At 41.3% G+C, this 57,671-nt stretch carries 44 protein-coding genes (1 of these 44 only partly in view); 19 read left to right on the top strand and 25 right to left on the bottom strand.

The genetic code is table 11. The features are described 5' to 3' along the window. From V7K61_RS07445 to rpmI, 5 genes are all read right to left on the bottom strand, one after another. Positions 1-157, bottom strand: partial view of a primary-amine oxidase gene (locus tag V7K61_RS07445; RefSeq protein ID WP_335052328.1) — the 5' portion only. The gene continues 1,826 nt to the left of window position 1, outside the view; the window shows 157 of its 1,983 coding nt (coding positions 1-157); the start codon lies at positions 155-157; its stop codon lies beyond the left edge, outside the window. Positions 158-331: 174 nt separating this feature from the next. Then, a complete protein-coding gene (locus V7K61_RS07440) occupies positions 332-856 on the bottom strand; it encodes a tetratricopeptide repeat protein (protein ID WP_335052326.1) in 525 nt (174 codons plus the stop codon). 83 nt (positions 857-939) lie between these two features. Next, a complete protein-coding gene (locus V7K61_RS07435; RefSeq protein ID WP_335052324.1) occupies positions 940-1,755 on the bottom strand; it encodes a transporter substrate-binding domain-containing protein in 816 nt (271 codons plus the stop codon). Positions 1,756-1,767: 12 nt separating this feature from the next. Further along, positions 1,768-2,124: a 50S ribosomal protein L20 gene (gene rplT / locus V7K61_RS07430; protein ID WP_335045399.1), complete on the bottom strand. Its 357-nt coding sequence runs from the start codon at positions 2,122-2,124 to the stop codon at positions 1,768-1,770. A gap of 19 nt (positions 2,125-2,143) precedes the next feature. Next, positions 2,144-2,341, bottom strand: a complete 198-nt coding sequence (gene rpmI, locus V7K61_RS07425; protein WP_335052322.1) for a 50S ribosomal protein L35 — start codon at positions 2,339-2,341, stop codon at positions 2,144-2,146. A 115-nt stretch (positions 2,342-2,456) separates the two neighbouring features. Here rpmI and V7K61_RS07420 point away from each other — a divergent pair, with 115 nt between their 5' ends. Beyond that, entirely contained in the window at positions 2,457-2,996 is a 540-nt protein-coding gene (locus V7K61_RS07420) for a GrpB family protein (protein ID WP_335052320.1), read from the top strand. 128 nt (positions 2,997-3,124) lie between these two features. On the opposite strand, the gene V7K61_RS07415 is transcribed toward V7K61_RS07420, so the two are convergent. From V7K61_RS07415 to V7K61_RS07400, 4 genes are all read right to left on the bottom strand, one after another. After that, a complete protein-coding gene (locus V7K61_RS07415; protein ID WP_335052318.1) occupies positions 3,125-3,847 on the bottom strand; it encodes a hypothetical protein in 723 nt (240 codons plus the stop codon). A gap of 457 nt (positions 3,848-4,304) precedes the next feature. Next, on the bottom strand, positions 4,305-6,827 hold the full coding sequence (locus V7K61_RS07410) for an ATP-dependent helicase (RefSeq protein WP_335052315.1): 2,523 nt from the start codon (positions 6,825-6,827) through the stop codon (positions 4,305-4,307). 525 nt (positions 6,828-7,352) lie between these two features. Then, positions 7,353-8,126: an aquaporin Z gene (aqpZ, locus tag V7K61_RS07405; protein ID WP_335052313.1), complete on the bottom strand. Its 774-nt coding sequence runs from the start codon at positions 8,124-8,126 to the stop codon at positions 7,353-7,355. Positions 8,127-8,829: 703 nt separating this feature from the next. Beyond that, positions 8,830-9,918 (bottom strand): RuBisCO accumulation factor 1, encoded by a 1,089-nt coding sequence (locus tag V7K61_RS07400; protein ID WP_335052311.1) that lies wholly within the window; start codon positions 9,916-9,918, stop codon positions 8,830-8,832. Positions 9,919-10,227: 309 nt separating this feature from the next. On the opposite strand from V7K61_RS07400, the gene V7K61_RS07395 reads away from it, so the two are divergent. From V7K61_RS07395 to V7K61_RS07385, 3 genes are all read left to right on the top strand, one after another. Then, positions 10,228-11,172: a response regulator gene (locus tag V7K61_RS07395; RefSeq protein ID WP_335052309.1), complete on the top strand. Its 945-nt coding sequence runs from the start codon at positions 10,228-10,230 to the stop codon at positions 11,170-11,172. Positions 11,173-11,254: 82 nt separating this feature from the next. After that, positions 11,255-11,959: a bifunctional demethylmenaquinone methyltransferase/2-methoxy-6-polyprenyl-1,4-benzoquinol methylase UbiE gene (ubiE, locus tag V7K61_RS07390; protein ID WP_335052307.1), complete on the top strand. Its 705-nt coding sequence runs from the start codon at positions 11,255-11,257 to the stop codon at positions 11,957-11,959. Positions 11,960-12,079: 120 nt separating this feature from the next. Further along, positions 12,080-13,315, top strand: a complete 1,236-nt coding sequence (locus V7K61_RS07385) for a DUF445 domain-containing protein (RefSeq protein ID WP_335052305.1) — start codon at positions 12,080-12,082, stop codon at positions 13,313-13,315. A gap of 83 nt (positions 13,316-13,398) precedes the next feature. Here the strand turns inward: V7K61_RS07385 and V7K61_RS07380 are convergent, their stop codons facing one another. The 3 genes from V7K61_RS07380 to V7K61_RS07370 all read right to left on the bottom strand — a co-directional run bounded on the left by V7K61_RS07380 (position 13,399) and on the right by V7K61_RS07370 (position 16,636). Then, positions 13,399-13,974, bottom strand: coding sequence for a Uma2 family endonuclease (locus V7K61_RS07380; protein ID WP_335052303.1), 576 nt, complete (start codon positions 13,972-13,974; stop codon positions 13,399-13,401). Between the two features lie 273 nt (positions 13,975-14,247). Next, a complete protein-coding gene (locus V7K61_RS07375; protein WP_335052301.1) occupies positions 14,248-15,612 on the bottom strand; it encodes a cytochrome P450 in 1,365 nt (454 codons plus the stop codon). Positions 15,613-15,682: 70 nt separating this feature from the next. Continuing rightward, positions 15,683-16,636: a Rieske 2Fe-2S domain-containing protein gene (locus V7K61_RS07370; RefSeq protein ID WP_335052299.1), complete on the bottom strand. Its 954-nt coding sequence runs from the start codon at positions 16,634-16,636 to the stop codon at positions 15,683-15,685. 333 nt (positions 16,637-16,969) lie between these two features. On the opposite strand from V7K61_RS07370, the gene V7K61_RS07365 reads away from it, so the two are divergent. The 3 genes from V7K61_RS07365 to V7K61_RS07355 all read left to right on the top strand — a co-directional run bounded on the left by V7K61_RS07365 (position 16,970) and on the right by V7K61_RS07355 (position 18,359). Next, a complete protein-coding gene (locus tag V7K61_RS07365; protein ID WP_335052298.1) occupies positions 16,970-17,626 on the top strand; it encodes a TetR/AcrR family transcriptional regulator in 657 nt (218 codons plus the stop codon). 78 nt (positions 17,627-17,704) lie between these two features. Continuing rightward, positions 17,705-17,848 (top strand): DUF4160 domain-containing protein, encoded by a 144-nt coding sequence (locus V7K61_RS07360; RefSeq protein ID WP_335052296.1) that lies wholly within the window; start codon positions 17,705-17,707, stop codon positions 17,846-17,848. 94 nt (positions 17,849-17,942) lie between these two features. Next, a complete protein-coding gene (locus V7K61_RS07355; RefSeq protein ID WP_335052294.1) occupies positions 17,943-18,359 on the top strand; it encodes a DUF2442 domain-containing protein in 417 nt (138 codons plus the stop codon). Positions 18,360-18,691: 332 nt separating this feature from the next. Here V7K61_RS07355 and V7K61_RS07350 read toward each other — a convergent pair whose 3' ends face one another. Beyond that, positions 18,692-19,078, bottom strand: coding sequence for a hypothetical protein (locus tag V7K61_RS07350; protein WP_335052292.1), 387 nt, complete (start codon positions 19,076-19,078; stop codon positions 18,692-18,694). A gap of 6 nt (positions 19,079-19,084) precedes the next feature. After that, positions 19,085-19,363, bottom strand: coding sequence for a hypothetical protein (locus V7K61_RS07345; protein WP_335052290.1), 279 nt, complete (start codon positions 19,361-19,363; stop codon positions 19,085-19,087). Between the two features lie 584 nt (positions 19,364-19,947). Between V7K61_RS07345 and V7K61_RS07340 the strand changes: the two genes are divergently transcribed. Then, a complete protein-coding gene (locus V7K61_RS07340) occupies positions 19,948-20,160 on the top strand; it encodes a hypothetical protein (protein WP_335052288.1) in 213 nt (70 codons plus the stop codon). 230 nt (positions 20,161-20,390) lie between these two features. Here the strand turns inward: V7K61_RS07340 and V7K61_RS07335 are convergent, their stop codons facing one another. The 5 genes from V7K61_RS07335 to topA form a co-directional block, all read right to left on the bottom strand. Then, positions 20,391-23,087, bottom strand: a complete 2,697-nt coding sequence (locus V7K61_RS07335) for an HD family phosphohydrolase (RefSeq protein ID WP_335052286.1) — start codon at positions 23,085-23,087, stop codon at positions 20,391-20,393. Positions 23,088-23,316: 229 nt separating this feature from the next. Continuing rightward, positions 23,317-24,261 (bottom strand): ADP-ribosylglycohydrolase family protein, encoded by a 945-nt coding sequence (locus tag V7K61_RS07330; protein WP_335052284.1) that lies wholly within the window; start codon positions 24,259-24,261, stop codon positions 23,317-23,319. 79 nt (positions 24,262-24,340) lie between these two features. Next, positions 24,341-24,790 carry a type II 3-dehydroquinate dehydratase gene (gene aroQ / locus V7K61_RS07325; protein WP_094350304.1) on the bottom strand — a complete coding sequence of 150 codons (450 nt, stop codon included), beginning with the start codon at positions 24,788-24,790 and terminating at the stop codon, positions 24,341-24,343. A gap of 22 nt (positions 24,791-24,812) precedes the next feature. Beyond that, positions 24,813-24,953, bottom strand: a complete 141-nt coding sequence (locus tag V7K61_RS07320) for a hypothetical protein (RefSeq protein ID WP_012410890.1) — start codon at positions 24,951-24,953, stop codon at positions 24,813-24,815. 418 nt (positions 24,954-25,371) lie between these two features. Then, on the bottom strand, positions 25,372-28,023 hold the full coding sequence (gene topA / locus V7K61_RS07315; protein ID WP_335052282.1) for a type I DNA topoisomerase: 2,652 nt from the start codon (positions 28,021-28,023) through the stop codon (positions 25,372-25,374). Positions 28,024-28,489: 466 nt separating this feature from the next. Here topA and V7K61_RS07310 point away from each other — a divergent pair, with 466 nt between their 5' ends. The 3 genes from V7K61_RS07310 (at position 28,490) to V7K61_RS07300 (ending at position 30,899) form a co-directional block, all read left to right on the top strand. Further along, entirely contained in the window at positions 28,490-28,783 is a 294-nt protein-coding gene (locus V7K61_RS07310; protein WP_335052280.1) for a hypothetical protein, read from the top strand. Continuing rightward, on the top strand, positions 28,770-29,807 hold the full coding sequence (locus V7K61_RS07305; protein WP_335052278.1) for a DUF6745 domain-containing protein: 1,038 nt from the start codon (positions 28,770-28,772) through the stop codon (positions 29,805-29,807). The genes V7K61_RS07310 and V7K61_RS07305 overlap by 14 nt, the downstream gene beginning before the upstream one ends. Before the next feature lie 63 nt (positions 29,808-29,870). Next, entirely contained in the window at positions 29,871-30,899 is a 1,029-nt protein-coding gene (locus tag V7K61_RS07300; protein ID WP_335052276.1) for a DUF6745 domain-containing protein, read from the top strand. 123 nt (positions 30,900-31,022) lie between these two features. Here the strand turns inward: V7K61_RS07300 and V7K61_RS07295 are convergent, their stop codons facing one another. Together V7K61_RS07295 and V7K61_RS07290 are read right to left on the bottom strand one after the other, a co-directional pair. Further along, positions 31,023-32,102 (bottom strand): hybrid sensor histidine kinase/response regulator, encoded by a 1,080-nt coding sequence (locus tag V7K61_RS07295; protein WP_335052274.1) that lies wholly within the window; start codon positions 32,100-32,102, stop codon positions 31,023-31,025. A gap of 12 nt (positions 32,103-32,114) precedes the next feature. Then, positions 32,115-37,865, bottom strand: coding sequence for a PAS domain S-box protein (locus V7K61_RS07290; RefSeq protein WP_335052272.1), 5,751 nt, complete (start codon positions 37,863-37,865; stop codon positions 32,115-32,117). A gap of 662 nt (positions 37,866-38,527) precedes the next feature. Between V7K61_RS07290 and V7K61_RS07285 the strand changes: the two genes are divergently transcribed. From V7K61_RS07285 to V7K61_RS07270, 4 genes are all read left to right on the top strand, one after another. Then, positions 38,528-38,824, top strand: a complete 297-nt coding sequence (locus tag V7K61_RS07285) for a hypothetical protein (RefSeq protein ID WP_335052270.1) — start codon at positions 38,528-38,530, stop codon at positions 38,822-38,824. A gap of 303 nt (positions 38,825-39,127) precedes the next feature. Then, positions 39,128-42,466: a PAS domain S-box protein gene (locus V7K61_RS07280; RefSeq protein ID WP_335052268.1), complete on the top strand. Its 3,339-nt coding sequence runs from the start codon at positions 39,128-39,130 to the stop codon at positions 42,464-42,466. Positions 42,467-42,630: 164 nt separating this feature from the next. Further along, a complete protein-coding gene (locus V7K61_RS07275; RefSeq protein ID WP_335052266.1) occupies positions 42,631-43,365 on the top strand; it encodes a response regulator transcription factor in 735 nt (244 codons plus the stop codon). Positions 43,366-43,622: 257 nt separating this feature from the next. After that, the gene (locus tag V7K61_RS07270; protein WP_335052264.1) at positions 43,623-44,714 is read left to right on the top strand and encodes a hybrid sensor histidine kinase/response regulator; all 1,092 of its coding nucleotides are present in this window, start codon (positions 43,623-43,625) and stop codon (positions 44,712-44,714) included. A 124-nt stretch (positions 44,715-44,838) separates the two neighbouring features. Here V7K61_RS07270 and V7K61_RS07265 read toward each other — a convergent pair whose 3' ends face one another. The 3 genes from V7K61_RS07265 to V7K61_RS07255 form a co-directional block, all read right to left on the bottom strand. Beyond that, a complete protein-coding gene (locus V7K61_RS07265; protein ID WP_335052262.1) occupies positions 44,839-46,215 on the bottom strand; it encodes a dihydroorotase in 1,377 nt (458 codons plus the stop codon). Between the two features lie 280 nt (positions 46,216-46,495). After that, positions 46,496-47,848, bottom strand: a complete 1,353-nt coding sequence (locus V7K61_RS07260; RefSeq protein ID WP_335052259.1) for a histidine phosphatase family protein — start codon at positions 47,846-47,848, stop codon at positions 46,496-46,498. Between the two features lie 625 nt (positions 47,849-48,473). Next, positions 48,474-48,830, bottom strand: a complete 357-nt coding sequence (locus V7K61_RS07255) for a hypothetical protein (RefSeq protein WP_335052257.1) — start codon at positions 48,828-48,830, stop codon at positions 48,474-48,476. A 1,028-nt stretch (positions 48,831-49,858) separates the two neighbouring features. Between V7K61_RS07255 and V7K61_RS07250 the strand changes: the two genes are divergently transcribed. The 3 genes from V7K61_RS07250 (at position 49,859) to V7K61_RS07240 (ending at position 51,997) form a co-directional block, all read left to right on the top strand. Beyond that, entirely contained in the window at positions 49,859-50,254 is a 396-nt protein-coding gene (locus V7K61_RS07250) for a hypothetical protein (protein WP_335052255.1), read from the top strand. 675 nt (positions 50,255-50,929) lie between these two features. Beyond that, entirely contained in the window at positions 50,930-51,271 is a 342-nt protein-coding gene (locus tag V7K61_RS07245; protein WP_334896380.1) for an NINE protein, read from the top strand. Between the two features lie 21 nt (positions 51,272-51,292). Beyond that, positions 51,293-51,997, top strand: coding sequence for a helix-hairpin-helix domain-containing protein (locus V7K61_RS07240; protein WP_335052253.1), 705 nt, complete (start codon positions 51,293-51,295; stop codon positions 51,995-51,997). On the opposite strand, the gene V7K61_RS07235 is transcribed toward V7K61_RS07240, so the two are convergent. Next, positions 51,994-54,642: a sensor histidine kinase gene (locus V7K61_RS07235; protein WP_335052251.1), complete on the bottom strand. Its 2,649-nt coding sequence runs from the start codon at positions 54,640-54,642 to the stop codon at positions 51,994-51,996. The genes V7K61_RS07240 and V7K61_RS07235 overlap by 4 nt on opposite strands. Positions 54,643-55,179: 537 nt before the next feature. Here V7K61_RS07235 and V7K61_RS07230 point away from each other — a divergent pair. Then, positions 55,180-57,432, top strand: a complete 2,253-nt coding sequence (locus V7K61_RS07230; protein WP_335052249.1) for a glycoside hydrolase family 65 protein — start codon at positions 55,180-55,182, stop codon at positions 57,430-57,432. Positions 57,433-57,671 lie beyond the last annotated feature (239 nt).

The following is a 57,671-nucleotide window of genomic DNA, read 5'->3' as shown; positions in this document are numbered from 1 at the left end:
AAACAGCTGTGCTAATTTCTACCTCAGTTAATGAAGTGAGAGGATGGGAAATCGAAGGCTGTTGAGCCATCAATGTTTCCATTAATCCGATTGAGATAGAAATGATGGAAATGATCGCAATAGATAGCCATAAAAAACGCTTTAGCCGCTTAATCATCTTTTACATTTTTACAAAAGACTTATAGTTACCTATTTCCAAACCTAAGATTGAAAACCGATAAATTAAGCGGCTAAAGCAAAATTAATTATAATAAAATAACCCCACCCTGCTAATGCACAGCTATAGCAGGGTGGGGTTCCGGGTATTATGCTTAATTACCTGGACATTATCTTACGCAGAAACCAAACGACGCAAAGATTCAGCACGACGTTTAGCAATAGGGTTATTTGGAGCCAATTTGAGTGCTTCTTCGTAACTTTGTAACGCCTGAGTAGTTAATTTTTTCTTCTCATAGGCGTGACCGAGATTATTAAATCCTGTCACGTAGTCTGGTTTAGCTTTGAGAGCTTCTTTGTACTGACGAATTGCTAAATCATATTGCTCTTGGGTGAAATAAATATAACCCAGCCCATTGTAAATTGGGGCGATATTTTCTTCTTCCTCTTCTTCAGCAGCTTTGAGAGCTTTTTGAAATAGCGCGATCGCTTGAGAGTACATTTTTTTCTCTGAATAAATACTGCCTAACTCATAATATTCTTGAGTCGTACCCTTTTCTTTCTCTAATTTCTTTCGCAATTTTGCAAAAGAGCCTTCAACCTTGCGAGTTTTGAAAATCTGGCGAAACACACTCACGGCTGCAATTGTGAGTATAACCACCAAAATTGAGAGATAAACAACGGCTAGACTGTTATCCATTACTGCAAATACAAATATTATAAAGTTTGTTATTTGTCATTTGTCCTTTGTGATTTGCTAATGACTAATGACCAATGACCAATTTACGGTAAACCCCAATATTGAGAGCGTTGCTGGAGCCAACCTTTTTCTAAATAACGAGCGATCGCCTGATTCACATTTCGTCTAAACTCATCGTACTGCAATCCCTTGGGCATTACTACACATAAGGGTTCAGTTGATAATTTTGTTGGCAGTAACCGATATTGAGGATATTGTTGCACCCAACCGCTTAGAACACTAGCATCTGCGGCAAAAGCTGTTGCGGCATTATTTTCTATTCTCTCTCGCGCTTCTTTATAGGAATCCACTCCTACTAACTCGGCATTTGGCACATAGTACCGCACTTGAGCAATAGTGCTGGAGTTATTGAGTACGGCAATTTTTTGTTTTGATAGATCGCTCAACTGCTGTACAGAGGCATCTTTTGTAACTAATACAGTGCCATCCAAATAGTAGGGAACACTGAAACTAACTATGCGGGCGCGTGACTCGGTTGCTGTGACTCTAGCGATCGCAAAATCAACTTTCTTGTCTAAAACTACAGACAGGCGATCGCGATTCGCTACAGGTTGAAATTTTACAGCTTCGGCTTTACCAACCAAGTCAACTGCCAAATGCTTGGCCAAGTCAATTTCAAAGCCTTGCAAATTTCCGTTGGCATCTTTAAATCCCAAGGGACGCAAGTTATCTTTCACGGCAACATTTAAATAGCCCCGCTGCTGAATTTCTGACATTTCGGCAGCAGATGCAGTTAATCCTGTCCCTACTAGAGAAAAGCAAAAAAGCCAAAAGATAGTGGCGGATAATACCAGATGTAACCGAGTAATTGCTTGCCGTCTGTTACATCTGTTATACATCCCTCACCACCTTTATCCTTTAGCTTGAAGTGCCAATTCAGCAACTTTGCCGAAACTAGCTGGATCGAGGACTGCCAATTGCGCCAACATCTTGCGATTTAGTTGGATCTCAGCTTTTTTCAAGTTACCGATCAACTGGCTGTAACTCAAGCCGTGTTGCCTGGAAGCAGCATTGATGCGGGCGATCCAGAGGCGACGAAAATCGCGCTTCTTCTTTTTGCGATCGCGGTAGGCACTCCGTAGCGCCTTCATCACTTGTTGGTTAGCAGTTCTAAACAGAGTTGAATGGGAACCGCGAAAACCTTTAGCTAGTTTGAGAATTTTATTGCGGCGTTTGCGAGCTACATTACCGCGTTTTACCCTAGTCATAACTTATTTCCTAAAATACTTACAAATATGGGAGCATCAAGCGCACGTTAAGTTCGTCGCGTTCGTGTACAAGGGTACTCTGACGCAGGCTACGCTTTTTGCTAGAACTTTTATGTTCTAAAAGGTGGCTTTTGAACGCTTTACGACGGACGATTTTACCGCTACCGGTGGCACGGAATCGTTTTGCCGCGGCTTTACGAGTCTTTAGTTTAGGCATGGTCTGGCTTTGATTCGACACGATCCATTATTATATACTATTAAAATTCCTATAACTGCAATTAAATAAAGGATTTAGCCAACGGCGATCGCTGTAGATAAACTTAGCTTCACTTATGGATGAGGTCAATATAGTTGAATATGATCCACGTTGGGCGACTTTGTTTGCAGAAGAAGCCGAGCGGATTTGGCAGGCACTAGGCAATGACTTAGTTGTGGAAATTGAACATATTGGTAGTACCGCAGTACCAGGAATGGCAGCCAAACCAGTTATTGACATCATGGTGGGAGTGCGTTTCTTAGTAGATGCAAAATCTGCTATTTTGGCTTTAGAATCCTTGGGATACGTTTATTGGCATGAAGATCCGCGTCCTGGACGGATGTTTTTTGTTAAAGGAATGCCACCATACGGAAAGCAACGTACTCATCATATTCACATAGTCGAGATTGACAGCGAATTTTGGGAGCGCAAGTTATTTTGCGACTATCTGAGAAAGCATCCTGAAGAAGCCAGACGCTACGAAACTCTAAAACGCGATTTGGCGGCGAGTTTTCGGAGCGATCGCGAAGCTTATACTAATGCTAAAAATGACTATATCCGTGCTGTGATGGTCAAAGCACGGTGTGAGGATATGGGAAAAAGCCAAAGTCATTAGACTTCTTGCATAAATCAAAAAAAGAACCCCACCCCGCCTTTGACTTACGTCAAATTCTCCCCTCCCCGCCTGCGGGGAGGGGCTGGGGGTGGGGTTTTGATTTTAGATTTATGCAAGAGGTTTATTATTTAACTTTTTTCAGTGGCGTTGGCTTTGGGATCTAAAATTATTTGCGAAGTGGATTTATTCACATGGTAAGTCCAAGATTGTTCTTTAACCTTGATAATCACTTCCCATCCTTCCACTGGATCGTACTGCTGGGTGCAGACTTCGCCAAAGTTGAATTGGCAGAGATTTCCAAAGGTTTTTGGTGTAGTTTGAGTAATTTTTAAATCAGTAATTTCCACCCCAGAACGGCTTGAGGCATCGCTCAAAATTGCATCTGCGATCGCCTTCGGCAATGTTTGTGAAGTACTCACTTTGGGATCTAAAATTATTTGCTTTCCAGATTGATCTACATGGTAAGTCCACGAATCTTGACGGACTTTGACAACTACTTCCCAGCCTTCAATGGGGTTGTATTCCCTAGTACAAACTTCTCCAAATTTGAACACACAAGGATTACTAAAGGTTTTTGATGTGACTTGGGTAATCTCTAATTCCCGTTTACGCAAGCCGGAATGCCTAGAAGCATCTCGTAAAATTTTATTAGCGATCGCTTTCGGTAACTCGTTTACTTGCGATTGGGATATTTGAGTAGCGTCTGGGTAAGGAATAGCCCCAGCAGAATTGTTTTCAATGAGTCCAAATCCACAAGATAGCAAGCTTGTCAACACCAGCGTCAAGAAAATTCCTCTGGGTGACTGGAAGGTGCTTTTAATTACAGCAGATGCTTGGATGATTGATTTCATATATATATATTGATTGTTAAAAATTGAACGGATAATATCCAATACTTCTCGGTTAAGGGGATAAGGGGCAGGGGAAAGGGAAAAGAAAAAAGCTTTAACCCAAACTCAGTAACCTTTTCCCAAAACCCGATTCCGAATTAAAAATGCCTAACCGAGAAGTATTGGGATAATATCGCAATTGAATCATAATTTGTTTGACGTTGCACTCTTAATTCGGTTTCCTTATAAAGAGTGGGCTACGGTGTACACACAAGTCTGAAATAGCTGATTAACCAAGGTTTTACCCCACCCTAACCCTCCTCGATATATTGGGGAGGGAACTAGATTTCCGGCTTCTCCCCAATACATCGGGGGGATTGAGGGGGGTAATTTACAGCAAGTTTTTCCCCTCTGCCCCTCTGCTCCTCTGCTCCTCTGCACCTCTGCCTCTTGTGCCCAATGCCCAATGTCCCACCCCTTATACTTGTTTGCTCATTGCCGCTAAATTCACCACACATTCAGGAAATTGGCGTTTTAATGCTGGAAATACCGGACAAGGCGCTTGTTCTTGTAAATTGTCTGGTTTACTCCAAGTAAAGGGGGCTTTCTGCGCCGCAGACATCCACAACAGAAGCTTTGCTCGTGTCATGGCCACATAGAGTAAACGATACTCTTCAGATGTTTTCAAATTTTTTGCCACCTCCCATGCCTGACTAACATCCGGTATGACAGATTCTTCGTGGAGAGTAGCGCGAATTTGGGCGCGGGCTACTTCTGATAAGGTAAAATCGCCTAAAAATTGGCTTTGGGGAGGAACCCAAAATCTGCCAGGAATCAAGTTTTCGTGGAGAAAGGGAAGAAATACATAGTCCCAATCTAGCCCTTTAGCTTTGTGCATAGTGATAATCGTCAGTTGACCGCGACGGGTATAACGTTCTTCCGAATCCTCGGTTTCCACTGGTTCAAAACGTTCGGAACTAACGATTTCACTTAAAGCTGACAGCATTCCTCCCATCGAACTATTGCCAGCTATCTGCTGGTTTACCCGTTCTGCAAGTTTATCAGCAGTTGCTAATTCTGCCTGGTCATAATTTAAGGTCAAGGCGAGAAAGGAAATTAGCTGGTAAAGAGGCAATTCCAAACGAGCGCGAAGTAAATTGCGACACAAGCGGGCAGCTTTTTGTACTGTTTCTGGCTGGGGTGCTGCTAGGGGGCCAGGATACAAAAACTCTTCTGGAAGACTAGCAAGGGCGTTGAGGTCTTGGGTAGGAATTAATTGGCGCTGTACTAATGCTTCTAGGGCGGCTTTGAGGTAATCGGGGGAGTGGGGGCGATCGCAAAATTGCAATAATGCCAAAATTTCTTGAGGAACATGGGAACGGCGATCGCGTTCTCCCACATCATAAAGTGTAATTTTATGCTCTTTGCACAGAGGTGTCAGAGCTTCTGCTAACCAGCGTCCTTGGCGATTTTCTCGGACTAAAATCGCGGCACTATTTTTTGTTGGATCTTCACCAAATAACTCAATCACCCTTTGAGATAACAATTCAATGGTGTGATGAATATCGCGCGGTGTATAAAGTTCTAATCCTTGTCCTACGGGTGCGGGGTTGGCATTAGCTTGCGGATCGCCAATTTCCACAGGGCGAATTGTCTGCAAGCGAAACGGTACTTGTCGGTTGTCAAGAGTCTGTTGTTTGTTGTTGGTTTTGGTTGTTGCTAACCACTGATTATTGATCCATTTGAGGGCAAAGTTAGCAGCTTCAATGATAATTCTAGTACTACGACCAGCTCGATCCATCGTTGCCAATCGTTCGATGCGATCGCACTCTTCGCAAAATTGCCGGAAATAAATCGGATCGGCTGGAGTAAAGGTAGAGTTAATCGCCTGGTTGGGGTCGCCAACTCGGACTAAATTGAGTGCTGAGTGCTGAGTGCTGAGTGCTGAGTTAGGAGTTAGGAGTGCTGAGTTGGGAGTTGGGAGTGCTGAGTTGGGAGTTGGGAGTGGGGAGTTGGGAGTTAGGAGTGGGGAGTTGGGAGTTAGGAGTGAAGAATTCTCTCGCTGATATTCCCGATTACTTGCCAAAATTTCCAATAGCTGCGTCTGAAGAGGGCTAGAATCTTGGGCTTCGTCTTCAAAGACGGCGAATATTTGGTTTTGCTCGATGTGACGGGCACTGTCGTTTTCTAAAACGCGCAGTGCGGCTAAAATCATATCGTCGTAATCGATAAAATCACGCGATCGCATCAAATTTTGATATTGCTCGTACAATCCCGCCGCTACGCTCAAAATTGCATATTCGTCTGTGGTTTGTTTACTCCACTCCCGCAACAATTCTGGCGATATCCCAGAACTTTTTGCTTCATGAATTACTGTATTAGCCAATTCCGGTAATACTTCTGTTCGCAGCACCGATTGACGACGCAACCTTTCTGTCTCTTCTCCATCAAATTGATGACCTTCCAATAACCGCAAATATACATCTGGATTATTTGTAATCCATTGTTCTACAGCAGTTCTGATAAAGCGGTGACTTTGGGTTGGTGTAATTAATATGACATTTTCTAACTGCAAACCCGACAAATCAGAATGACGGTTGGCAATGTTCAACGCTAGACCATGTAGGGTATAGACAAAAAATCCTGTCTGAGGTAGAGATAAATCATCTCGTAAAAATTTACGAATCTTCGCTTTAATATTGGCAGCAGCGGAGCGAGTAAAAGTAACGACTACCAACTGACGGCGGTAAGATGAACGCTCATATTGACGAGCGATCGCGATCGCTGCTGCCGCTGCCATCCCAGTAGATTTGCCTGCACCAGGAACAGCTGAAATAGCCAAAGGCCCAGATTGCCAATCAGCCATTTGCTGCTGTCCAGGGCGGAGACTGTTGCGGATTGCGAGAATCTTCTCTTGCAAAGAAGGAATAGGCGATCGCTCAGACAATTCTGAATCAAGTAATTCTTGAACAACAGGAGCAGTAAATTTAGAGTCGGACATATTTATATATTTTAAATAGATATTGAATTTAATGCCCAAACCACAGATATGAATAATCTTCGGTGATTCTAATCCCAAATTATTAAATAAATTACTCCACTGTTTTTGCCCTAATTATTCTAGGACACGAGCTAAACCTCGTCTACCTTGAGAACCGTAGTTTTGTAGGTTGGGTGCAGCGATCGCGTAACCCAACATAAAATTTGGTGGTAATGTTGGGTTGCGTTTCACTCCACCCAACCTACATAAATATATCTTTTAAAAAACTCTAGGTTTCAACATATAGGATTACTATTTGATTTTTGAACAACACGTAGGGTGTGTTATGGCGAAGCGTAACGCACCATTTTCAAGGGTTTGGTGCGTTAGACTAAAGTCATAACGCACCCTACAAATACTTAATTTTTTTCAGAAATCAAACCGGATTCCTATAGATGAGGTTTATATCAGATAATATTATGTCAATCCCCTGACTAAACATATAACATTTGGTTAATTTGTTCAGTTAGGGGATTGTTAAGAAAGTTAGACTAGTTCTTTGATACTTTGTCGTTCATCCGCAGTTGATTCACTAAAGATGGCTGCGTACAACCATCCTGCTAAAATAGCCCCCAAGATCGGAGCTATCCAGAACAGCCAAACTTGTGAAAAGAGTTCTACACCTGCAAATAGGGCAACTCCAGTACTACGCGCAGGATTAACCGAGGTATTGGTTACAGGAATGCTAATTAGGTGAATCAAGGTCAGTCCAAAACCAATTGCCAGTGGTGCAAATCCTTTAGGAGCGCGGCTATCAGTCACACCCAGAATAATCAGCAGAAACATGAAAGTCATCACAACTTCACTAATCAAGCAAGCAAACAGTGTGTAACCACCTGGAGAATGAGTCCCGTAACCGTTGGTAGCCAGTGGGTTGGAGCCAGTTAGGGTAAATCCAGTTTTGCCGCTAGCAATCAGGTAGATAATGCCCGCACCAACAACTGCACCGATTACTTGAGAGGCGATATAAGGTAGTAAGTCAGATCCCGGAAAGCGCTTACCTGCCCACAGTCCAAAGGAAACAGCCGGATTGAAATGACCACCAGAAATATGACCAAAAGCATAAGCCCCTGTGAGGACAGTAAGCCCGAATGCCAAAGATACACCTACTAATCCAATCCCTAATGGAAAAGAAGTATTCTCGCTGATTTTTGCAGCATCTGCTGTGTAGGCTGCGGCTAGAACAGCACTACCACAGCCACCTAAAACAAGCCAAAATGTGCCGATAAATTCTGCCAAACAACGTTTTGTGAGAGACATTTTTGGAAAATTCCTTGTTCCGCTACAAATGAGCAATAGTTACGTTACACAATGTTTAAGTCATTGCTGTCAACAGAAAATCTATTGCCTTTATTTTGTGATGAAACTAAATTGAAAAAAATAGGAATTTTTTTCTCAATAGTTCATTGTGGTGATAAAATATGAAAATACAGTAAAATTCCAAATAACCGGAAAAATACTTAATTTTTTAATAATTTTGATCTCATAATATGGTTGCTGCAATACGGTTGGTCTTAGCTTCAAAAACCGTAAAATGCGTAGCTTGCTTATCTAGTAATGGTATCAAGACAAACCCAACAAATGACCAAAAAGGTTGGGTTTAACAACTAAACCCAACCTACAATATTCCTTAACTCAGCCGTGTTGATATAGGAATCCGATTTGATTCCTGAAAAAATCTAAGTATATGTAGTGCCGTGGCGAGCAAAAAAAATTGTGCATTAGACGTAGGTTGGGTGTAGCGGAGCGCAACCCAACATATATCAGGATGTTAGATTACGCAAAGCCTCCAACGCCACTTGCTACAACGCGGGGAAGCCGCAAGGGCGCTGTGGCTCCCCAACCTACAATTTTTTTTGCAACTCAACCGTGTTGATACTTTTGCTCCAGTTAGTTTAATCTCCAACACTCCCAAACCTTCTGGCGTGGGAGTGTTACGCAGTTAGCTCGTATAAAATCGAATTTATTCGTCAATCTGCCATGAATCCTTAGTTAATTCTTCATCCAGAATTTTCTTAGGACGCACAATGATAATAACTTGTCCTAATAGAGGAATTTCTGGCTCAGTTTCAAACCATTGAAAATCTAATTCACTACCATTTTCAACGACAAAATAGCTAGAGGCATCCCATTCTCGTTGGGCACGATCTATCACAACTACAACTGGCCCTGTTTGGCTTTGGGTTTGGATGGGGAAGCGATCGCTATTCGCCAAAATCACTACTGGATCTTCTGCTGCCAATAGCACTTGCCAACCTGGTAAAGGTATCCAAGCTTGTTCTCCAGAAAACTTGACCATCCGAAATGGTTCAATTTCTGTGACTACAGGCACAGCTTGCAAGTCTTGCCGTGATAATGGCAACTCTCCTACCACGGGCAAGATTCGGGGTAACTGTTCTTCAAATTCCAGGCGGTAAAACGGTAAAATTGGCGCTGGACGCTGGGGAACGGTAGTAAAATCAGTCAGTAGTTGTTCGATTTTTTGCCTTGCACCTGGCGTATGAGCAAAACGCAAACCTTTGGCGATTAGGCGCGATCGCTGTTGTAAATCTGCATTTTGGCGTGCCAGTTTCCAAACTTGGTGAGCAACAGCATCCCCAGGATGGGCAGAAAACCCTTCTGGTAAAGTGCGGTGATAAGAGAACTCTTTCAGGGCTTTGGCTATATCCCGTGCCTCATCAGCATCAACATTGTGGACAAAGATTAGTTCGGCGGCGGCGGCGCGTTCTTCTTGAGTAAGTAAACGTAGCTCGTATAAAACATCGCTGCCACGTGTAGTATAGTGCGATCGCGTTTCTGCCGATACTCCAAACTTTTCTAAAGAATTGTAAACTTGAGAACCAACAACCACCTGATTTTGTTGAATCGGCTCAAATCCAGTCGCCTCAAAAATTTCTTGGGGGTTGAAACCGGTTTTTAGCAACGAGGCGATCGCGGTTCCCCATTCCACCCAGTTGCCTTGTTTTTGCCTCAGTCTTCGCAGTAACTCTTGTGCTACATCGTTTGTAGGATTATCTTCGGGATTCTGAGTGTTGGGTGGTAAATCAGTCATAATCGGAGTGCAAGCTTCAACTTGAGAGGTTAATTAACACCTCATGAGCAAGTATTATTCTAATCTATACCCAGACCGACACCTCATCCACGATCAAAACTGCCATAGTTTTGCTGATTTAGTTAGTTTTTATAGCGCAACATTTTTTAATTCAGATATTTGGGCAGGCAAATTTCCTGTGTAGCGCTCACGATTAGCGTTCTCAAATATGCAAAATAACTCCGTATAAACCCTTGGCGCTCTTCGGCTATTCTCAACTAAACTTGGTATGGAATATAACAAGAGAGTGAATATTTAAAGGAAAATCTTATGGATAAACCCAATCTCGAAATTGATAAAGTCCAATCTCAAGTTATGACTCTCGAACGACCAAAAAAGCTGAAAATCTTAGTAGTTGACGATGAGCCAGATAATCTAGATTTACTTTATCGCACATTTCGACGTGACTTTAATGTTCTGAAAGCTGATAGTGGGGTGAACGCTCTACAAGTTTTGGCAACAGAAGGGGAGGTAGCGGTGATTATCTCCGATCAACGGATGCCTGAAATGAAAGGGACTGAGTTTCTCAGTAAGACTGTACCTCAGTTTCCCGATACAGTCAGAATAATTCTCACTGGATTTACTGATATAGAAGACTTGGTAGAAGCAATTAATGCTGGGCAAGTCTACAAATATATCACCAAGCCTTGGGACCCAGGGGAACTGAAGGCAGTGGTGCAAAGAGCAGCAGAAACCTACGACTTGCTCAAGCAACGTACAGAAGAATTACGCCGCGCTCATGCTCAAATGGCACTGTTGAGTGTTTTAGTACAGGTAACTCAAGCCGCTTCTAGCTTAGAAGAAACCCTCGCTCCCATTGCTAGGGCTGTGAGTGAAACTTTTGGGGCAGACGGCTGTATTTTACAACTTACAGATGGAAATACTCTAGTTGCAACTCAAGGAACTTACAGCGATACAGGTACAATAGAAAATTGGCTATCTCAAGACCCACTAACCAGGGAAGCGATCGCTACGGGAAAAATGCAACTTTCCTTAAATGTACTTAAAGACACTAAATTAGTTGATGCGATTCACTACCAAAATACGGGTGTGCAAGCACATTTAGTCATCCCAATTAGCTACCGCAATCAACTTTTGGGTGTATTGTCGCTCCAGTGGAAACAACCTTGCACCTTGCGAGAAGATGAATTGGTGCTAATTAATTTATCAGCGCAACTGGTAGCGATCGCTCTGACTAGTAGTCACTCTCATTAAGGTATTGTGTAGTTGTCATTAGTCATTTGTCCTTTATCCTTGGCAAATGACAAATGACTAATGACCAATGACTTATTGACCAATGACTAACGAAATTCAGTCCATTTTTAACCGTATTGCTCCAGTTTATGACCAATTAAACGATTGGTTGAGTCTGGGACAGCATCGAATCTGGAAAGAAATGGCAGTAAAATGGAGTGCAGCTAAACCAGGAGATACTGCATTAGATTTATGTTGCGGTAGTGGTGATTTAGCTTTACGTTTGGCACGGCGTATCGGAGCAACAGGACAGGTGTATGGAGTGGATTTTTCCCAAAACCTGCTAGAAAAAGCTAAAGAACGCTCACATTGGCAGTACCCCCAACCTGCTATTAGCTGGGTTGAAGCTGATGTCCTCAATTTACCCTTTGAAGATAACCAATTTGATGCCGCAACAATGGGCTATGGTTTAAGAAATGTTAAAGATATTCCCCGCAGTCTCCAAGAGCTATACCGGGTTTTGAAGCCGGGAGCTAAAGCCGCAATTTTAGACTTTCATCGACCGAGTAATCCTCAGCTACGCGCCTTTCAGCAGTTGTATCTGGACAGTTTTGTAGTGCCAGTTGCCAGTTATTTAGGCTTAAAAGAAGAATATGCTTACATCAGTCCCAGCTTAGATCGCTTTCCCATTGGCAAAGAGCAAATAGAGTTAGCTCATCAAGTAGGTTTTGCAGTTGCCACACACTACCCCATTGCGAACGGTATGATGGGAGTGCTAGTGCTTAGTAAGTTAGGAGTTATTAGTTAAAAATTATGGATTATGAGTAGTGATAAATTCTCATTTAAAATTTATCATTCCTAACTCCTAACTCCTAACTCCTAACTTCTAACTCTAAGCTCTAACCCCCTAACTTTTTAAATTCTTCCCTTGGACTGGTCTCATCTTTGGCTTTATGTGTCTCCCCCGGTACTGGGTGGAATTATTGGCTATTTCACAAATGATATAGCCATCAAAATGTTGTTCCGTCCTTACCGAGCAATTTATATCGCTGGACGAAAAGTACCCTTCACCCCTGGATTGATCCCCCGCAATCAGGAACGTCTGGCTAAGAACATTTCTAATACAATCATGGGGTCGCTATTGACACCACAAGAATTGCAAAATCTGGCACGGCGTTTGTTGCAAACAGAACGCGTGCAATCAGCAATTCTCTGGTTGTTGCGGTTAGCAATTGAACAAATCAAAACAGATAAAAACGAGAAAAGTGCCAAAATTGTAGCGGGAATTTTGCGGGATTTACTAGGGGAATCTTTGCCACGATTGCTCAAGGTTTTAGCGCGGCGTGAAGATTTTTTGGAAGCCCAGATCAATCAAATTTTTGACCAGATATTGCTGGAATTTCAACTGAGTGAAGAACAAGCTACGCGGCTTGCTGATTGGTTGTTGCAAATAGTTTTACCGCCGGATCTGCTCCGCCAAACGATAGTTGATTTTTTGACCGATCGCACTATTCAAATTATCGATGAAGGCTTCCGCGAAAAAACCAGTGGGACTTATTGGGTAGTAGCAAATTTGTTTGGCTTACGTAATACTCTTACACGCCTACGAACTTTTTGTTTGGATGAAAAAGAGGCTGCTAATAGTCGCTTGCAGGAATTGACTCAAGATTTGCAGATCCGCGATCGCATTCGGAAATTGCTGCAAAATTTATCATTACAAAACTTGCCAATGGGGACGGTTCGTCAACTCCGAAAAACCACCCGCGAAAGTGTCCGTCATTACCTACAAAATAGTGGCAGCGATTTTTTACAAGGATTAACTGATTCTGTTGATTGGGAAAATATTGCTGTCGTGCTGCTGAATCGTGTTAGTGCTTCACCAGTTGTCAGTACTTCTTTAGAAGTAATGAGTCAAGAGTTGGCTCTAATTTTAGAGAAATATTTGGAAAAAGATTTAGAAGCAATTGTGGCACAGGCGATTCCAATTTTATCGATAGATGAAGTGATCGTTGACCGTGTAAAATCAACTTCACCGGCTGATTTAGAAGCTGCCATTGAAGGAATTGTGAAAAATGAATTGCAAGCAATTGTGACTTTAGGTGGTGTTTTAGGTTTTGTTATCGGGTTATTGCAGACGGTATTTTTAATATTAAGTCAATATTAATTGTTTCTTTGTAACTGTAAATTTTTGTCAAATTATAGTTGCAATTTCGTCAAATTATGAAGTGAGGGGAATTGAGCGATCGCTTAACTCAAAATCTGTGCTAAATTCAGCACAAATCCTGGTAATACATCTTCTCCTGATAAGCTAGTAGGCGATTGCAGAATCTCAACATCCTGTCCTGGGCGATAAATTTCCACCTGTTGGTTTTGCGGATCAATCAACCATCCTAAACGCACACCGTTATCAATGTACTCCTGCATTTTTTGTTGCACAGTCTTTAAGCTGTCTGAAGCAGAGCGTAATTCTACCGCAAAATCGGGAGCAAGCGGTAGGAATTTAGCAGGGTCTGGATTAAGGGCTTCTAATCGCTCCCGGCTGACCCAGGATGCATCTGGAGAGCGATTTGCACCATTGGGGAGTTTAAAACCCGTTGAAGAGTCAAAAGCCAAACCTGTGCTATCAGCGTCAGCCCAATTACCTAAACGCTGTGTAAGTCTACTATTTCGATTTCCGCTTTCCCATCCAGTTGGTGGCATAATAATTAATTCTCCCTCTGCCGTGCGCTCAAGTCGCAAATCTCGATTATTCTGACACAGTTGGAAGAACTGCTCATCTGTTAATTCAATGGTAGGGCTGAGGTTCAGAATCAGGGCAGTCATAATTGCCTCTTAAGCTTTCTAACTGTAGCGTAGCATTGGGTTAACCTAATATGTTAACCATATAACAATTACCATGCTTACTAGAAAGCTATTTCTAATCATGTAAAAATTTGTTTCACCGTTATCCGTCTGATAAGAGCAGATGAGAGTTGATGTTTTTTCTCTCACCTTCTACTCACAATTTGCCAAAAGCCTGAAAAGTGGCAGTCTGATTTTCTAAATACCTATGACTTCATGCTAGATGCGGAAAATCGGTTTGTTTCATCAAAGATTTTATGTTTGACTCTTCAAGGGATGCTTTATCATCAAAGGCTCAATATATGCTTGTAGAGTATCTTTAACTTTAGAAGGTTGACGAACTGGAGCGATCGCAGAATAATCCGGTTTTACTGTCCAGTCGTAATGGCGAAGCAGTGTGGAAAGCACGATTTTCATTTCCATCTGGGCAAATTCCATACCTAAACAACTGTGCGAACCATAACCAAAACCCATTAGTGCCAAAGGATGCTTCTTATCTTCTTCACGAGGTGGTGCAAAGCGATCGGGGTCGAAGCGATCGGGATCGGTGTACAGTTCTGGTAAACGGTGAGTCAGCATTGGCGAAATAGTCACAAACCAACCAGCAGGGATGCGATAGCCTCCATACTCAATATCCTTGAGAACTCCACGGTTATAGGCATACACTGGCGGATAGAGCCGTTCTACTTCTTTTAGTACGTTGGTTAACTGCGGAAGTTGTTTGAGATGGGACAAGCTAAGAGAATTATCTCCCACAACTGCTAATTGTTCTTGGCGCAGTCGTTCTCGCCATTCTGGGTGATTACCTAATTCAAATATTACCCAAGTCAGCAAGGAGGCTGTAGTTTCATGTCCAGCAAACAGCAGTAGTAATGCTTCGTTGATTACCTGTGCTTCGCTCAATTTATTACCGTCTTCATCAACAGCCGCTAAAAGTAATCCCAACACATCTTTTGATTCTTCTAAGTTACCTTGCTCCATACGTTGGGCGATTACTTCACGCAAGAAAGCCACTAATTTACCCCTAGCATTTTGACCGCGACCATATAAAGTGTAAGGGACATTCCATTTCAATATCGCCATACTGCTATCTATCAGTTGTGTAAACCACTGACTGGTTTGCTCAACTTCGCTCTTGTTCTGACTTCCCAAAAACAGGCGAGTCGCAACTATCAGAGTAAGCTGGCGGAAACTAGAATTTAAGGGAATCGTTTCTCGCTCTCCCCAATCTTTGAGGAAGTCTTGCACAATATTTTGAATGGTGTCGAAGTATGTAGCGATCGCTTTTCCGTGAAATGCTGGATACATCAAGCGACGAGTTAGGCGATGTTCTTCCCCATCTTGTAATAAAATATTGTTGCCAAATGTTGATTCTAAGAAATACCACCCGATCCGCGACGACATATTTTCAGCTTGTTCTACCAGCACCAGCCGATTAGCATCAGGGCCAATTAGATAAGCACGTTTGTATCCCATGACACTCGTCTTAAAAACTGAACCATGCTGCTGGAATCGTCGCCATAGATACAGTTCTAAATCCCGAAATATTTCTAAAGTCTCCCCCAAGATGGGCAAGCCATAACTACCAGGCATTTCCTCGGCTGATTTTAGCTGCCGCATATTTGAGTACCTCCAGCAGGAATTAGCTACAGTTTAATTGTAAAGGGCAGTTAGGCTTTGCAAATCAAAATTACCAATTGTGGTAGAGTTTTTCTGCGTAGAACATAATCTCTTCATTTGGCAATCTAATTTTTGGTTTTTGTCGAGGATATAAACTTTCGACAGCACCTGTATCCTGTTCAATGACTGTGGCTGCTGCTTGTAAAACTGAGTTTTTAAACAGAAATTTCATCAAAGGATTGACGACTTTGGCATACATCAAAATAAAAGTTTTGGTGATTTTGTCTGTTTCAGGGTAGAGAATATGAATTTGAGTAATATCACCAATCGGCGTTTTAGCAAAAAAAGCTGTAGTTGAAGGAAATGCGTATTCTAGTGTGTTAGAAAGTGTTTTAGGAAAGATTCCCAAAACAGGATTTTTGATAATTTCTCCTAGAGTGTTGTTGGCTCTGATCAGTTCTTGTTTAACTGTGGCATAATATCCTTTTTCTTCAAAAGCACTGACATTACAAGTTTTAATTTTAAATAGTTCTTTATGAGTACCATTTTGGTGATTATAGTCATAGTTAACCATCAGGTTAGTCAAAAACTCACCTTGAATACTTTTAACCCCAGTTACTCCAATGAACTCGTATTCATCAACAATTTTCTGATGCAAATCTGGGATGGGCAATCTTGGCTCAAATCCGGCATAAGTCCAGATGCAGTCATTGCTAATAATTAACTCTAATGGTTTGGTAATTGGCTGAGTGTCTTTTTTATCTCCTTGCTGTAATCTGCCTTGCCCATCAAATTCTAGTGCATGAAAGGGGCAAGTAATAGTATCTCTTTCCTGACAAACCCAGCCGTCTGATAAGGGTGCTTGCATATGCGGACAGATGTTATCAAGGGCAAACACTTCGCCTTTTTGGTTTTGCCAAATAACATAATCCTGTCCATTTAATGTGATTTTATTTGGTTTATTCACTCCCAATATAAATTTGTGCGCGATTAACCAAGGCGCACCAGGTAAAATTGGTTCCATTTTTCCTCCAAAATCTTGATAATTTTTTGAAAAGTTGCTAGATGCGTTAGCAAAAGGTAACGCAATCTTGAAACTTCAAAGTTGTAGACAAGCTGGTGTCGCCTGTTCTACATGACTCTTTTGAATGTAAATTGGGATAACTAAAGTCTTGTCTGCAATAGACGAACTAATTATACCGAGCATTTGCTTGGCTAACTTCGGCTACTGCATGGACAAGTTATATAGTTAACTAATTTTTTAGTTAGTTAATATTAACTTAATAAATTTCATCTTCTATGTCAACTACTAACCAAGTTTTTAGTTAATATATTTTCGTTATGATGATGGAGCAATGTGAGTCGTTCAACGCAGTCAAAATTCTCATCTAAAAAGCCGCGTCAGGTGCGCGATGCAGAAGCGACGAAAAAGCAGATTCTCGATGCGGCGGAAGCGGAGTTTGCCAGAAATGGACTTCAAGGGGCGCGGACAGGGGCGATCGCTAGAGGTGCTGGTGTCACCACAGCGATGATTTACTACTACTTCCAGAGCAAGGAAGGACTATATCAAGCGGTTCTGCAACGTCCGGCGGTGGAGATGCACGAAGGGTTTGAGCAGCTAAATTTGGATCGGTTCCCACCAGAGGAAGCTTTGAAACTGCTAGTCAAAGAAGCGATCGCTTATGAAGCTGCTCACCCGCACAGAGGAATGCTTTGGTTCCAAGAAGCAAACCAAAATCAGGGAAAGTATTTCAAAGAGGGGAATTGGCAAGAAAATTTTAGCTATCTCATCAAGATTTTAGAGCGGGGAATGGCGGAAGGTTGTTTCCGTCAACTCGATCCATTTTTCACCACCCTGCATATTATTGGGGTTTGTAATTTATACTTCAACGCTTATGAAAACATTAAGCATACTAGACCAGATTTGCAACTGCTAAGTCCAGAAATGATTGAGCAGCATACTCAAGCAGCAGTTAATTTTATCTTGGCTGGTGTGCGATGTAGTGAGAATTAGGGATTGAATATTGGGAAAACTGCGATCTATTAATAAACCCAAGCGCTTAGGTTATATTTGATAAAATTAAGATATTAAATGCCAACAATCTTAAGAAAAGGCGGCTTTAAGGTTCGTATCTACCTTAACGATCATATTCCTGCTCATGTCCATGTTTTTAAAGGGGGCGGAGAGGCAAAAATCAACATAGGAGATGAAAACCTAGCTCCAGAGTGGGTTTAGGTATCCTCAGAAATGAGTGATAAAGATGCAGTGAAAGCTTTACAGTTAGTTGCTGATCACCAATTGGAACTACTAAAAAAGTGGCGAGAATATCATGGTTAAGAAGATTGCGGCTACAGAAGAATTAAAAGAAAAGCTAGCCAATGCCAGAGCAAACTCAGATGCGATCGCCACATCTGAACCACGAGCTACTCGTGCTTTTTATGACGCTTATTTAGGAATGATTATAGTCTTATTGTCTAACAAATGTATGTTTGGGTTCCCTTCAGAGGTAGGAGAAGGACTGGCGGGTGCTTCAATCAAGGACTTAGCAGAAGTAGAGGTAACACCTTCTGGTGAAGGATTACACTGGAAAACCCTAGATGTAGATTTGAGTATTCCTGCTTTGATGAACGGAATATTTGGAACTAAAAAATGGATGGCTGAACTTGCTAGAAAGGGTGGAAGCTCAACTTCTTCTGCAAAATCTGAAGCATCTCGACTGAATGGTACAGATCGCCTAGGACAATAAATTGTACTGGCTACTGATGAAGCTTGACCTATCAACTCACCATAAAGCGATCGCATCTAAAGCTGGGTGTGGAGTCAGCCACTATTAAAAAAGTCTTGAAATTATCGGAAAACCGAACCATTTAACAAGTAAAAAACAAAAATTAAGAAACACTTGCGGTATCAAAATAGTAAGTGAGTTACCACAAGCGTTTCTCTTTGATAATACTGTGTAACACTTTTACGCGACAATAGCTAGTGTTTGGCTATAGAAACAAAGTAAGCTAAAAGGAAAAAATCCTAACCTGTTTTTTGGTTGTCACTGATTAGGGCATATCCACTAGAAGAGAGAACTTAATCATTTTCCTCATCTCTAGAATTGCTCTTAGATAAAGCTACAGAATTGTAATAAAAACCAGTAACTGCTGTAGCTAATGGGCCTATTAACGAGTATAAAGTTTTGGCAGTATCATTGATTAAAGCTGATGATGTTTCAGATTTCTTTTGAACCTCCTCAATTGAAGAACTTGTTCCCCAGAGACTCTTCGATATGTAATTTATTGCCAAAGCATGCCAAAATATTACTCCTATCAAAGTAGCCCACAACATTAAAGCTAAAGTACCTGCTAGATAAGTATTGAAATTTTGACGTTTATCAGCAGGACTAATATTTGTTGTTGTTTCGCCAAACTGGGGAATGAGATTATTTAAAGAATCACTTGTTTTAGGAGTGTTGTCCATTAGCAATTACAAAATTACTAATGTTTGATCGCCACTTTTTTCATTTTTGAGTATGAGTGAATTTTCCTCATCTTCAGCATAAAGTGCAATCAGTTTTAACCCTTTTCGGATCACTTCAGACTCCGATGTGTTCATTTTTTGGGCAATTTCTTTCAGATACTCTGAATCTTTCTCACTCAAATTAACTCGAAATTTACGTGCTGACATCGTTACAATCTCCTTCTTACAAAGCCATGCAAGGATATAGGTAGACACACCATAACTGAGCAGTTGTTCACTGCCCATACATAGTTAAATTAACTCTCGTCATCTAAAGCGTGAGTGCCATAAGCAGTAAAAAGCTAAATTATGACTATGAGAGTGGAGAAGATATAAAAGTGTCACCCAGAAGTTGCACAGTAGTATATATACTTGGTACAATAGTGTACCTCTTTATTATCCCTATAATAACCCCTAAAGAGAATTCTTTCAATACATTAACAAAATGCTTATATTCTTTTTTATGAATCTTAACCAAATCTTTATATACTTAAGTCGCATTTTACACACTTGTTTGCTGGCATGATTTTATTTTTTTACAACAAATTGTAAACCCTGCTAGATAAGGTTTTTACTATCTAGAAGGAAAATATTTTTTACGTAGCCTTAAATAGAAAATCAATAAAAATTATACTAACTATCAGACATCAGGGATCGATGGCTATAAAAATCCAAGCTTTTTTTCTTCCGTCATAGTAAATAAAGAGGACTATCTTTAGAAATAATTTTTAATTAGCCGCCAAATATCTGTATAACTCGTTAGAATAACAATAGGACGTTTTTAGTCCCTTTTAAGGGTATCTCTATAGAACATAACAAGGGGGGTTATTATGACTATTAGTGTATTTTATAACACCAGTAATGAATCAAGTGACCCTCATGTGATGTTAGATGAAGAAACTTATAACCTAATTGAGTCTATTGGAAATAAATTGAATATTCCGACTGATCGAGTACTTGCACTAGCAATTGAACGTCTTCGAGTTGCACAGGCAACAACCGATCAATTGGAAAGACAGCTGATTGAAATATTGACTGGATAATATTTGGATAATTTGATAATCATAAAAATTTTCTTGATTTGATATTTTAAATAGTTTTTGTAGATTTAATTCAGGAGAATAGTGACAATTAAGTTTAATATTGTAGCAATAGTATTCAATACAATTTAAATTAATTATTATCTGTGCTTTTCAATTAAAAGTAGTTAAAAAACCCCTCTATATAGTTATAGAGGGACTTTTTAATGCGAGTGTTCGTATCCTTAGCGAAATTACGAATTCCGCCCAGTGCTACTAGCCTTCAACTTCGGATAAGCAATCCGTTTGTGATGAAATTGCTGCCAAACATCCACAAATATCTGGGCAATTTGTGACATCTCTTCCCGTTTTAGTCCTGAATCAACGAGTTGATTGTCTTGCCATTTGGCACGTAGAATATTATTCAGCATTGCTAAAGCTTGTTCAGTGGAGACATCTTTAACCGATCGCTTCTCTCCCACAGATTTAGCCGATGCTTGCAGCGATCGCAGCGCTGCTTCGCAAGAATCTGCTAACATGACAATTCCGGTTTCCCGTGATTGGGGAATTGGGCCATCGTAGCGAAAGTCTGCATCATCTACAGTTAAACTTGAATCTGACTGAGCCATTTGCTGGGCTTGGTGATGGAAATAGGCAATCAGCATCGTTCCCTGATGCTCTGGAATAAAAGCTTGAATCGCCGTCGGTAAAAGGTGTTTACGTGCCATCACCAACCCTTCACTTACGTGCTTTTTAATAATTTCTGCACTCTTCCAAGGATCTTTAATCTCTGTATCATGTTTATTCGGCCCCCCCATTTGATTTTCAATAAAGCCAAGAGGGTCGTGCATTTTGCCAATATCGTGATATAATGTTCCAGCCCTGACTAGTTCAACATTGCATCCTAATTCTTTGGCAGCAGCTTCAGCAAGGGTAGCCACAAGCAACGTATGTTGAAAAGTTCCTGGAGTTTCAGTAGCAAGTCGTTTTAATAAGGGGCGGTTAGGGTTCGCCAGTTCTGCTAAACGGATTGGAGTAACTAAGTCAAAAACTTTTTCTAGATAAGGACTCAAACCCAAGGCGACAACACTCCACCCTAAGCCGGATAAAGCAAATAATCCCGCTTCTTGGAAAACAATATACCAAGTTGAACCAAATACTTGACCAATTAAGATTTTAACAAGCAGGTAAATGCCACCCTGAGTTAAGGCGATCGCAACGCCTAATAATGCCAATTCTTCACGCGATCGCAATCGTTGGGCAATGTAACTACCTAATATTCCTCCCCCAACACCAGCTAAAAGCGCAGCCTTGCTCATATCCAAGCTAATGCCTAATATTGGCCACAGCAGGCTGACAACTGTCAACCCCAAAGTCGGGCCGTAAAAGCTTCCCAACAATAAACCAAGGGCGCTCCAAGTGGTATAGGGCAATCCGATGATGATTACTCCTGGCACACTCAGAGTTAGCAATAACACCAACAGGCGATCGCGTTGTCGCAATTCGTAATCAATATGGCGTTCTACCCAGACAAAAATGCCAATAGCGATCGCAATCACGCCTGCTAACTTCACCAACTCCTGCCACTTTACCTCCCGGCGAATCAGGCGATAATGCTCCAGCACCTCAAAGTTCCATGCAGTAATCTGCGCTCCTTTTTTGACAATTACCTCACCATGCCGTATCTTCACCATCACGGGTGGCACGCCAGCCGCCGCCTTTTGAGCATTTTGTCTGGTTTGTTCTTCATCTTTTTGCAGATTCGGCTTGAGTACAGCTAATAACAGATTTTTTGCCAAAGTTTCAGCGGATTCTGGTACAAAAGTCTGTAATTGTAAACTCACCGCATCTTGCAAGATATTTTTTGGCAGTCCTTGTGGGATGCCTTGGGTGAGAATCCGCTCTATGCTTTGATGGATTCCCATTTGGGTTTTTTCCCATTCCACATCTGATAAATCCAAAAGTAGAGATTCTTCATATACTGCTTGGGGGCTAAGAGTCTCTAACTTTAAAAGTTTGGCAGTGGCTTGGATATATCTTTGACGTGTTTGGGAAATTTCGGCAATCACTAAAGACAAGCTTTTCTCAGAAGTTGTGAGGCGGTAAGATTCTAGTTCTGCTACAGCTTGAGTAAAATCAGTGTTTTGAGAAAAATCTACTGGCTCTGTCTTCTCTAGACTCTGGGAATTAGATTTGGATGTGATGCGCGGCTGGCGTTTCTGATTGGGTGCAGCTGGGGTAGTTTGTCCGATTCTCTTCTGCTGCTGATTTTTACTATTTTCTACAGCCGATAGCAATGCTTGCCATTCCGACTCAGAACAAGAGCGGAGATAACGTTGGGTAGAGATAGATAAAACTACAGGATCAAAAAAAGGAAAAGCTCCAGCAACAGCGCGAATTTCGTTGCCATCATCTAGAAGTTGTTGTAAATTTTCGTTGATTTTTTCGTTGATTCGCGCATCAAGCATCAACACCTGTAAGGAGCTTGTGCTGACGGCTTTGCGCTCGGCTTCGGTTTTTTTCTGATCTTCGATGCTAGCTGTGTAAGGTGCTGTAATCGTTTGGGGTGCGGGATGTCCTATTTGGATTTGAGTCTGATTGTATAATTTATACCCAATAATACCTGTGAGGGACACTACAGCGATCGCTAAAATCACCGAGTAACGCTGTTTATATGCCCAATCTAAACCAACTGCACAAATACTACTCTTAGTTTTAACCGATTTTTCCTTTGCCCTTAGCGCTCTTTCTTGTTTTCGACGTTTGCTTTTCTCATTGGTTTTTGATAAAAACAGGAATACATTCTTGAGCATAGTCCTTAGAAGTTCCCTTCTATGGGTTTTACCTTTGGGACTTCTCACTAACTTTCCCTTACGGCGTAGTGTTTTGTACTGTCGCCGCCAGTGAATCAATTGCTGGTTCAAGAACTGCAAAAATTGATGCATTTTCATTATCTATACCTGCAATTGCCGACTTTGATAGCTCAAAAAAAGACAATTATCAGGAAAGTTCGATCTGCGGCTGCTGCAACTTGGTAGCGGGGGCTTTTTTATTACTGATTTGCCACAATAGCTAGCTACAGAATCAGTCCGAGGGTTTACTGAAAAATTCTAGTATATGAGACTAATACACAGTGGCGGAAGTTTGCCTACTTTTAACCCCTTATCTGGTTAATTAAGATTAACGCGATCGAATAACGCGAGGAGCTGCGTAAACTGAAAGCGGAGCTACTTCACATCCGTCCTCTGTTAACTCCCTTGGGTTTAAAGTAAGATTATACACTCCTGACCACACCGCCACAAATGCATCGGTCAATTCTAACATTTGGGAAAAGCTAGTTAGTCCCCATACTGGAGAATTCCTCTGCAAGAGCAAGACTTGCCAATTTACGGGAATCCCGCCTGTACCGTTATATGCTCCCGATAAAGCACCAGTAATTGCACCTGTAGCTTGTGAATTTAGAAGCGTAGCATCTTGCACTTGAGAATTGTCATTATGAGTAGCCTGCAAAACTGTCAGCCGAAAGTCTTCTAAGGTACTCAAAAAGCAGTAAAATGCCATAGCAATAGTGTTGCTAAGTTTTTCTTCCTTAGCAAACTCAGCTTGCACCGTTGATAATCCAGCCCCTTGCTCTAATAAATTCTGGACTCTTAATAATTTTTTTGGTATTGATGTCGGTGTTTCTCCGATAAAAGAAATTGTTTGTGGGATAAGAGTTATAGGGTCGAGTTTTTCAGTTAGGGCAAGAGCGATCGCATATCCTACTGCTAGTGTTCCATCCCTGACTACTGGATCGTTCTCCCAGATTTTCAGCACACGCAGCAAGTTTTGTCGGAGCTTAATTGGATTTTCGTGAAAAAAGAGTGCTACTGGTAATGTGGCAATAATTATTTTTATGGAGATGTCATCAGTTGGTGCTGAATGAAGAGATTCTTCTTGCTGACGCTCTATCCAATCATCTAAATCTAATCTACCTAACGCAATCAAACTTTGGATACCCAGAACCGCCATTCTGCCTAAATCTGGGCAACTCTCAAACTGTACTTTACCACCAGCACCTAAACTTCCCCCCAGTAATGCTCCGAGTAAAGTTCCTTTAAACCGACTTATAGGAGAGTAACGCATAAATTATGTAGTTAAAAGTGAGGATTTAATGAAATATTACTAATTCCTAACTTTACTACCAATTCCTAACTCCTAACTCCTAACTCCTAACTCTTAAATGATCTATCAAAGCTTGTAAGCCCAATAAGTAACTTTGAACGCCAAAACCACTTATTTGCCCGATCGCAACTGGGGCGATGTACGAATGATGGCGAAAATCTTCCCGGCGATAAATGTTACTTAGATGTACTTCCACGGTGGGCAAATTAACAGCAGCGATCGCATCTCGCAATGCCACACTTGTGTGGGTATACGCTCCTGCATTAATCAGAATTCCCTGATGTTGCCCTAACGCGCCATGAATAGTATCTACCAAAATTCCTTCATGATTTGACTGCAAAGGAAAAACTTTCGCCTGTAATTTGAATGCTTCTTCTTCTAACAGGCGGTTAATTTCAGCTAGGGTCAACGAACCATAAATTCCTGGTTCTCGCTGTCCTAGCAAATTTAAGTTTGGCCCATGCAGTGCCAGAATACTTAAGGGTTGCAACGTCGAGTTTACCACTGTGGGGTTAGTGGCGACGGCGCGAGCGATCGTTCACAGGAATCGGAATCAGTTCCGGTTCCGGTTCAGCCTCTGGCCCTAATAGGCTTTCAATTAGCCTACGAGCTAATTCCTTAAGCTTTTCCAGCACCTTTTCTATATAGTCCATGAACTGACCGCTCCTGAGATACTACCTCAATTTTTGATTAACAGGTACGCAGAAAATGACATACTTTCGCACCTCTGGCTTCCAACCGGGCTAATACACAATCCCGTATTTGGGATATAAGCCACTTCTAAAATTTAGCGTTGTGTTTTCCCTTACTTTTTAGAGTATCACACTTGAACCTAATGAACTGTATCCTATCAAGGATGGATATTAAGGGTCAAGGGTTAAAAATTGGACTTTAGATAGACTATTGAGTAGGAATTTTAGATTTTAGATTTTGGATTAAGAGAATTTTGAGATTCATGCCTCGCCCGTTATGGGCGAAATAAATCCAAAAGACGCTCCTTCTCTGCGAGACGCTGCGCGAACGTCGCTAAAGCTAGCGTAAATCTAAAATCCAAAATTGTTTGACTTGTCACTAGCCTTCTGTACCCTTTTTCTTTGCAGCGGTCGTTGAGGATTTAGCTGTTGACTTAGATTTGGAAGTCGTTGATTTACTCGTTTTGCGAGTCGATTTTCCGGTGGATGTCTTAGCTGCCAACAAACTCAGCGCCGCCGCCAGGGTTACATCTTCTACCGTTTGACCTTCTGGGATACTGACATTAGTTTTGCCATGCTTGATGTAAGGGCCATAGGGGCCATCGTAGATATTAATTGTTTCCCCGTCCTCTGGATGCGTACCCAATTCGCGTAAGGCTGCCTTGGACTTGCTGTTGGTGGAACTGCGCCCCTTTTTGGGTTCGGATAACAATTCCAATGCACGTTCTAGGCTAATTGCCAATACATTATCAGCAGCTTTCAGGGAGCGGTAATCTTTTCCTTCCTTACCCTGGTCGTGAACCACATAAGGGCCAAAGCGTCCCAAACTTGCTTGGATTTTGCCGCCAGTAACTGGATGAACCCCTAATGTCCGGGGTAGCGCCAACAGACCAACAGCCATTTCCAAGGTAACGGTTTCTGGGGTGACACCTTTGAGTAGGGAGGCTTGTTTCGGTTTGGGGTTTTCGTCGGTTTTGTCACCTAATTGGACATAAGGCCCGTAAGCACCAATTTTTACATAAATTGGTTCGCCAGTTTCGGGATGGCGGCCTACCTGGTCAGGGCCTGTAATTTTTTGCCGCAGCAATACTTCTACCTGTTTGGGGTCGAGGTCAGCTGGCGTTAGGTCTTTGGGAATTGAAGCGGTGATCACTCCTTCACCATTTTCGACTTCAATATAAGGGCCATATTTACCAATGCGGACTTTGGCATCTAGATTCTCAAGTTCTACAGTCCTCGCTTTGGTGGCATCAATCTGACTTTCCCGTTCTTTTACCAAGGTTTCTAACCCTTTTTCTCCCAGATAAAATTGCTGCAAGTAGGGCAGCCATTTCACTTCACCTGTGGCAATGTCATCAAGGGTTTGCTCCATCTTCGAGGTGAAACTGGGGTCAACAATGTCCGGGAAATGTTTTTCCAGCAAGTCGGTGACGGCGAAAGCGGTAAAGGTGGGAATGAGAGCGTTAGTCACCAAATGGGCATAACCCTTGTCGATGATTGTGCCAATGATGCTGGCGTAGGTACTGGGACGACCGATACCTTCGCTTTCTAAGGTTTTCACCAAAGAAGCTTCGGTGTATCTAGCTGGCGGTTGGGTTTCGTGCCCAACTGCTTCCAGTTCTGTACAATTTGGATTATCGCCCACTTTCAGATTCGGCAAAATTACTTCCTGGTCTTCTAGTGCTGCTTCCGGGTCGTCTGAACCTTCGACGTAGGCACGTAAGTATCCGGGAAATTCAATCCGTTTGCCAGAAGAACGGAATCCAGCATCTTCAACTTGCAATTGCACGGTAATTTGAGTTTGGCGAGAATCAGCCATTTGACAAGCGACAGTCCGCTTCCAAATTAAATCGTAGATAGCAAGTTCTCGACCGCCCAAAGGAGTTTCTTGAGGGGTGCGGAAGGTGCTACCTGCTGGACGAATTGCTTCGTGCGCCTCTTGTGCGCCTTTGGATTTGGTGGTGTATTGCCGGGGTTGGGGACTGAGGTATTGTTGACCGTAGAGCTTTTCTACACTACTCCGAGCAGCTGCGATCGCTTGATCTGACAAATGCACCGAATCTGTCCGCATATAGGTAATATACCCTTGCTCGTACAAATTCTGGGCAACCCGCATTGTGTCACGGGCTGAAAGGCGCAGTTTCCGGTTAGATTCTTGCTGCAACGTCGAGGTGGTGAACGGTGGCGACGGTTTGCGCGTCACAGGGCGTTCTTCGATGTCGTTAACATTCCAGGTTTTCCCAGTTAGGCGTTCCTTGAGGGCTACCGCTTGTTCTTCGTTGAGCAACAAGACATTGCGACCTGCGGTAATTTCTCCGGTCGTGGCGTCAAAATCGCTGCCGTTAGCGATTTTGGTTCCTGCTAATGTTACCAGTTGGGCAGCAAAGGGGGTTTTTTCCTTTGACAAACTAGCTTTCAAATCCCAGTATGTACCCTCATGGAAAGCGCGACGTTGACGTTCCCTGGTGACTAAAAGCCGCACGGCTACAGATTGCACTCGCCCAGCAGATAATCCCCAGGCGATTTTTTTCCACAGCAATGGAGACAGGGTATAGCCCACCAGTCGATCTAAAATCCGCCGCGTTTCTTGGGCGCGAACCAACTGCTCATCAATATTGCGGCAGTTTTTCAGAGCTTTTTTGATCGCCTCTTGGGTAATTTCGTGAAACACCATCCGCTTAGTCGGAACTTTCGGCTTCAGCAATTGGTATAAATGCCAACTAATGCTTTCGCCTTCCCGGTCTTCGTCCGTTGCCAGAATCAGTTCATCTACATCTTTGAGGGCTTCTTTGAGCTGGGTGACAATTTTCTTTTTGTCTTTCGGGACAACATATACCGGTTCAAAGTCGGCGTCCACATTTACCCCTAGCTGCGCCCATGATTCCCCTTTGACGGCAGCAGGAATTTCACTAGCCGACTGGGGTAGGTCACGTACATGACCCATAGACGCCTCCACCCGATAGCCTGCTGGCAGGTAGTTGCGAATGGTACGAGCTTTGGTTGGAGATTCGACGATGACGAGAGTTGACATGGAAATTTCAATAAAAAGAAGAGCTAGTAAGCTAAACAGTCAAATTGAGGTAATTTTTGCAAATTGTCAAGATAAATGGTCACGCTTAGGGCAGTGATTTAATCCTCACATAAACTGCCTGCTTGGGAGAAAATCCGCTGAACTTAATGCCCAGTCTGTCCCAGAGGATAAATGAGGGTACGCTGGGTCTGAATTTCCAGCTATTTCAATCTTTAACTTATCTAACGCATAATTGGCGACTACAGTTTTAAAATTTGGGGATTGGGGAATGGGGACTGGGGAATGGGGAATGGGGACTAGGAGATAAGAAAGCAGGGAGAGCAAAAGAAGAAAAAGAAGAATAACTATAGATTTGACCAATGCCCAATTCCCAATTCCCAACTTTAATAGAGCTTGTGCCAAAATTAAATCAAACTTGAGAGCAAAAGCGAAGTGGGATTTGTACCCATGTCAGGAAAGCAAAAGCATGAAACCAATTCGTCAGGGTGATGTTATCTTACTACCTGTGCAGCAGGTTGAAGGACAAAAAATACCTCACTTAACTTTGGCAGAAGGCGAAGTTACGGGGCATAAGCATCGCATTACTGAGGGAAACGCCGAATTATACGAGAAAGATAGCACACTTTATTTACGTGTGTTTTCAGAGTCGGCATTGCTAGCTCATGAGGAGCATAAAGCTATTTCTATTCCTCAAGGTGAGTGGATGGTGAAAATTCAACGAGAATACGAGCCTGAAGGTTGGCGTTATGTCGCTGATTGAAAAGTTAACGCCTGAGCAAGAGGCTTTGATTCCAGTTTATCGGGAGAAGTGGAGAGCGATCGCGCTTTCAACTGAGCGAATTGATCGTGAAAAAGCGACGGAAGCGGTCAAATTAGTCTATGCAGCTATGAGCGAAGAAGATCCTGAAATTATTTTTGTAGATAGTCTTTATGGGGCAATGAAATATGTGAATCAATTAGATATACCGTCTGGCTATACACTAATCGACGAAATATGTGATTTGCGGCAAGACTTTGAGAATCAACATGATTTTTATACACAATTCAGCCGCGAACTGAGCAGCAAACTTGGAAGCGAATGGGATGAGTTTCAAAAAGAAACTTTCAGTCTTTACATGATCCCAGATTATATGGGCGGTGATCCTGATGAGTGGGACTCAGTGCCTGACTTCATTCAACCTATAGAATGGATTCGTTGCTTCTTTATTTGTTATGACTTTGATTTTTCCGTCCTCAGATTTTCTCACAATCAAGAAATATGGCAAGCACTTGAATCTTTATTCAAATATTGTGGTAGGTTTTTACCTTATAAAAATATTTGCATAGTATGCGATCGCCCCCTTCACCTGCGCTTCGACAATCAAAACCGCCTTCACGCTGAAGGTGAACCCGCAATAGAGTATGCTCATGGATTTAGCCTTTACTTCTATCACGATGTAACCTTACCTGAAAAATATGGTAAAACCCACCCCGAACAATGGCAAGCGGAATGGCTTTTATCAGAGAAAAATGCCGAACTACGGCGAGTACTAATTCAGGGTATTGGTTACGCTAGAATTTGCCAAGAACTACAAGCTATTGAATTAGATAATTGGCAAGAATATACATTATTAAAAATTGATAACAATGTGGATATTGAGCCGATTTATTTATTAAAAATGACTTGCCCCAGTACAGGGTTTATTCATGCCTTGCGAGTTCCACTAAATATGAACTCAGCGCGTGAAGCAATTAGCTGGGTAAATTGGGGCGTAGATCCAGAAGAATTTGGTGTGCAAACATAATTACTTAAAGGACTTACCCATTTATAAATTGTTCAAATAGGGAAAAATTCTTGATTAGTAAAAATGATTTACACGCTAACACCTCAGCAAGAGGCTTTAATTCCAGTTTATCGGGAGAAGTGGAGAGCGATCGCGCTTTCAACTGAGCGGATTGATCGTGAAAAAGCTGCTGAATCTATAAAAGCTGCTTATACTATTATTGATGAGGCAGAGCCTACAATAATTTTCTGTGATAGTCCTTATGCATCTCTGTGCCTCGATATTGATCTTCAACTAAAATATAGTAATGACAAACTTTATACTGATATAGAGTACCTACTATTCAATCAGTTAGAAAAACAATTAGGTTACGACACTTTATATGTGTTAAATCAAAGATTAAATATTGATCTTGATAGAATTAATCAAATAGAATTTGAGTTGGGAGTCTTACTAGAGAGAGAACTTAAAAGAAATAGCTTAAAGTATTTTGTAGATGGCAGCGTCAGATTAGACGGTTTGCTACGTCAATGTAGTCTTTTTGAGTTTTGTATTTATGTATTAAAATGCGATTATAATCAAGAAATATGGAAAATTTTACAAAATATATGCAAGCATTGCGGTCGTATTTTTGCTGATGATAATATTTGTATGATATGCGATCGCCCCCTTCACCTGCGCTTCGACAATCAAAATCGCCTTCACGCAGAAGGCGAACCCGCTATTGAATTTATTGATGGATATAGCCTCTACTCCTACCACGGTGTAACCTTGCCTGAAAAATATGGTAAAATCCACCCTGAACAATGGCAATCTCAATGGCTTTTATCAGAGGAAAACGCCGAACTACGGAGAGTATTAATTCAGGGTATTGGTTACGCCAGAATTTGCCAAGAATTACAAGCTATTGAATTAGATAATTGGCAAGAATACACGCTATTAAAAATTGACAACAATCTGGATATCGAGCCGATTTATTTATTAAAAATGATTTGCCCTAGCACAAGCTTTATTCACGCCTTGCGAGTTCCACCACATATAAACTCAGCGCGTGAAGCAATTAGCTGGGTAAATTGGGGAATTGATCCAGAAGAATTTGGTGTGCAAACATAATTACTTAAAGGACTTCCCTATTTAGAAATTGTTCAAAAAGGTAATGACAATCCATTCATGCTAGATGTCACATTAACAGAAATGGCATACTATATTTCTTAAATGCAGTAAATTGAAAGTTAATTATTCATTTTTGAGTAGTACAGTGAAGATACTACCATTTGGATAATTATCTTCGACGCTAATTGTACCAGAATGTGCGTCGATCGCCATTTTGCAGAAAGCCAATCCTAAACCAATTTGCGAAATTTCTGGTATCGGAGTTCCAATTTCATACTTCTCAAAAATGATTTGTCGTAACTCCAGACTTACTCCAGAACCAGAATCAGCGACTTGCACTTTTACACCACCTGCTGCTAAATACTCTGCCCGTAGGGTAACTTGAGACTTGGACGGGGAGAACTTAATGGCATTGGAGAGCAAATTATCCAGCACGCGACGAAAGATAACTGCATCTACTGCAACAATGCCACCAGGTTCGGGTAGTTCGCGTATCAGGGTCAGGTTCTTTTGATTAGCGATCGCCTCAATACCTGCCAATGCTGACATACACAGGGTACAAAGGTCTACTTCTGTATAGTTGAGAACCATTTTCCCGGATTCCAGCTTTGCCACGATCAGCAAGCTATCAATCAATGATTGTAGTTGTTGTCCAGCAAGTAAAATTTGATTGACTTTGCCTTGCTGTTGTTTTGGTGACAAATCTGGCAACCGCAGAATCTCTGCGCCTAAGACAATGCTGGTAAGTGGATTTCGCAGATCGTGGACAATCATGTTTACCATGTCTTCTCGCAGTTTGAGCAATACTTGCATACTGTCGTACTGCTGCTTAATCCTTAACATGGAATGAACTCTGGCTCGTAATTCCACACCATTAACGGGTTTACTAATGAAGTCATCTGCACCCGTCGCCAGACATCGAGCCAAATCTTCTTTATCGGTTAATGCTGTCACCATAATAATCGGCACTGCTTGCCATTGTGGATCGGCTTTGATGCGTCGGCAGACTTCCATCCCATCAAGATCGGGCATCATCACATCTAATAAAATCAGATCGGGCTGAAAACTATCGAGGCGGTTTAGAGCTTGTTGACCACTAGGAGCGTAGTATAGCTGGTAGTTTTCACCATCCAGCAAGGTTTCAATAACATCAAAGTTATCGGGTTCATCATCGATCGCTAAAATAGAGGGTTGACTATCCATAGAGAATTTCCTCTACCTTCCTAAAAGTTGTTGAATTGTGGTTACAAGCTGTTTAAGTTTTATGGGTTTGGTCAAATATTCGTTAGCTCCAGCGGCTAAACAAGTTTCGCGATCGCCGGGCATAGCTAATGCCGTTAGTGCAATTATGGGAATATGCACAAATTGGCGATCGTTACGGATGTGGCGGATTGCTTCCAACCCATCCATTTCCGGCATTTGAATGTCCATCACAATTAAGTCGGGGCGTTGAACTCTGACAAGATCGATAGCTTGTTGTCCATTGTTTGCCAAAATGAGATGATACCCTCGACTTTCAAGATAGGCGGACATCGTATCAATATTTGGTTGATTATCTTCTGCCAGCAAAATCAAAGGATTCTCTAGAAAGACTTCTGGCACTACAATTAGATTTGGCGAGTCTGAACGGGCAGGATGTTGTAGTTTCTCTATAATTACCTGAAGTTGAGCGCGGGTAATGGGTTTGACCAGATATTCAAACGCTCCCTGAGCCAATCCTTTGCTATGTTCATCCACAACTGAAATGATGATCGTTGGAATATCTTTAGTTTTTGGGTTGGTTTTGAGTTGATTTAGCACCTCCCAACCCGATAGGTTCGGTAGTTGCAAATCGAGAATGATTAAAGCAGGTTGAACTCGCAGCACTTCTTCTATGGCTCCTTCACCTTGAGAATAGATGATGGGTTGCATTCCCATTTCGCTCAAGTAACGAGTAATCTGATCGGCCGCCGCCACAGAATCTTCGATAATTAAAACTTGAGCATTTTCAACAAGTAAGGGATAGCTGGGTAATGAAGTAGTTACCTGCGTTCTTAGAAGATTGTCGCTGCTATGGTAGGGAATGCGGACGGTAAAACAACTTCCCTTGCCAACTTCACTGCTAACTAAGACAGTTCCTCCATGTAGGTTAATAATCTTTTGTACCAGTGCCAAACCTAGACCGGTGCCACTGTATTGGCGATTGAGGCTGCTGTCAAGTTGGATAAAAGGCTGAAACAGCTTGCCAATTTCTTCCGGGGCGATACCGATGCCGGTGTCAGTGATCTGAAAGCAGATATCTGGGGAAGACAAAGAAGAATTTACTTCCCCTGCTCCCCTGCTCCCCTGCTCCCCTGCTCCCCTGCTCCCCTGCCCCCCTGCCCCCTCCAGCCGGACTTCTAGCGTTACACGTCCCCGTTCTGGCGTAAACTTGACAGCGTTACTTAACAGGTTGATCAGTACTTGACGCAGGCGGCGATCGTCTACTTGGATGCTGTCAATCTTGTCAGAAATATGAGTATTAAGACGAATACTTTTTTTCAAAGCCATCTGTTTGACAAAGGCAAGGCTGGTATCACAAAGGCTCTTAACAGAAATATCACTTAGTTGCAGTTCCAGTTTGCCAGATTCAATTTTAGACAAGTCTAGAATGTCGTTGATTAGTTCTAGTAAATGTCTGCCACTGCGCTCAATAGTGGCGATCGCTTTTGCTTGTCTTTCATTAATGGAGCCGAATACACTTTCTTGTAAGCCCTCTGACATACCCAAAATCGCATTGAGAGGTGTTCGCAGTTCATGGCTCATGTTTGCGAGAAATTCGTCTTTGAGGCGAGTGGCGCGGGCAAGTTCCATATTTGCGTTAGCAAGCTGCTCATTCGTTTGCCGTAATTGTGCTTCGGCTTGTTTGCGTTCTGTGATATCTTCGTGAGATACCACTACGCCAATCACCTCTCCTGCGCTATTGGTCAGGGGAATTTTATTAGTTCGTAGCCAGAGTTCTTCGCCATTAGACCCTTCAAATGGCTCTTCATAACCTAGTTTAGGTGTTCGAGTGTTCATCACCATCATATCGTCTGCACAGTAGAGGTGTGCCAAATTTGCCCAAGGTAATTCAAAATCGGTCTTGCCGATAATCTCATCAGCTGTCAGTTGAGAATGGCGGATAAATGCTGGATTGCAACCAATAAACCGCGATTGGCGGTCTTTCCAGAAAACACTTTGCGGAAATGTATCTAGTACCGTTTGCAGCATTTTGCGTGATTCTTCCAGTTCTTGCGCGGTTTGTTTGCGTTCACGGATATCAAATAGGGTGGTGCGGCTGTATAGATAGTTTCCCTCAGCATCCTTGACAGCAGTAGCGCTTACCAGTACTGGGAAAACTGTGCCATCTTTACAAACTATGTCCAACTCCAAATCCTTCACTAAACCCTGCTTTTTGAAGTGAGAATAGTTTTGCGCGAACGACAAGCGACTGGCTTGAGTGAAAAAATTCACCAGGGGTTGGCCAATCATTTCCTCACGGATATAGCCCAACCATTGCAGTTCAGTTTCGTTGACCTTAATCAATCTGCCTTGGCTGTCAAGGGAATGGTAGCCACAGGGAGCATTATTGTACAAATCTTCAACTTCATGGGCAAATTTTGCCAATGCCTCTTGTGCCTCTTTCCGTTCGCTGATATCAGTTATTCGGACTAGATGCATGGTGTGTCCGGCTACAGTAATGGGTTTGGCTGCAATGTTGCCCCAGAAAATCTTACCCTGAAGAGTAACATATTCAATTTCTAGGCTCCATACACCTTTTGACTGCATATTTCTGACGATCGCATCTGTTTCGCTGGCAGTGAATAGACGCAGCTGGAGTGTTTGCCCATTGATATTGACTAATTCAGCTTTGTCAACCGCCTCAAACATTTCCACTGCCCGCCGATTGCAATCTAGAGTCAGCAGCGTTTGCGGATCGACCAGAAAGATGGCATCAGCAGATTCGTTAAAAATTGCCTCTCGCAAATCCCGATTGTGGATGAGTTCTTGTTCGGCTTGTTTGCGATCGCTAATATCATAGTTAACCCCAATCATCCGTACAAGTTCACCCTGCTGGTCACGTTTGAGAATACCGTAGCCTTTGAGGAAACGAATTTCTCCACTTGGTTGAACGATGCGGAACTCGACATTATATTCTTGATTTCCTTGGATAACTTGCTCCATAGTTTCCAGCAGATAAGGGCGATCTTCCGGATGTAAGCAGTTTAACCAAGCATCAAAAGAACCGTTAAAATCAGTTTTACTCACTCCATACAGTTCGTACATCCGATCGTCCCAAATCTGCCTTCCTTGGACGAAATCATATTCCCAAATACCAAATCCTCCAGATTTGATGGCTATGGTTAGCCGTTCGGAGAGGTGATGGAGCTGTTCTTCTACTTGTTTGCGTTCGCTAATATCTGTCAGTGTGCCAATGTAGCCGATAATGGTGTCGTTGGCGTTAGTTTCGGGTAGCACTTGGACATAGAACCAGTTGATGCTGCCATCTGGGCGTAGATGCCTACCTTCACTCTGATAAAATTCTTTTGGATTAACATATCCTTGCTCAAATTTTAGAGACCATTCCCTCCCCAAACGCTCGGCGTCTTCTGGGTGCAAAGCCTCTATCCACCCCGCCCCCAATCCTGCCTGTATTGGTCTACCAGTCATCTCACTCCAGCGATCGTTGACATAGATGCATTTACCAACGGCATCCAGCCGGAAAATAGCTACAGGAGCCGCTTCTGCTAGATGTGCATAACGGAGTTCGCTGTCTCGAAGGGCTGTCTCTATTTGTTTTTGCTGGGTAATATCTTTGGCAATACTCAAAAATCCGATATTCTGTCCTTCCAGATCCTGAAGAATTTTCACCGACAGAAATATAGGGAACCGAGAGCCATCTTTGCGAATGTAAGTCCATTCGTTTTCATAGGTGCTTCCGTCTTGAGTGACGATAGTAAAAAATTCCCTGCCAGGTGCAATTTCCCTACCCAATTCTAACGAGAGTTCTGCTGCGCGTTGGTTGAGTTCTTCCGGGTCGTGAAATGTAGTTGGATTTATTTGCCGAACAACTTCATCTGCTGTGTAGCCCAACATTTTCTGAGCGGCTGCGTTGAAGGTTTGGATGCCATTTGAGTTATTAAAAATAATCGCATAGTCAGTACCATCTAAAATGGCTTGCTGCAAATTAGCGATCGCTAACAATTGAGCTTCTGCCTGTTTGCGCTTTGTAATGTTAATATGGCAACCAATTATCCGCAGAGGATTGCCGTCTCGATCCCAGGCAATGACGCGACCAGAACAAATTACCCAAACAGTAGAACCATCCTTATGTCGATATCTCACCTCATTGTAAAAGGGGATTTGTCCGCGACTTTGGGCGTGTTGCTCAAAAAGTTGCAGAACACCGGGTAAATCCTCTGGAAAAACCAAGCGTTGCCAGCTCTCTGGTGTATTTGGCAATTCATGATCTTCATAGCCGAACATCTGCTTGAAGGTTAAGCTCAAGTACTCCTGATTGCCCGGAATATCCCAATCCCAGTAACCTGCTAGCCCGACTTCAAGAATCTGCTCCAGAAGATGTAATTCAATTCGCAGCATTTGGACTCGCCGCCGCTCTTCCTCTGAGAGCTTGCGTTCTGTGATATCTATCAGCACGCCCAGCATCCGCAGTAGTTGTCCGGTTGCGTCGTAAACTCCCCGTCCTTTTGCCGATACCCAATGAATGCTGCCATCTTGCCAGACAACTCGGTATTCCACAGCATAATCGGTTTGGGTGGCGATCGCCTGCCTCAGTTCCGGCTCAACCCATTCTCGATCCTCTGGATGTACTTGATTGAGCCACTTTTCATAAGTCCAGTTTGCATCACTCAGATCGGAACTCAAATAGCGAATTGCATTCTCACTAGCGAATATTTGATGGGTGATTGGGTTCCATTCCCAATAGCCAATACCAGCAAAATTCAGGGTAAGCTTGAGTTTCTCTTCGCTATCTTTTAGGGCTGCTTCTGTCCGTTGGCGTTCTGCCAGTTCTGCCTGTAGTTGCTGATATGCACTTCCCTGTTGAATGGCGATCGCTATTTGCACTGCCAATTGATCCAACAAATCTAGTTCTACTGATTGCCAATGACGAGGCGCGCTACATTGGTGAGCAATTAATAATCCCCATAATTCCTCTTTGACTAAAATAGGTACTACCAAATTGGCTTTGACTTCAAATTGTTCTAGAAGTTGCAAATGACAATTTGTTAAACCAGCCTGATAAATATCGTCAATTGCTCGTTTTTTCCCTTGACGATAGGCATTTCTGGCTGCCTTTTGAAAGCAGGTGTCCAAAATCTGCTGCCCCAAAGCCACAGTCCAACCTGGAAGCACTGACTCCGCCTTGATTGTGCCGCTCATATCCGGCTGAAATTGATAGACCACTACTCGGTCTGCTTTCAAAAACTGCCGTACTTCTGTTGCTATAGTAGGCAGAATCTCTTCTAATTTGAGAGACTGACGAATCCGTAAGGCGATCGCAGCAATCAGTTGTTGTTGTTCCCAACTTTGTTCTAACTGTCGAGTCAAATCCATCCGTTCAATGGCATGATGAATTGCACCTTGAAGAACTTCAGGTGTGAGTTTATCTTTAACCAGATAATCTTGCACACCACTTTTCATCGCACGGACAGCAGTAATTTCATCCCCTTGTCCTGTCAGCATAATTACAGCAGTTTGGGTATTGCTATGGCATTCCCGAAACTGCTGAATAAACTTCAGCCCATCGCCATCGAGTAACAAAAAATTCAGCAAAATGATATCTGGTATTTCCTGTTGACACCATTTCAGTGCTGGCGTTACCGTCTCAAACTCCAAAAAGCGGTAGGTATATAGGCTGTCTTGCTCCAAAAAGCGACGATATGCTTCCCGATCTTCAGCGCAATCATCAATCAGCAGGATTGTGAGGCAAGAAGGATGACTCATAAGTTAAAAATACAAACGCGATCGCGTTTCAAAAAAATTATAGCTCGATATCATCGTGCGAATAGCTTGATGTAAATAGAGTCACGCTTGGACAAGAAAAATATAGAACAGGCAAAATACCTGAGATATTTTTATATTGCCCTTCAGCGCGATGTATTGCCCAAATCCCTTAAAATTTTTGCACTTTAATCGCTTTAGGACTAAGTGTTATAAACGAGTGGGATTCGCAATTCTACCTAAACACCTCCTCAGAGCTTCAGTAAATTTGCGAACTTCAAAATTTCATCCATTAACAGCCGCAAGAGTAACACTCAAACCTCTGTTTTGCAGTGATTTTTATCATTAGCCAGATTGTTTTAAAGTTTCACCTCATCGGTTTTATTGGCTTGTTCTATGCCCTTCTTCTATAAAATCTCCTCTATCCTACGGATGATCTAGAGTTGCGACTCAGTATTTCTTCAGCAATTCCAAATAGCCATTCAAGTAAATACTCTCAATTTAATCAGAAAAAAAATCCTGTTTTTCCTCGATTACATTTTCATTTAAATCCTGAATAATAAAACTATTACAAACAATAATTACTAAAAATTATTTGTTTGTATCCAGTTCAGTGTCTTGAAAATTTCAAGCTTAAGTCCAATTGCGCAAGGAGTTTTAACCTAATGTCACTAGCAAGTATAGAGCGTCGGTTACAGCATAAATTAGACCTTAAACAGGCTGTGAATCACAAATGGAATTCTGTTAATTTTGTGTTGTTACTAGTAGCTTTAATTATTCTAGGAAGCTCTAGCTTTATTATCGCCTCTTATGTATTGTCTTCAGTTAGTTCGATCGTTTCATCTTCAGATACTAATCCTACATCAATTCCCTGGATTGAGAATAAGTTTGACTGTCAATCCAGTAGTAGAACCTGGCGCGATAACAAGTGTTGGGATTATGAACATAGTCCTATGTTTTAAAGCTTAGTCCTTTATTTGCTCAAAATTTGCTTTTTACTTACTTCTAATTACTTGGATTACAGTTAAGCTGCATCTACCTTAAAAACCGTTTTTTTACATAAAGGAACAACTCAGAACTCAAACCATGAGAGAATAATATACTTTACTAAAAAAAGATTTAGAAATAAATATTAATTTTTAAGAACAATATAAAACTTCTATAAAAATAATCATAGAAAACACTGATGCTTTTTCGTTAATTATAAGCAAAAATATTATTTACCTCTTTCTAAAAGATAATTCTATTTCAGGCATCTATACATAATGTTCATTAACTCTCTCATCTCTGATAATTTACAACAGACTATCATTCGTCATCCGCTTGTTGTTAGCTCTGAGATTATGCTTCCAGATGTGATTACACTAATCAATGAAGAATCAGGTAATCATGATAGCTTGCCAATCAAAGATAGTAATTATTTGCTTAACTCAGGTAAAGACATAGCTAGCAACACATCTCAAGCCACTAGTTGTGTTTTAGTTTTAGAAAACTCACAGTTAGTGGGGATAATTACGCAACGAGATTTAATTAAGCTGACAGCAAAAAGTCAAAATGTAGAGGGTATCAGTGTTGCCCAAGTGATGACTAGAGAGTTAATAACATTAAAGTTAAGAGATTTTCAAGATGTTTTTACCGCGTTACATTTGCTGAGAAAAAATCGGATTTGCCATCTGCCGATTATTGGAGATCAAGGAGAATTAATTGGATTAGTGACTCCTAGCAGTCTGCTCGCAGTTTCTATTCTACAAGCCGAACTTTATAATCATACACGAGTTAAACTTGTAGAACGCCAGAAAATCGAGGCAGAGCTGCGATTGGAGCGTAATTTTATTTCTACCGTTTTGAATCTAGCAGATGCTCTGGTTATAGTACTAGATTGTCAGGGAAAAATTGTTCGCTTTAATCATACTTGCGAACAAGCTACAGGTTACGCATTTGATGAAGTTAAAGGAAGATTTGTTTGGGATGTGCTGCTGTTACCTGAAACAACAAAATGTATCAAAGATATTTTTAAAAATTTGGCCGATAGAGAGTTTCCTCAACGTTACGAAACTTCTTTAGTTACTAAAGATAGCGAGCGCCGCTTAATTTCTTGGTCAAATAAGGTCTTACTTAATCGGGATAATCAAGTTGATTATATCGTCTGTACAGGCATTGATATTACTGAAAGCCGAAAAGCACAAGAAGAACTCCAGCAGACTCGCAACTTTTTACAGTCGATGATCAATAATCTGCCTGTAGCAGTCTTTGTTAAAGATGCCAAACCAGAAAGTTTTGGGACAGTCAAGCTCTGGAATCATACCTGTGAAAATATTTTTGGTATTACAGCAGAGCAGGCTATTGGCAAAACAGATTATGAATTCTTCCCGAAAGAACAAGCAGACTTTTTCTGTCAAAAAGACCTAGAAAGTTTTACTAGCGGCGTACCTCAAGATATTTCTGAAGAACCTATTGACAGCCCTCGTTTTGGCAGAAGAATTTTACACACAACTAAAATTCCTTTGTATGACAAAGACCAACAACCCGAATACCTGTTGTGTATTTCCGAGGATATTACAGAATACAAACGAGCAGAAAAAAATCTACAACAAGCAAAAGAGCAATTACAAACGGTTTTAGATGCAGTACCTGGGTTTGTTTCTTGGGTAAATGATGATGGATATTATTTAGGGGTTAATCGCCATTTAGCTGAAAGTTTTAACTTGACTGCCGATGCTTTTGTTGGTCAAGAATTGGGCTTTATGGGAAACAGCCCGCAATTTACAGAATTTATGCATAAATTTTTAGATAGGCAAGATGTAGCAGATTCTAAGGTTATTGATGTCCAAATCAATGGCAAAATATGCAATTACTTGCTTGTCGCTCAAAAATATCAACAAAACACAGCCGCTGTTGCCATCGGAATTGATATTACAAAACGCAAACAAGCTGAAATAGCCTTACACAGTTTGATAGAAAGTACAGCTTCTACGACTGGACGTGACTTTTTCCCAGCATTAGTTGAGCATATTTCTTCGACTTTAAATGTCCGTAACACCTTAGTAAGTGAGTTAATTGATGGGCAAGCTCACACTTTAGGATTTTGGTCTGATGGGCAGCTACAACCCAATATTTGCTATGACCCCAAATCAACTCCATGTGAAATTTTATTCAAACAAGGATTTTACCACTGTAGTTCGAGAATTCAGCAACTCTTTCCTAATGCTAAAACATTAGCTGCTATGGAAGCTGAAAGTTCTATGGGAGTTATTTTGAGTGATGATTTTGGTCAACCAATTGGCTCACTATGCATAGTAGATGACAAACCCATGCCTGACCAAGATAAATTTGAAGGAATTCTCAAAGTATTTGCAGCCAGAGCATCTGCTGAACTGCAAAGACAGCGAGTGCAAGAAGCTCTACAAAAACTCAATCAAGATTTAGAAGTCAGGGTTAAGCAACGCACTTTAGACTTACAACAAAGTGAGGCAGAACTTAGAGCTATTTTTAATCAAGCAGCAGTGGGAATTAAACTAGAAACTTTAGATGGTCATTTTGTTAAAGCTAATCAAAAGTTTTGTGAAATTTTAGGCTATAGCCAAGAAGAAATACTTAAGAAAAACTTTAGAGATATTACACATCCAGAGGATATACAAATCCATCTAAATAAGTTGCAACAATTAGTAGCACGAAAAATAGAAACATTTTCCATCGAGAAGCGTTATTTACATAAAAATGCTAATGTAATTTGGATAAATCTAACGGTATCTCTAATTCGAGATCCGATTGGCAAACCAATTTATGCGATCGGTGTAGTTAAAGATATACGCGAGCGCAAACAAGCTGAAGAAAATATTTGTAAAGCTTTAGTAAAAGAAAAAGAACTTAGTGAGTTGAAATCTCGTTTCATTTCCATGACCTCCCACGAGTTCCGAACTCCTTTAGCTGTGATTGCTTCCTCTGCTGGAATCTTAAAAAGTTTTAGCCATAAACTAGATGAACAACAAAAACATAAACATCTCCAGTGCATTGAGACTTATGTTCAACACACTACTCAACTATTAGATGATATTTTGCTAATTAATAAGGCTGAAGCTGGAAAATTGGCATTTGAACCAACTTGTATTAATTTAATTAATTTCTGTCGTTCTTTGGTAGAGGAAATTCAACTCAGTTCTCCCAAACATACCCTAGCTTTTTCTCCTCAGTATTTGGGTAACTCATCAATAAATGATTACTTTATGGCTTGTATAGACAAGAAACTTTTGCGACAAATATTCAGAAATTTACTTTCAAATGCTGTCAAATACTCGCCAGATGGTAGCAATGTTCAAATTGATTTATTATTTCAAGAGGAAAGCGCAGTTTTTCTAATTCAAGATCAGGGTATTGGTATTTTACCAGAGGATCAACAGAAATTATTTGAACCATTCTACCGAGCTAGTAATGTTGGTAATACGCCAGGAACTGGATTAGGTTTGGCAATAGTTAACAACTGTATAGACCTTCATAGAGGAAGAATTACCTTCACTAGCCAGGTCGGAGTCGGTACGACATTTAGGGTAGAACTGCCACTAATTATAAGTGACTACCTGAATGAAAAATATCTAATGTGTGATTAGTAAATAGTTTTAGGGAACAATAGACTGCGGGAGATTGTTTGGAGTCTAAAGTAAATTTCCAAGTTTCTAAGCTGAATAATCAGTTCTAATAACTGTATTTACTGCGTCTATAGATATCAGATATCACAAAACTGCCTAGTAAAAATCACTATTGGAAGAAGCCAATGAACAAAAAGATATTAGTAATTGAAGATGAAGCCCAAATTTGTTCAAATATTCAACAGATTTTAAGTTTCTCCGATTTTAATACTATTACTGCAAATAATGGTTTAGAAGGATTACGACTTGCTAAAACAGAACAACCAGACCTTATCTGTTGTGACGTTATGATGCCTGAACTTGACGGTTACGGTGTACTGACAGCCTTACGCCAAGACCCAATAACTGAATCTATCCCAGTAATTTTTCTGACTGCAAAAGTAGACCGTGGTGACTTACGCCAAGGTATGGAGTTAGGAGCTGATGATTACCTGACAAAACCTTTTTCTATGGAAGAACTTTTGAAGGCAATTAAGGTCAGATTAAATCGGGTGGAAAAACCAACTTTAATCAAACAACAATACGAACAAGAACATCAACAAAATACCAAGTTGAAGCAGGAGATAGAGATAAATTCAGAAAAACTACAAGAGAGCCAACACCTAGCAGAAATATGCAACGAGGTTTTACAAAAGCTTTTACAAGATTTAGCCAACCCGCTTTCAAATATCAATATGGCAATCTATATGCTTAAAAAAGCTCAATCAGATGTTGAGCGCGATCGCTACTTGAGTATCCTACAACAAGAGTATGCGAGAGAAATGATGTTGTTGAATGAAATGAAGAATTTACAAACATTACTAACCCCAGAAAATGCCAAAATTCTGCAAAATTTCAATTTGCTTAACCATAGCAAATAATATAGTTGCGCAACAAACCTATTGAAATATTTCAGCGTTTATGCTTAGGGCATGAATATTGATTATAAGGTATTATTGACAATTAATTTTTCTGGTTTAGCAAGATAAACTTTGTGTGGATATAGGGTTTCCTAAGCAACAGAACTACACCCAAATCTTGTTTACCAAGGTTACTAGCTTTAGAAACGTATCTCACTAAGTCGGAAATTGCTAGATCAATAACATAAAATTGATATTTTTATTTTTACTAATCATAGATGAACACAATTTTAATTATAGAAGACGAACCCCAAGTCAGGGGAAACATTCAGGAAATTTTACAACTTTCTGATTTTGAAACTTTGATAGCTGCAAACGGTAAGATTGGATTAGAAATTGCTCAAGCAAAATTACCAGATTTAATTATCTGTGACATTATGATGCCTGAATTAGACGGCTACAGCGTGCTGTCTGCTTTACGTAAAAATGAAGCAACTATCAATATTCCTTTAATATTTGTTACTGCTAAAGCAGAGCGTTCAGATTTTCGTCAGGGAATGAATTTTGGGGCTGATGATTATTTGACTAAACCGTTTACTCCTGAAGAACTACTAAATGCGATCGCTTCTCGTCTTGATAAACACGCTTTGGTTGAGCGCCAAACTCAAGTCAAGCTAGACGAACTCAGAATGAATATTGCTCATTCATTACCTCACGAGCTAAATACGCCTTTAAATGGTATTATCGGTATGTCACAGTTGTTAATAGAAAATTGTGGCATCATGTCTGACTCTGAAGAAGTCGAAATTGCCGAATTAATTTACACATCTGCCAATCGCTTGAATGCATTAGTTCAAAGGTTTTTATTGTATAGTAATCTAGAATTAATAATTAAAAGTCCCGAAGAAAGTCGTCAAACTAAAGAAAAAAAAGATAAATGTTTTGTTAAGAAAATTATTAGTGAAGTTGCTCTCAAAAAAGCTATAGAAAACTCTAGACAAAAAGATTTAAAGCTAGATATCCAAGAATCTACAGTACAATTACCACAAGAAAATTTGAGTATTCTGATTGAAGAATTACTGGAAAATTCTTTTAAATTCTCTTTACCAAGCAGCGAAATTCAAGTTATTAGTAAGATGGAAGGTAATAAATTTAATTTGTATGTAAGTGACAATGGCAGAGGTATGGCAATTGAAGAGATTAATACAATTGGAGCTTTTGTACAATTTAATCGAAAGTTATGGGAACAACAAGGCTCTGGTCTAGGGCTGGCTATTGTTCAGCATATAGTTAAATTATATGGTGGTGAATTGACAATTGCTAGCATTCCTGAACAAGGAACTACTGTAAGTGTTAGTTTGCCTTGCTAGGGGATGCTGACAAATATAACTACAGTAAAATATAAATTTACAAAATAGTAATTCAGCGAACAAGGGGAATCTATCTTAATCTTTTAGGGGATTAGTTATATTCCGTAGTTTTAAGTACGCTTTTTCAACACCAGGTTTGCAGAACATGACCCTTCAACTGTTGTCCTAACCAAGGTGTATTCTGTGAAAGTGTATAAAGACTTTTCCGTTCGACTTTCCAAGTTTGCTGGGGATCAAATAAAGTAAGTTCCGCTGGTTGATGAGGTAGAATCGCACTTACTTTTTGCCCCAAACACTCTGCTGGATTGGTACTCAATGCCCGCCATAATTCTAAAGCTGTAAATTCCTCAGTTTCAACGAGATATTGCCACAGTAAAGGTAATGCTAGCTCTAAACCAATTGCCCCAGCTGGTGCTTCGGCAAAGGCTTGGACTTTTTCTTCGTAGCTGTAGGGTGTGTGATCGATAGCGATCGCATCAATCACACCGGCACGTACCCCTGCACGCAACGCCGCCACATCACGAGGATTTCCTAAAGGCGGGTCTAAATGCAAGCTGGTGTGATAACTCTTAACTGCTTTAGTATCAAGTAAAAGGTGCATCCAGGTAGTGCTGGCGGTGATGGGTAAACCAGCCGCCTTAGCTGAAGCAATTAATTCCACGCTGCGAGCTGTAGAGACGCGCATGATATGGACTGGTGTGCCGATGGTTGCAACCAATTCCAGCATAGCTGCGATCGCAGTAGTTTCAGCACTGGCGGGGATTGGGGGTAAACCAAAACGCAGAGCATCTGTCCCTTCTCTCATTACACCATTTGCTGTTAACTGGCGATCGCTAGGCCAAAATGCGACTGGTTTGCCCAACGGCTGGAGATACTCTAACACTCGCCGCACCAGCGCCAAATTTTCTAAAGGTTTACCATCAGTAAAACCAACAACTCCAGCAGAGGCTAAATCTGCCAATTCCGTCATCTGTTTCCCAGCAATATCTACGGTGATCGCACCCCAGATATGAAGCAGGGGTGCAGGGGAGCAGGGGTGCAGGGGAGACAAACTCTTCTCTGCCCCTCTGCCCCTCTGCCCCTCTGCCCCTCTGCCTCTCTGCCCCTCTGCCCCTCTGCTCCTCTGCCCCTCTGCCCCTCTGCCCCTCTGCCCCTCTGCCCTCTTCTGCTGCAACTGTGCCACAAGCGCAGGGTTATCAATAACTGGGGATGTATCGGGTAAAATGCTAACTCTAGTAAAGCCGCCAGCAGCAGCAGCTTGTAAGAAAGACGAAAGGGTTTCTCGTTCTTCAAAGCCAGGTTCACCAGAGTGGCTGTACAAATCAACTAATCCAGGGCCGAGAACTAATCCCTGACAATCTCGGATTTGAGTATCAGAACTGATATCAGAAATGTGCGAAGCCACTTCTCGGATATAACCATCAGCAATCAGCACATCAAAGAGTTCGTCGATTTCAGAAACAGGGTCAATCACTCGTACTTTTTGCAGCAGTTCAGTCATAAAAGTTTTTAGTTATGAGTTAGGAGTTAAGTAGGTAGGCATAATTAAACATAAAGTAAAATCCTAGTTCGTAGTGAGCGATTCATCGCTCAAAGCAAGGGTTATGAGGACTAAAGTCCTCACTACAAACTTTAATTTATTTACGTCTAGTTACTTATGAGTTATTTGTTCTTCAGTCATTAGCTTCTAACTTTATTCCTCACTCCTCACTCCTAACTCCTCATTCCTAACTCCTCACTCCTCACTCAGCACTCAGCACTCAGCACTCAAAAGTCAGCACTCACAACGCTCCCGCGGCTGTTTTATCTAGTACGCCTCCACCAAAGTGATAGGTGATGTTCATCGCTTGCAGTACTGGTAAACCATCGATTCCAGCAGGGTAGTCGATAACACTAACTGCACCGTTACCCTGGCGAAAACTCCAGAAGTTTTCCAGCGATAAACCCAGAATGTGACAAAGCAAGGTTTTGTTAGTAGCGTCATGAGCTACTACTAATACAGTTTTGAATTGATTATTTGATGCTGCTTGCAGAATTGATTGCCAAGCTGCAACACTGCGCTCCCACACTTGTTGCAAATTCTCCCCTTCAGGCATTTGCACTTGCGTTGGTATCAGCCGCCATCGCTGCAATTCTCCCGGAAACTCTTGCTCTATCTCTGTTTCTAATTTGCCTTCCCAGAGACCATGACTGATTTCTCTTAAACCATCTTGCAATTCTAACTTGACATTCGGATGTTGTTTTAAGATAATCTCTGCTGTTTCTTTAGGGCGCAGCATTGTGCTACTTACAGCAAAATTAATCTCTACGTCTTGGAGAAATTCGCCTGCTTTTTGCGACTGTTGTCTACCGTTGTCGTTGAGGGGGACATCAATTTGACCTTGAAACCGGGTTTGGCGATTCCAGTCAGTTTCCCCATGACGCACTAGCAACAATCGTACTCCTTGATGATCCGGTCGCAATGAAGGTAGAGTTTCTCCCGTGTGTTGCGTCTGATTTAAAGATTCTAGCTGGACTGGTTCGCCCAATCCTCCAGCAAAATTTAATACGGTGATGCCACAGTTAGATTGCTGTATTGAGTGGTAACGACTGGGAGGGATGCCTAACGCTGTGCTAATCAGGGCGCGATTAATTCCGTTATGTCCCACGATGAGAATAGTTTCGCCTTGATGTTGAGACAAAATTTCTTGCCAAAACTGCCGTGCTTGTTCGTATAAAGCAAGAACGGGAAAGTGTTCTCTTGTCCCTTCTGCATCATTAAGCAGCATCCGCAGTTCGTCGGGGTGTTGATGCCAAGTGCGGTAGTCTTCGGCAAATTTTTGCTTGACTTCAGAAGTTAGCAGTGCTTCCCATAAAGGTAAGTCGATTTCTAGCAGCAAATCAGAAACTTGAAGTACAGCAGATTGTTCAGCATGAGTTGCTAACTCACTATGGATAATATCTGCTGTGTGTTTCGCTCGTTGTAAGGGACTGCTGTAAATCGCATTAAATAAGATATTGCTGAGGGCTTTGCCTACTTTACTGGCATGGTTACGACCTTTTTCGGTTAATGTTGACGCATCAGTGCGTCCTTGGATACGCCGCTCGGTGTTATAACCGCTTTGACCGTGGCGCACAATGATGACACGAGTCATCTCAAAGCCCTCCTCTTATCTTGACGATTAATTTTACTGCAAAACGATTGCATAATTATCGACTCAGGAAGGCGGATTGAGTCAGGTGCAAAATTTTATTCTGGTAGAGGAGACAGGACGATTGGCTAAAACTGCCGTTGTCTGAACGATGTTTTCTAATAAAGCTGTTTTGATTTAAGTATAAATATTCCTTTTGATACTATAGGAATCCGGTTTGATTTCTGAAAAAAATTAAGTATTTGTAGGGTGCGTTATGACTTTAGTCTAACGCACCAAACCCTTGAAAATGGTGCGTTACGCTTCGCGATAACACACCCTACGTGTTGTTCAAAAATCAAATAGTAATCCTATATTACAGATAAGAGTGAAAATGAGGTAGGCATAATTTATAAATTTTGCGTAGTAAGGATTTTGGGAAACAGAGCAATACGTTTTGGTTAAGGTTTTTGATGACAATTTTAGATCGCTAAGATACGATAAATCATCAAAAAGACGCGATAAATCGCCGTCTCTACAAAAGACTGATTATTGTAAAGATGGCGATTCATCGCATCGCTTGCCTTAACCGAACAGTAATGGCTAATGCATAATTAATTAAAATTACAACGTCAGCCTTTATACTTGCTTATTCTCTCCCTATATCTAACTGTACTTGCAATCCATCATTGTCACTGTCTGACTGAGCCGGTGTTAAGAAAACTGAAGTGTCTGGCTGTGATAATGATTCGTTAAAGCGGATTTTAGCTGGAGTTTTATTTTCTCTTCTATTATTACGGTTAGAAAGAGTTGCTGGATTAGTTTGCTCAAAAAAACTTCTAAAGTCATCTTGGGCTGTTTTCTTATCGATTCCAAGTAGAGAATCACCACTTAGTCTATATTGTCCGGGATTTGAGTTTGATGCTGGTGATTGACCGTAGACTTGGCTTCCTAAGCTTGCAAAGGCTGCCGTAATCCCTAAGAAAGCAATAATTTTGGCGTTCATTTGTTTTATCCAAATTATTTGAATATTGCTTGTCTATTATTCTCTGGGAAAAGTATTTTGATTAACTCTATGGTTAGGTTCAACTATAATAATTGTATTGCTTATGTACTTAGCGTGTCAATGATTTTGGCTGTTTTAGCCCTTAACAAGTTATAGCTTTGGCATCTCCTTGGAAGTTAGATTATCTGGTTAAGTTTCTTAGCGATCGCACTGGTAATACTGATTAAGTTTTTGCACTATTTTTCTTAAACTAGGACAGTATTAATTGAACAGCGATCGCAGTTAAATTAGTTGAGATATGCCAGCATTAAATTAAGGATACTTAACAGTTGCAGTAGAGCGATTGCACTCAGCACAGAAAGCGCTAAGATTGCGTAAGCGTAGCCCCTTTTAGACATTTGCCCCGCAAGCTTTTCTTTTGATCCCCCCAACCCCCCTTAAAAAGCTACGGTGTATACACAAGTTATCGAATCACAACCAGTCTGTTGAATTACCCCACCCTAACTTTCCCCTTATAAAGGGGAGGGAACTAGATTTCTTTTTCCCCCAATAAACGGGGGGATTAAGGGGGGTAGTTCTGGGATAACAGACTTGTGTATACACGGTAGCCTTAAAAACTTGGGAAAAAGCTCTTCAAAATCCCCTTTTTAAGGGGAATTTAGAGGGATCTTCAACGATTTTGATTTTGTGTGTACACCGTAGCCCTTGCTAGAGAGATTCCCTATCAAATCTTTGTAGAAGATGCCACAGCCAAACTCCAAGGAATCCAACAGAATCACGAGTTTTATTGACAAACTTACGAGTTTCATTGACAAACTCACAAATTTCATTAACAAAATCACGAGTTTCATTAACAAGATCATGATTTTCATTGACAAAATCACGAGTTTCATTGACAAACTCATGATTTTTGCGCTAAATACTGAATCAATCGTTGTATTAAATACTAATCTTTGAGGACTTTACTGAACTAAGATCCAGCTTTAGTAAGGCAAACTAGCTCTAAAGCAGATAAAAAGGATACATTTATGTCTCGTCAAAAACGTACATACCGCGTTCTCGAAAAAGCTGAATTCAGAACGGCGGGACTTAAAGCCATCGATCCGACTATGGATTTTGGCGATGGGCGCAACTTAGAAAGCATGACACAATTAATTGAGCAATACCGTACCAAGATAGATGCTTATAATACTGCACTAGCCATAATTGACTCTTCTAAAACTGAGATGGACGAATTGGACAGAACTTTAAGCGATCTAACTGAGAAAATGCTCCTGGGAGTTGCTTTTAAGTACGGCAAAGACAGCTATGAATATCAGATGGCGGGTGGTGTTCGTAAAAGCGATCGCATCCGTAAAAGCACAGCAACACGCTTGAAAGCGACTTCAGAGGAAGCAAATACTAAGAGTGCTACAACTGTATAAAAGCGCCTCAGACTCAAGTCTGCACTACTGAAACAAAGCCTGTTTTTAGCAGCTTTTTAGGCACAAACAGGAGTTATGCAAAGTAGAACAATAACTGCTAATCGCTGTCATGCTTTAATTTTAGATTTTTCTCTTGTGTAAAACAGCAAAGAAGGCAAAACTTAAGTAATTTTTTCGGCTGTGCATTTTACTTTAGTCATCAGAAACTTTACGTAACTCTATTGATGTAACTATAAGTAAAGTCGGTAAAATTCGTGAGGTTTAACAGATATAAATTAACTAACATTAGCTTTAAATAGCAGTCAATATCTGTTAAACCAAACAAATTTGTGATAACCGATCGATTGTTTATCAGCAACTATTGCTCAACATAACTTTATCCACTGATGAGCGACTTGAATAACCAAAGACTCAAACTCAAACTTCATCAGTTGCGTTTAGTTCCATATCTAGCAATTGGTTCTATAATTTTTTATTTTAATTCCAACCTAGATTTAAACTACATAGTTAAAGGATATTTAGTCTTAATGGAATCTCAGTTATGTATAATCGTTCTTTATTTTTTGACGGCAAAAATCACTAGCAAAACACATAAATAATCAAAAAAGGTCGAAAAGTTTGGTTGTATTATATGCCAATAGATATTTATTAGAGTTAATTAAGGAAGTAAATGTTATGAAGACTAAATCTACAGCAATTATACTTTGCTTTTTTGGCGGGTGGCTGGGAATCCACAAATTTTATCTAGGACAAAATGTAGCAGGTATTTTGTATTTATTGTTTTTTTGGACTTGTATTCCATCTTTAATAGCCTTTGTTGAATTCTTCATCCTAGTTTTGATGTCAGATACCGAATTCAATACCAAATATAATCAAGTTATCGCAAGCACAGGTGGAGCAGTCTCCGCAAAAGATGCAACCAGTGCATTAGCTGATTTAAAAACTCTTTTTGATTCTGGGATAATTACCGCAGAAGAGTATGAAGAAAAGCGCCAAAACCTTCTGAAATCTTTATAAATTAAAATCATTATTCGATTTATGATGTCACAATCTAAATCTTGGTTTCAACAAACTCCTGCTTGGGTGTGGTTATCATTAATTCCGACATTGGGGGGATTTGCGATTGTCTATGCAGGTTATAAATCTAAGACAAAAACTTGGGTTGTTCTAGGGATTAGCATCTCTATATTAGCTTTAGCTTTATCGGCAAATAGTTTAGCGGTTGCTGTCTGGATGGCTCAAATTGGCATTGCGTTCTATCTCAAGAAATCTTATTTAGTTAAAAGTTATCCGAAGAATTTACCAATTCCAGAAGAACAAGAGTTAGGAAATTTAGTTGCCAGTACTCGTGATAAAGTAGATATTAATGAATGTTCAAAACATGAATTAGTTAATTATTTAGGGCTACCGATAGTTTATGCAAATAACATCGAATCATTGATGAATGAGGGATATGTTTTTACTCATATAGAAGAATTAATCGAAATAGCCGGAATTCCCGAAAAGCAGGTAACTCGAATTACACCACTGATTACTTTTGGCTACAACTACAAAAAAGAAGCTGATTTTTCTTGGAAACGATTAAACACATATTCAACTGATGAATTAATTACCTGTGGATTGGATGGCGCGATCGCACAACAAATTGTTGCCGAAAGGCAGCAACGAGGTGAGTATAAATCATTGATTGATGTGAAGCAGCGCACTGGATTACCGTTTAATACTTATCGTCACATCGCTTAGACTGTCGATTCTCCCGCCTTTTTGCAAGGAAGCTTCACAGTAAATCGACTACCTTTACCTAACTGACTTTCGGCGTGGACAGTTCCACCATGCAACTCGACAATTTTTTGCACCATTACTAATCCTAAACCAGTTCCTGAAGAACGATGGTTAGAGGCAGTTTCAACTTGCACAAAAGGTTGAAATAATTTAAAAAGGTCATCGGAAAGCATCCCAATACCAGTATCTACCACACTGATAAAGATATATTCATTGGTAGAACTTGGCTGGGCTTCAATCCAGACTTCGCCTCCTTCTTTAGTAAACTTAATTGCGTTAGTCAATAAGTTGATAAATACTTGGCGAATGCGGCGTTCATCGACTTGGATGGGTTCGAGTTCTTCAGGTATTTGTGCCCTCAGCCGGATATTTTTCTGGAAGGCTAAATCTTTGACAAAACTCAAGCAGAAGTCACATATTCCCGGAATCGAAGTAGCAGCTAGTTGCAGTTCTATTTTGCTGGATTCGGTGTCAGTAATGTCAAGGATTTGGTTAATTAATTCTAGTAGGTTCTTACCGCTAGATTCGAGCATATTTAAAGACTGGCGCTGTTCTTCACTTACAGGGCCGTACACTTGATCTTTGAGTGCCTCTGTGATTACCAGAATTGAGTTTAAAGGAGTCCTCAAATCGTGGTTGATGTTTCCTAAAAAGGTTTTTCTAGCACGATTTGCGACTTCGGCGATTTCTTTAGCCTCACGTAGCGCGGATTCTGCGCGTTTGCGATCGCATATTTCTAAAGTTAGGGCGACAATTTCTGCGATTGAGCTAACGAAGTTTTGCTCGCTCAGTTCCCATTTCCGGGGAATATCAACCTGTTCAGATAATACTGTTCCCACCATTTTGCCCCCAACCCAAAGACTGGTATCAATTAAGGAGACAATATTATTTGGTTCGAGCAATTTATCCGATAATTCTTGTACCCGTGGATCGGTACGAGTGTCAGAGACGGCAATGGTACGAGAAGCTACCATTGCTCTAAAGTAGATTAAATAATCTGTAAGGTTGCGTTCTAAACCTGCCGAATGTTTCTGATTGCTACGTTCGTAGAGACTTATGCATTGTAGCTTGGTACGCTCGCTATTGAATAACCACACACTCACTCGTTCTACTTCTAAGGCATTGGCTGCTTTTTCTGTGATAACTTTGAATGCTGTTTCTAAATTTCCTTCAAAAATCGCTTTGTGATTTGCCAATTCTGTGAGTACTTGATAATGCTGCTCCAGTTTTCGTTCACTGTTAATGCGTTCTTGAATCTCTTGCTGTAATTCTTGAGTTCGCTGCTTAACTTGCAGTTCTAAATCCTCATTTTTGCTAATCAGTGCAGTAAAGGTTTTGCGTAAATATTGCGCCATCTCATGAAAAGATTCACCCAGCACCTCTAGTTCTTGAATGCCCTGCACTTTCACCACCGAGTCTTCACTGTTGGTAAAATCAGTTAAATCTTTTGTCGCCTTGCTGAAGTACAAAATTGGTTGAGTAATCCACCGAGCGGTGACAATCCCCAATATAATCGCTAGTCCCAAGACTCCCAAACAGAGAAAAATGGTAGTTTGAATGTTGCGATTAATTTGTCCCATAAAGTCTGCTTCTGGGACAGCCACGATCATCAACCAGTTGACATTTGCTTCGCCCTGTAATGGTCTAACTTCTAAAAATTGTCGTTTGCCATCAAAAGAAAAATCTAGTTGTTGTAAACTTTGAATTTGCTCAAAGTTATTAAATTTAGTTTTTAAGTATTTAGCAGTTGCTTGAGTCAAAGAATTTCCACTTTGGGAAGCTTTCAACCGAATGGGCTTACCATTTTGGAAGCGGAATGGTTCTTCGGTTGTAGAACTTGCAACTAATAGCCCCGATCGCTCGATAATAAAAATTTGCCCAGACTTGCCAACTTTGATGTTTTGCAGCAAATCCCCAATTTGTGATAGGTGAGTGAGAGTGCTGTTGACTCCGAGTAATTCCCCTTGGGAGTTATAGATGGGAAGAGAAGCACTAATCAGGAGTGTTGGTTCAGTGCGGGGAGTAAAAATCTCACTAAAGCTGAATTTTTTAGCGGTAACTGCTGTGAGATAATCAGGAAGCGATCGCGCATCATAGTTTTTAATCACCTCTGGTAATTGAGTACGTTGACCTTGAGAGTCAATTATGTAGGTGTAGAGGTCGTACCCAGTTGACTGATCGGCTTTTCTGAGTAAAGATTGGCGATCGTTGAGTTTCTCTACCGCGAGATATTCTTGCTGTTCATTGCTTGCAGTTATTGCCAACGCATCTGGAAAAATCTTTAACTGCTCTATTAAGTATGAATCCCAGTTTGCCAAATTTTCTATCTTCAGCAACCCCATGTTGATCGCATTTTGATTACTGCGTAGTACCTGACGCGGCGTTGCCAAATAAGTCTGTAAATTCTGCTCAACTCGATTGGCAACTTCATGACGTAATTCGCTAGCTACCTCATTGACTGCCTTTTGCCCGTTGCGGATTGATAAGTATGCAGTCAATCCCACAGCTAGCAAGATTTGCAGCAAAAACAACGCTACCAAAATGCGACTTAGAGGTACGCCTTTAAACAGGGAAAAAACATTACCTTGCCCAGTATTTTTATTCATTTGCCCACTTTCCCTTCCTGTCCTGTATTACTGAGTACAACACCTCTAGTTTGCTGTCCTGTGGGCTTATGCATAGTTTGTACTCGGTCGGGTCAAGTGCCAATATACCACTTCTGGTAAAAGAACAAAACGTTACTTAACTGCACTGTAGATTTTACCAGCCAAAATATGACTAACGTCCATCACAAAGACAAAGACGCGAAGACGCGATAAATCGCCGTCTCTACAAAGAACTGATTATTGTAGAGACGGCGATTCATCGCGTCTTGCCTTAATTGTAGATATGAAAGAAATTGATGAAAAGCCGAATCAATTCGTAGCTAGTTAAGATTTATGAGTTATGACTGGCATTTTTGAATAAATCTAGCTGTAGACAGATGAAATTTGAAACGTTACTGTTATATGAAGCGTGTTTTTTGGCGTTCAGACAATCTTCCAGTCTAGGCGCTAAAGAAAAGGAGTTAATCACTTAAAAGATTGCTCCTAATTTTATTGCATTCTGTCTACAGCCAGCCCCAAGACATAGGTTTTATACTCATGCTCAACGTATCCACTCACGATTCTCAACAAAATCAGCAATTAATTGACAATACTGACTGGAACGTTATTGAAACGGAGTTTAACCCGGCGCAGTTGCATCACAAAGAAACCGTCTTCACTCTTGGTAATGGGTTGTTAGGAGTGCGGGGTACATTTGAGGAAGGGTATTCCCAAGATTTTCCAGCCGTACTCATCCACGGTGTTTATGATGATGTGACAATTGCTCACACCGAATTGGTAAACTGTCCCAACTGGCTGCCATTGGTGGTAAAAGTAGCAGGCGAACGCTTTAGTATGGACAGTGGTGAGATTCTCAACTACGAACGTCGGCTCGATCTACGCTTAGGTTTAGTTAGCCGTGATGTGCGCTGGCGTAGTCCAAGTGGTCATACTCTAGATTTTCACTTCGAGCGTTTCACCAGTTTAGCAGACCAACACGTTTTGGCGATTCGCGCTCAAATTACATCGGTAGATTTTGAGGGTGAAATTACCGTCGAAGCCGGATTTGACAGTGAACCACATACTCAAGGCATTAAACATTGGCGAACCTTAAACCAAGGTGGTATAGATCAGATTATCTGGCTCAACAGTAAAACTCTCCACTCAAATATTCAACTTGGGATGGCAGCTAAGTTAGTGGTAGATGGTGACGAGACTGCACCCGTGAGCGTTGAAAATGCTTCTAGCTCTCCCATTTTGACAACCACCTTAGAGTTATATCCCGGAAAAACGGTAACTGTAGAAAAGATTGTCACCCTGTTTACTTCACGAGAGACAGAAATTCCCATTGCTGCCGCCTTACAAAGACTTGCTGATGAACCCAGATATACTACCCTATTGGCAGCTCACATTGCGGCATGGGAGCAAGTGTGGCAAGACAGTGACATTATTATAGAAGGCGATCGCTTGGCTCAATTGAGCGTCCGTTATAATCTCTTCCAATTACTTGCTGTAACACCGCGTCACGATGATAGCGTGAGCATTCCTCCCAAAACCCTCTCCGGTTTTGCCTATAGCGGACATATATTTTGGGATACAGAAATATTCATCCTGCCTTTCCTCACCTTAACTCAACCAGCCCTAGCGCGTAACTTACTCACCTACCGTTACCACACCCTACCAGGAGCGAGACGCAAAGCTCAAGAAGCCGGTTATCAAGGAGCGATGTATGCTTGGGAAAGTGCCACTACTGGCGATGAAGTAACTCCGCGCTGGGTTCCGGCTCCCAATGGTGAATTAATCCGCATCTGGTGCGGTGACATTGAAGTGCATATCACCGCAGATATCGCTTATGCAATTTTGCACTACTGGCAGACTACCAACGATGATGACTGGATGCGCGATTATGGCGCAGAAATTATTCTTGATACGGCTGTGTTCTGGGAAAGTCGGGTGCAGTGGAACCAAGAGCGCCACAGTTATGACATCCTAGATGTAATTGGCCCCGATGAAAATCACGATCGCGTCGATAATAATGCCTTCACCAATCTCATGGTACAGTGGCATTTGCAGTCAGCTTTGGCGCTGTGGGATTGGCTCAAACAAGCTTATCCTGAAACCTCAGCCCAACTGGTGCAAAAACTCAACTTAACTACAGAGCGTCTGCACCATTGGGCAGAAATCCAAGAGCGTCTATTTGTCAATCAAGATGCTCAAACTGGTTTAATTGAGCAATTTGAAGGCTTTTTCCAGCTAGAAGACGTTAACCTCGCTGATTACGAACCGCGTAGCAAATCTCTGCAAAGTTTGCTGGGAATTGAAGCCACCAACCAAAAGCAGATTCTCAAGCAGCCAGATGTATTGATGCTCTTGTATTTATTGCGCGAACGTTATGACCATCAAACCCTCGCCACCAACTGGGACTATTACAACCAACGCACTGACCACAGTTTTGGTTCTTCATTAGGCCCAGCCATTAATGCTATCTTAGCTTGCGACCTCAATCAACCAGCTGAAGCTTACACACACTTTCTGCGATCGGCCTTGGTAGACTTAGAGGATGTGAGACTGAATGCCGCTGAAGGAATTCACGCCGCCAGTGCTGGAGGAGTATGGCAAGCGGTAGTTTTTGGGTTTGGCGGCATTCGGATGACTCAATTTGGCCCCGTTGCCTGTCCCAATCTACCACCCAACTGGACGCGTTTGAAGTTTCGCCTGCAATGGCGTAACGAGTGGTATGACTTCGACTTAGGAGCCGAAACAGAAGTCAAAGTTCCCACCTTGGCAGATACACGCTCGAAAATTGTCTAATAGCCCTCACCCTAAATCCCTCTCCCAACCTTGGGAGAGGGACTTTGAAATTAGCTCCCCTTCTCCCAAATTGGGAGAAGGGGTTGGGGGATGAGGGCAATAAACACTGATGTTGTCAAGATAATTTTCTCTGGTGAGATATTAAAATACAAGTATGAATACGAACAAAAAATCTTTGTTCAGAACATTTATGAGATGGGAACTCTAGCTAATAAGCTTAATTAAAGTATCCCACCCAA

This window comes from Nostoc sp. (assembly GCF_036918015.1).
Taxonomy (GTDB): Bacteria; Cyanobacteriota; Cyanobacteriia; order Cyanobacteriales; family Nostocaceae; genus Nostoc.
This window is presented reverse-complemented; position numbering and strand designations above follow the sequence as displayed.

What these genes read in the sequence shown, in the direction of transcription:
- V7K61_RS07300 (WP_335052276.1), top strand. Translation starts at nt 29,871, where the DNA reads ATGATTTACACGCTAACACCTCAGCAAGAGGCTTTAATTCCAGTTTAT.
- V7K61_RS07270 (WP_335052264.1), top strand. Translation starts at nt 43,623, where the DNA reads ATGAACACAATTTTAATTATAGAAGACGAACCCCAAGTCAGGGGAAAC.
- V7K61_RS07420 (WP_335052320.1), top strand. Translation starts at nt 2,457, where the DNA reads ATGGATGAGGTCAATATAGTTGAATATGATCCACGTTGGGCGACTTTG.
- ubiE (WP_335052307.1), top strand. Translation starts at nt 11,255, where the DNA reads ATGACTAACGAAATTCAGTCCATTTTTAACCGTATTGCTCCAGTTTAT.
- V7K61_RS07375 (WP_335052301.1), bottom strand. Translation starts at nt 15,612, where the DNA reads ATGCGGCAGCTAAAATCAGCCGAGGAAATGCCTGGTAGTTATGGCTTG.
- V7K61_RS07285 (WP_335052270.1), top strand. Translation starts at nt 38,528, where the DNA reads ATGTCACTAGCAAGTATAGAGCGTCGGTTACAGCATAAATTAGACCTT.
- V7K61_RS07345 (WP_335052290.1), bottom strand. Translation starts at nt 19,363, where the DNA reads ATGGGCAGTGAACAACTGCTCAGTTATGGTGTGTCTACCTATATCCTT.
- V7K61_RS07435 (WP_335052324.1), bottom strand. Translation starts at nt 1,755, where the DNA reads ATGTATAACAGATGTAACAGACGGCAAGCAATTACTCGGTTACATCTG.
- V7K61_RS07310 (WP_335052280.1), top strand. Translation starts at nt 28,490, where the DNA reads ATGAAACCAATTCGTCAGGGTGATGTTATCTTACTACCTGTGCAGCAG.
- V7K61_RS07335 (WP_335052286.1), bottom strand. Translation starts at nt 23,087, where the DNA reads ATGAAAATGCATCAATTTTTGCAGTTCTTGAACCAGCAATTGATTCAC.
- V7K61_RS07245 (WP_334896380.1), top strand. Translation starts at nt 50,930, where the DNA reads ATGAAGACTAAATCTACAGCAATTATACTTTGCTTTTTTGGCGGGTGG.
- V7K61_RS07265 (WP_335052262.1), bottom strand. Translation starts at nt 46,215, where the DNA reads ATGACTGAACTGCTGCAAAAAGTACGAGTGATTGACCCTGTTTCTGAA.
- V7K61_RS07370 (WP_335052299.1), bottom strand. Translation starts at nt 16,636, where the DNA reads ATGGAACCAATTTTACCTGGTGCGCCTTGGTTAATCGCGCACAAATTT.
- V7K61_RS07290 (WP_335052272.1), bottom strand. Translation starts at nt 37,865, where the DNA reads ATGAGTCATCCTTCTTGCCTCACAATCCTGCTGATTGATGATTGCGCT.
- V7K61_RS07255 (WP_335052257.1), bottom strand. Translation starts at nt 48,830, where the DNA reads ATGAACGCCAAAATTATTGCTTTCTTAGGGATTACGGCAGCCTTTGCA.
- V7K61_RS07280 (WP_335052268.1), top strand. Translation starts at nt 39,128, where the DNA reads ATGTTCATTAACTCTCTCATCTCTGATAATTTACAACAGACTATCATT.
- V7K61_RS07230 (WP_335052249.1), top strand. Translation starts at nt 55,180, where the DNA reads ATGCTCAACGTATCCACTCACGATTCTCAACAAAATCAGCAATTAATT.
- V7K61_RS07305 (WP_335052278.1), top strand. Translation starts at nt 28,770, where the DNA reads ATGTCGCTGATTGAAAAGTTAACGCCTGAGCAAGAGGCTTTGATTCCA.
- V7K61_RS07275 (WP_335052266.1), top strand. Translation starts at nt 42,631, where the DNA reads ATGAACAAAAAGATATTAGTAATTGAAGATGAAGCCCAAATTTGTTCA.
- V7K61_RS07410 (WP_335052315.1), bottom strand. Translation starts at nt 6,827, where the DNA reads ATGTCCGACTCTAAATTTACTGCTCCTGTTGTTCAAGAATTACTTGAT.
- V7K61_RS07235 (WP_335052251.1), bottom strand. Translation starts at nt 54,642, where the DNA reads ATGAATAAAAATACTGGGCAAGGTAATGTTTTTTCCCTGTTTAAAGGC.
- V7K61_RS07440 (WP_335052326.1), bottom strand. Translation starts at nt 856, where the DNA reads ATGGATAACAGTCTAGCCGTTGTTTATCTCTCAATTTTGGTGGTTATA.
- V7K61_RS07250 (WP_335052255.1), top strand. Translation starts at nt 49,859, where the DNA reads ATGTCTCGTCAAAAACGTACATACCGCGTTCTCGAAAAAGCTGAATTC.
- V7K61_RS07260 (WP_335052259.1), bottom strand. Translation starts at nt 47,848, where the DNA reads ATGACTCGTGTCATCATTGTGCGCCACGGTCAAAGCGGTTATAACACC.
- V7K61_RS07355 (WP_335052294.1), top strand. Translation starts at nt 17,943, where the DNA reads ATGGTTAAGAAGATTGCGGCTACAGAAGAATTAAAAGAAAAGCTAGCC.
- rplT (WP_335045399.1), bottom strand. Translation starts at nt 2,124, where the DNA reads ATGACTAGGGTAAAACGCGGTAATGTAGCTCGCAAACGCCGCAATAAA.
- V7K61_RS07380 (WP_335052303.1), bottom strand. Translation starts at nt 13,974, where the DNA reads ATGACTGCCCTGATTCTGAACCTCAGCCCTACCATTGAATTAACAGAT.
- V7K61_RS07320 (WP_012410890.1), bottom strand. Translation starts at nt 24,953, where the DNA reads ATGGACTATATAGAAAAGGTGCTGGAAAAGCTTAAGGAATTAGCTCGT.
- V7K61_RS07395 (WP_335052309.1), top strand. Translation starts at nt 10,228, where the DNA reads ATGGATAAACCCAATCTCGAAATTGATAAAGTCCAATCTCAAGTTATG.
- V7K61_RS07340 (WP_335052288.1), top strand. Translation starts at nt 19,948, where the DNA reads ATGACTATTAGTGTATTTTATAACACCAGTAATGAATCAAGTGACCCT.
- V7K61_RS07415 (WP_335052318.1), bottom strand. Translation starts at nt 3,847, where the DNA reads ATGAAATCAATCATCCAAGCATCTGCTGTAATTAAAAGCACCTTCCAG.
- V7K61_RS07350 (WP_335052292.1), bottom strand. Translation starts at nt 19,078, where the DNA reads ATGGACAACACTCCTAAAACAAGTGATTCTTTAAATAATCTCATTCCC.
- V7K61_RS07240 (WP_335052253.1), top strand. Translation starts at nt 51,293, where the DNA reads ATGATGTCACAATCTAAATCTTGGTTTCAACAAACTCCTGCTTGGGTG.
- topA (WP_335052282.1), bottom strand. Translation starts at nt 28,023, where the DNA reads ATGTCAACTCTCGTCATCGTCGAATCTCCAACCAAAGCTCGTACCATT.
- V7K61_RS07400 (WP_335052311.1), bottom strand. Translation starts at nt 9,918, where the DNA reads ATGACTGATTTACCACCCAACACTCAGAATCCCGAAGATAATCCTACA.
- V7K61_RS07295 (WP_335052274.1), bottom strand. Translation starts at nt 32,102, where the DNA reads ATGGATAGTCAACCCTCTATTTTAGCGATCGATGATGAACCCGATAAC.
- V7K61_RS07360 (WP_335052296.1), top strand. Translation starts at nt 17,705, where the DNA reads ATGCCAACAATCTTAAGAAAAGGCGGCTTTAAGGTTCGTATCTACCTT.
- aqpZ (WP_335052313.1), bottom strand. Translation starts at nt 8,126, where the DNA reads ATGTCTCTCACAAAACGTTGTTTGGCAGAATTTATCGGCACATTTTGG.
- rpmI (WP_335052322.1), bottom strand. Translation starts at nt 2,341, where the DNA reads ATGCCTAAACTAAAGACTCGTAAAGCCGCGGCAAAACGATTCCGTGCC.
- V7K61_RS07330 (WP_335052284.1), bottom strand. Translation starts at nt 24,261, where the DNA reads ATGCGTTACTCTCCTATAAGTCGGTTTAAAGGAACTTTACTCGGAGCA.